We start from the raw sequence: 47,543 nt of genomic DNA on the forward strand, positions 1-47,543 counted from the left end.
GGGAACTAGAACTAAAAGAATTTTCATTCGAATCCCCTCTCAGGGATGATGATGTGAAAATCAAATTGATATATGGAGGTATTTGCGGGTCAGATATTGGTGTTTATAAGGGTAAAATCGGCCATGCAAAATATCCAATCAGACCAGGACATGAGTTAGTGGGAAGAATAATGGATATAGGTAAAAATGTGAATTTAGAGATAGGAACAAAGGTTGTTGTTACCCCAAATACCTTCTGTGGAGAATGTGAGAATTGCCTCAAAGGTTATAGAAATATTTGCATTTATAAGGAATCACTAGGGGTAAATGTTGATGGCATATTTTCTGAAGAAATCATTATTTCTTCAAAATATGTATTGCCTATACCCGAGGAACTTGAAGATAAGAAAGCGGTTTTAATTGAACCTTTTGCTGTCATATCACACGCCTTTGAAAAAGCTCGAATAACAAAAAATACAACAGTTGCGGTGATCGGATGTGGGACTGAAGGTACTCTTGCCATAGCACTAGCAACCTATTTAGGTGCAGAGGTCACGGCAATCGATATTAACCAAACGAAACTGGAGAAGGTTAAAGCTGCTTTTGGAATAAATATTCTCCTCCCTCATGAGGTGAAAAATGAGAAATTTGATGTTGTGATAGAAGCGGCGGGTGTCAAGCAGGCTGTAGAACAGGCAGTCCGGATCGCCAAACAAGGTGGTTCCGTTATATTAATAGGATTAACACCGGAAGCGACATTACCAATTATTGAGATTGTTAGAAATGAGATTACTATACACGGGTCTATTATTTATAACTTTCCGGAGGATTTCTATAAGTGTGTCACCTATTTACTTAATGATGATTTTGAAGTCAGTCCCATTATTTCTAATATATATCCTCTCAACGAGTATAAAAAGGCTTATATATATGCTATTTCAGGTCAATGCGGAAAAATTTTATTAGATTTTCAAGGAGGTTCTCAATGAAACAACTCATTTCCTATCAATTGGTGAATTATCTTGAAGAAAGAGGGATTGAACACATCTTTGGATTGTGCGGACATACTAATATCGCCGTTTTATCAGCTTTAGAAAATAGTAAAATTAAATTTGTGAATGTAAGGCATGAGCAAGTTGCGGCCCATATGGCTGATGGCTATGCAAGAGTAAAGAAAAAATCTTCAGTCCCTTCTCAGTCATTTGGGACCTGGGCTGACGAATGCTGCAACTGGTGTTGCCAATGCAGCATTGGATTCCATTCCTATGGTTGTGATCGCTGGCGATGTTCCAACACATTACTATGGAAAACATCCCCACCAGGAAGTAAATCTTCATGGAGATGCGACACAGTATGAGATTTACCGGCCTTTTGTAAAACGTGCCTGGAGAGTTGACAGCCCACATTTATTCCCAGAGATTCTTGAAAAAGCTTTTCAATTAGCCGAAAGTGGGAATCCGGGACCTGTATTAGTTTCTGTGCCTATGGATATTTTTTCAAAAGAGATTGAAACTTCTTTTTTCGAAAAACAAAAGCGGAATGCAAAATCCCTCTATAAACCATCCATCGACAATGAAACCGCCAAGAAAGTGATTCAAACTTTGGCAGATGCCAAAAACCCAATCTTCTATGTTGGAGGCGGAGTTATGTTGGCGGATGCTGCTACACAGCTCAGGGAGTTAGTAGATCGATTGAATATGCCAGTAGCCTATTCATTAATGGGTAAGGGTGCAGTTTCAGATGAGCACCCGCTAACGTTAGGCATGACTGGTTTTTGGGGCACTAAGTTTATTAATGACAAATGTAAAACAGCAGATTATATTTTTGGTTTTAGGAACCCGCTTCGCTGAAGCAGATAGCAGTTCATGGGAACCGGAATATACCTTTAATTATCAACAAACAAAATTAATCCAAATCGACATTGATCCGAGTGGAATTGGCAGAAACTTTCCAGCTGAAATGGGGGTTGTAGCAGATCTTAAACAAGCCTTGACTGTGTTAAATCATGTTGCGAAAGAATTGTTCCCTTACGGGGTACAGCGTGATTCTTTAGACAAATTGAAAGAAGAGATTGCGGACTATCGTAAAAAGTTTAAGGAAAGCAATCGCCAGTTTATCGAAGATGATTCCTTTCCAATGATGCCTCAACGGATTGTGGAAGAGGTCCGGCAAGTCCTACCTAAAAATGCGTTGATTACAACCGATGTTGGCTGGAATAAAAATGGTGTCGGCCAGCAATTTCCAATTTATGAGGCGGGTACAATCTTGACTCCGGGTGGATTCGCAACAATGGGATTTGGCGCACCGGCTGCACTAGGTGCAAAAATTGCTGCTCCGGACCGAGTCGTTGTGTCATTGGTTGGAGACGGAGGATTTGGTCAAAATCCAGCCGTACTCGCAACAGCGGCGGAGGAGAGTATTCCAGTTATATGGGTCATTATGAACAATTTTGCCTTTGGCACAATAGCAGGGCTGCAAAAGGCTCATTTCGGAACCACTTTAGGGACAGTATTTCAGAAGGACGGAAAGCCTTATTCTCCAGATTATGCTGCGATTGCTAAAGCCTATGGTGTTGAAGGAATAAAGGTTGAAGCAGCAGAGGATTTTAAGCCAACCTTAGAGAAAGCAATCAAAGCAAATAAACCTATTGTCATTGATGTGGCTATGTTAAATAACCCGGTTCCAACCGATGGACACTGGAATATCATGGACATTTACTCTCCTGGGAAAAATGTTCATCACGTTACTGTATCATAAGTGTTTAGCCTTAGGATCTAAATCTTTAGATCGATCTAATAAAAGGGAGGTAATTTTAGTGTCAACAAAAGCAGTAAAAAAAAATGACCGAGCTTACTGAAGAGCAACAGCAGGAATTAGATTTCGCTTTTGAAAAAGCCAGAAACGCAATGAAAATAATAGAATCCTATAGCCAAGAAAAGCTGGATCGCCTATGTCAGGCCGTTGCTTGGGCGGTATCTAACAAAAAAAACTTTACAAGATTAGTAGATATGGGCATTGAGGAAAGCAGGCTCGGAGACCCTGTGAGTAGGATGGGGAAACGAATGAAAATTCGTGGAATTCTTAGAGATGCTCTAAGGCAAAGAAGTGTTGGGATTGTGGAAGAAATTCTAGAAAAAGGAATTATAAAATATGCTAAGCCTGTTGGAATTATTGGCTCCATTGTTCCTACCACCAATCCTGACCTAACTCCAGCGGGGACAGCCATTTACGCTATAAAAGCAAGGGATGCTGTGATTTTTTCACCACACCCGCGTTCTAAAAAAACTTCGTTTGAAACCGTCCGGATTATGCGTGAAGCGCTCGAACGCGAAGGGGCACCGGCTGATTTATTACAGTGTTTAACATTAGTCAATATCCCAATGACGAAAGCGCTTATGGAGCGAGCTGATCTTGTCCTTGCAACGGGTGGCAAGGATATGGTGAAAAGTGCCTATAGTTCCGGAACACCGGCTTACGGTGTAGGAGCAGGAAATTCGACAATGATTATTGATGAGACAGCTGACATCAAAGAGGCAGCACTTAATACGATGCTAAGTAAAACTTCAGACTATGGTTCAGGTTGTTCAGCGGATGGAAATTTAATTATTAGTGAAAATGTTTATGATTCAATGATTGAAGAGTTAGTGAGAGTTGGCGGATATTTAGCTACTGAAGAAGAAAAAGCAAAACTTAGGGCTGTTATGTGGGATGATGCAGGTCACAGACTTCCAGCTACTGTCGCAATTGCACCCCAGGAATTATCAGAAAAGGCTGGTTTCACTATTCCTAATGACCGTAAATTTATTATCGTCAATGGAGATGAAATTGGTAAACAGTATCCATTTTCCGGCGAGAAATTGACGACTCTATTAGCTGTATACCAATATGAGGGTGAATTTGAAAATGCGCTTGATATGATGAGGTCGATTTATGAGGTGGGAGGAAAGGGACACTCGTGCGGTATCTATTCTTTCAATGATGATCATATTCACCGACTTGCTCTAGCCGCACCTGTTAGCAGGATTATGGTTCGCCAGCCCCAGTCGAAAGCAAATGCTGGGTCATTTACGAATGGTATGCCGATGACATCAAGCCTTGGATGCGGGACGTGGGGTGGAAATATTATCTCTGAAAACGTTAACCTGAAGCATTATATGAATTACACATGGGTGTCAAAACCTATTCCGGAAGATAAACCATCTGATGAGGAGTTATTCGGAGAGTTTTACGATCCTGAGCTAGAAAAGTAGCCCAAAAAGTTAGAATCTATTGAATTAGGCTGCTCTAAATTACAAAAATGAAGACATTGGGCAGCCTCTTCTTTTGTTTTATTTAAGTTCAATATCCCGTTCATGAGGATAGCGCGTGGTTATTAATACTAGGGGAAAATCGAATAACATGTGAAATCTGTTATGTGCGTCCCCAGATCAGTACTCTAGTAAACTTTTTCTACTGGAACGCCAAGGGGGTGCTGCTTATAGAGAAAAGTGGTTACAACTAGTTTCTAATTGTAGAATTATGAATTTGTGCAAAAATGGTCAAGTAATAAAAGTATTTCGATTCAGTGATTAATTTACCGCAAAAATGAAAGCGGATTCACAATACGATTCCTTCATTCATTTTTAATGTTATGTGACCATAACAAAGTGTTATTTTTACAATACATCTGCTGCCTAACGGAAAGGTTGTCTAATCCCAAAATTTCTTTTATCAAAATAGTCATAGTATCGTATCGACAGTGAACTTGACATCTATTATCAAGGCCATTAATGAAAAAGGAGAAAGATATTATGAAATTATTAAAAAAACTAGAAGTGGTTTTTTTAGTCATAGTTCTTTTGGTAACAGGAGTCAGCACCAGCCATGCTGTAAACAAGGGATCAGAATTAGTACCCCAGGTATATACGGGGCCGACTCCACCCCCCATCGATACTTCCCTTGGTAATAAGCTGCCTGTAACAGGCTATTACGTGGAGGAGGTCTCTGTAGGTGATACAACAAGGACGTCGAAGGTATTCATCCCTGAAGGGGCTCCCATCCGGAGCTATTTCACCGTTATTAGCGTTCCGGACGGTTGGAAAACCGAGGATTTCCTTGTTAAAAGCGGTTGGATGGATATTGCGAGTGAACGCAAAGAAGGCTTGTTTGTACTCGAGCCCGACCAGTCAACAGGCAAATGGGGTAGTGTAGATGCCGAGGGTGAGTACATCACCGCTGCCTTGAAAGTAATGGAAGAAAGGAAATTTTATTCCACCCATGGCGTTCACTACATGGCCGGGTACGGTTCTGGCGGAACGGCCTTGCAAAACTATGTAGCCAACAACCCGTTGTCTGTAATTAGCACCGTGTTTATTGATACTGAAGATCTAAACAATCTGGAAGAAATAGGTGCACAGCAATTTACTTTCAGCCCAAAGTTTTCTGAAACCGGCTTAGATTCTCGTTTTACTTCTGTTTCTTACAATGAAGTGCCTTTACCTGTCTGGTTTGTAAATCAGAAGGCGTCGAACATTTCCAATCTCCTTTCGTACTGGAAGGGAGCCAACGATGTTGTCCAGCCTGAAAGAAATGGAAATGGGGTTGGCAACCAGAAAGGCGTTTTGGAATCCAACAGGAATGGAGGATTTGGAGAGGTATATTCCCAGAGGGAAGATTCTAATAGGATAACCACATGGTATAGCGATCCAGTTTCGAAGGTTGCTCTTCTTGAGAAGAAAGTCAGATATGAAGATAAACAGTTTACTAGGCAAGTTTATCAATTCCTGTCCTATTACACTCGTTATGACAATACCACGGTTTTCGGAAACGTGCTTGGGGTAAGGCCGAATTACGAGAAGCTGGGCATTGATATTAAAAACATGACTGTTATTGAGAGTGACGGCCAGGTCTGGAACCGTGAGTACATGGTGTATGTACCGAAGAATTCCAATAAGATCTATCCTGAGGGAGCTCCAGCAGTTTATGTTTTTCCGGGCGGCAGCCAGCCTAACAGGCTTTTCTTTGATGCGACGCGCTGGTGGGAGATTGCGGATAAATACGGATTTATAATTGTCGTACCTTGCTCACAGTATTCCGCCAATCCCGATACTCCGCTGGAAACTAGATGGAACTATTTAAATACGGATCTTGATAAGAGAGCCGATGACTTCGAATTCGTTAAAAAGTTAATCGCTCAAGTCGATTCAGACTACAACACTGATCCTAACAGACGATATGCCGCCGGGCACTCAAATGGCTTTATGTTTGGAAATGCCATTGGTTACAGAATGCCGGAGTATTTCACTGCTATTGCCGGTTCAGGTGCTACCTCGAATCCAATATCTGACAGCGCCACTTCAGTACTGCCTATCCATGTGAATTGGGGAGAAAATGACAATAGCAGTTACAACCTTTCGCAGCCAGGAAACCTAAGAAATGTTGTCTCGTACTGGCTTGACAGAAACGGCCTTGGCCATATTGACGCTCCTACGGATGTTAAATATGGTATCGGGATGCTTCAACGGACAACGATGTACAGCTGGGCCAATGAGCAGGATATCCCTCTGGTACAATACAGTGTTACTGCAGCAAGAAACCACAATGTCAGTGTAGACAGCCTTTGGACATTCTGGGAAGAATGGTTCTCTAAGTGGACAAAGGATAAAGAAGGAAACCTTTACTATGAAGGACAGTTGGTTAAGTAAATTTTAACGATCCTGACAATGGTAATGAAAAATAAGAACCGTCGATCAGGACGGAAAAAAGTATGCAGGATACGATAACGGGGAGGTATGGTTGTGTTGAGAAATCTAAAAAAATCTAAGTTTTTCTTAATGTTGTTGATAGCTGTCATGTTACTTCCAAGCTCTTTTTATGCATCCACACAGAACGAAAATAAAAAGGTGCTAAAAGGGGATTTAATGAGTAAAGCTGAATTTGTCGGGAAGATTTCCACCTATTTCGCCTGGCCGCATCCAAGTGATTACAACGATATTTGGAAGGCTCCTCTTAAGCAATTTAACGATGTGAAAACTACAGATCAATACGGTAAAGAAATTGAGGCTGCTTATGAGGAAGGAATCATAAATCCTGATACTGAGGGCAACTTCAATCCTAACAACGAGATCTCCCGCCAAGACGCTGCGGTTATACTTGCCAATGTGTTTAAAATTACTGAGTCGGACAATGCGGCCAAATTTTCAGATTACGAAAGTATTAGTCAAGAAGCAAGGGGCAGTGTAAATGCACTGGTAGAATGGGGCTTCATGTCTGGAAGAACGCCTGATTTGTTCAAGCCAAATGAACCTATTAAGAGGTCGGAAGTTGACAAGATTTTCAATAATATAACCAGCAAGATAGTTACCCCCGTTCAAGCATTACCGAAACAAAATGCTGTCGCTCCAAGACGTTATGTGAAGCTGTACACTCCTACTCCAGGCGCTACCATTTACTATACGACAGACGGATCAGAACCAACGACTTCCAGTAAAGTATACACAGTTGAATCCACGGGACACATTAATGAAATGCTGAATAATAGTCAGCTGCCTGAGCGAACAGTGGTATATAAGGCCATCGCAGTAAAAGACGGAATGGTAACAAGTCCTGTTCAAACTTTTACTTGGCATCTTTATCGTCCTGTCATTGATGAGTTCCAGCACAAACTGATTAAGGAAAAAACCAGCACCAGTCCGGCAGTATATCAACTTTATAACGATTCGGAATCTGTACGCCCAATGGCTTGGTATATCGAAGGTCAAGACAAGGGTATCCTGTTCGATGCATTACAGACTAGGGCCGATGCGAAAAACCTGAAAGAGTATATCGATGAAAATATTGCTAAAAAACCTTATTCCGTGGTCGTCGGGCACTCCCATGGGGATCACATGGCCCAGGCACCAAACTTTGCAGATGACCACGACATCTATGTGAATGAACGCGGATGGGCTTCTATTAGTTCTGTCCTAAATCATCCGGAGGATCAGGCTAAAGTTAAAAATATTGATGAGGGCGATATTATTGATATAGGTGGTAGTAAGCTTCACGTGTATGCCCTACCAGGGCACGACCACAGTGATATCATCCTTCAAGACAAGCAAAATGGATTGATATTCGCGTCTGATATCTACGGCTGTACTAGAGCAGGTTCTGCAGACAATGTAGCTGTAATGGGAGTAAAAACAGACCTTTTCCTATCCCTTGTTCAGCAAACCTATTCTAATTTCAAGAAAGACGGCGGCAAAATTACTCAAATATTTACCGGACATGATGAATCATCACTTGAGGCTAGTCATCTAGGAATCTACGAAGCTGCCTTGCAGCAGGTAATTGATAAGGGTGAAGCAGGCACTACTCCAACTTTGCGCGGTAATAATGATGCCCCTAACAGCCGAACAACTATTATTGGTGATATGTGGAAGGATGGCACTAATTGGGTGGCCATCAAGCTTCCTGGTATAAAGGGAGACAATACAGAGTATCTGACTTCATCACCAATAAACTATAATGGCCAAGACGGATTCATGAAATATTCCGTGCTCTCCAATATTGAAATTGAAGGAGGGAAGCTCGTTGGAAAGACGGTCCAGTGGGCACAATCAAGGTCGTTCACATGGGCAGGAAACACTATATCCGTAAACAACTCATTACCAAACAAGTTTGATCCTTGGTCATATGTTTACACGATTGAAGTGCCTAAGTCTAATGATAGCCTAACGCTCATTCCGACAACTATGTCTACAATGGTCAAATCAATCAGGATTAATGGCAAAAAAGTAGATTATCGTTCAAGAACAACTATACCTGTCTCTGACGGTTCCGTTATCACCATTGACATAATAGCACCGGATAAAGTTACAACTAGTACTTATACGTTCACGGTAGATAAAAAATAACATTTATGATGGTTCATCGATGGGTAAAGCAAAGTAAGTGTCTATTGGCGGCCGGCACTTAAAAAAAGCTTTGCCCATCACTTAAAAATACCTGAAGATTAAACAAAAAGTAGATCGGGGGAGTAATGGAGTGAAAAGTAAAAAACTATTTTCTGTGATTGCTGCTTCACTAATGTTATCGGGTACAGTCATACCAGTTTCAGGTACAGTTATGCCAGTTTCAGCAGCATCTAATAACGCTGCAGATATAACACAAACACAACTAAGAGCCATTTCACTAGATGGAATGGAAAAGCCCTCCATCGATATCACAAAGGGAAACAAATTGCCATTGACAGGTTATTTCACCCGTAATGTTACAGTTGGTGAGAAGACTCGATCGGTTAAGATTTACGTAGCACCGGATACAACCGTACGCGATTACTTCACGGTCATTGCAGCACCGGACGGCATGTCTACAGAAGAATTTCTAAAGAAAAGCGGCTGGCTGGACATTGCCAATAAAAAATCAGAAGGTTTGTTTATTCTTGAGCCAGGTGAAGGTGGCTGGGGAACTGCTGAAGAAGAACTTGCTTATATCAACGAAACGTTCAAAATCATCAGGGATACCAAATATTACAATACCTTTGGTCTATTCTATCTTGCAGGATATGGTGAAGGAGGTACAGCACTCCAGGCATGGGCCATGGAAAACCCGTTATCTGTAATCAGTTCCACCTTTATTGAAACGAAAGATCTGGATACAGATTTTATGGAAAAAACTGGTGCGAAAACATTCACTGAGAATAAAACTATCTCCTACAGCGAGGTTCCGGTACCAACCTGGTTTGTGAACAAGGATTTACATTCAGTGAAAAATCTCATTGAATATTGGAAAAAAGCAAATGACACCGTTGCTAAAGGTGAAATCTCAGCAAACAGCGCTATGGGCAGTACAGTCTTTATGCAAAAAGCAGATTCCAATAATATTGTTACCTCTTATAGTGATGTCCGCTCTCAAGTAGCGGTTTTTGAAAAAGGGGGCAATGGAGTTTATAGTAAAGGTTTTACACAGAAAGTAAATGATTTCCTCTCTAATTATACACGTTATGACAGTACTACTATTAACGGAAATGTTCTCGGCGATAGACCTGATTATGAAGCAATGGGTGTAGAAATCAAGGAAATGGATCTGGATGGTTATAAACGTGAGTATCTAGTATACGTACCAGAATCCGCCCCTAAGGAAAATATTCCTGCAGTATTTGTCCTTGCCGGAAATACACAAACTGCCCGCGTATTCTTCGATGCCAGCCATTGGTGGGAAGTGGCTGACAAATATGGGTTCATGCTTGTGATGCCAAGTGAGCAATACAATTCCTCTACTGAAGTGACCTGGAATGTAAATTATGCTCCGAATAAGCAAGACGACTTCGTATTCCTTGAAGAGGTCATTAAACAAATCGATAAAGATTATAATGTAGATCCTGGAAGGCGTTATCTTACTGGTCAGTCTCTTGGTTCCATGTTCACTAATTATGCAACTGCAGTAATGCCAGAATACTTTGCCACTGTCGGGTCCACTTCCGGGCCACTTTTGAGACCACTTGAAGGAAAAACCGACAAAATGCCGGCCTACTTGCTCTTTGGTGAATATGACATTTGGAGCTGGGATTTTACTAGAAATGGTCAAACCAAAAATACAGTAGAATACTGGCTTAATAGAAATAAGCTAGGTGGTTTCGACGACGCCGTAGTGACGACAAAAGATAGATATAAAACGTACACATGGTACGATGAAAATGATATCCCAATGTACAAATATACCCAGACGAAGGATAGAGCCCATAACTTTATCGTGTCTGAAGTGTGGGAATTATGGGAAGAATGGTTTTCACATTGGAAAATGGACGAAGATGGAGTCCGTCACTACATTAAAAACCAGTAAGACTTTCAATTTTCGTACATTTTGTTCCTCTTACAATAGTCCTGTAAAATGGTGAAATAATAAACAAGGGTTTAGTTCCTTCTTCTAACAGTAACTTTGAAAGAAAGCCCCTAGAAAAAGATCTCTCTTGGGGCTTTCTAATGTCATTTCTTAATTATAAATAAAGTATGATCTTATGATGGGGGGACACACCATGTCTTTTTACGGTAAAATGTTTAGTACTTTGGGGTATGAAACTTTGAGGGTATTACTAGGTGTAGATGAAGAGCCTTTGATAGAAGAAGAAAAAATGCAATTAACTCATTTAATAATACTGATGGAAAATAATCCAGACCTTAAGGGCAAAGTGACAGAAGTGATCAACAGTAATTTTGACGATCAAAAAAAATTAGAAATGCTATTTGCCCTTGAAAAAAAGGCAAGAATAGATTAAATTTTAAGAAAGGTGAAAAAATTAAAAGAAATTAATGATTTCTTTAGGAAAGAGTGCTATTTTATATGAACGGAAGGGTCTCGATTAGAGAAAAAAGTATTGTTATCATTGGATTTATGGGAGTGGGAAAGACGACGGTTGGGGAATTGGTTGCTAAGAAACTTTACCGGACTTTTATTGACATAGACAGAGTTATTGAGGAAAAATTTGATGGTCCTATTGTTAAAGTATTTGAACAGATCGGTGAACAGGCATTTCGGAAATTAGAAAAAGAAGTTATTATGGATATCTGCACTCAAAGACTTAAAGTAATTTCTTTAGGGGGCGGAGCTTTTTTACAAGATGAAATACGTAAAATTACATTAGAAAATTGTATTGTCATTTTTTTAGATATTACATGGAAATTATGGAAAGAACGACTCAATATCATTATTGATAGTAGACCGGTATTACAGGGACTTACGATGGAAGAAATTGAAGATTTGTTTAATAGGAGGAAGGGCATTTATACGAATCATCATTCTAGACTTGAAACGGATCATTTAAATGCCAATGAAATTGCTGATTATATTGTTGATTCGTTGAAATTATCCTATGAGCTTTATGATCCTAATTAAAAAACGTTTCTTACACTTTGTAAGAAGCGTTTTTTGTTTTTCTCCAATGCAATTGTTTGAAAGATTTCTTGTAGATGTTTTTTTACGGTACAGTGGCTTTTACAGGAGCAGTATTAGCTCCACTGTTTGTCCGTTCACAAAAGCCAAGGAATCAAATGCTCCAAAGTGATTTATGAACCACAATTAATTATGCGGTTGACATATTACATATTATCATTAATAAAATACAGGTGTCAGAACTCCTTGTAGGAAAATTACATGGAATTGTGACACTTTTTTTATGCCATGGATTGAAGGCTGCAACTTAAATTGATTTTGAGTTTCGCAGATATATCTTGAGTTTCTTAGATTATTTACTTAATGGTCTGTACTCTTACATACAATGTGTAATCTCTTATTTAACAGTTTGTAAGCTGATGAAGGCATTAGAATTCAAATACAATTATCTTATCGAATTACTCATTGACTTTATAAATCAATAGAGTCAGTTGGTAATTAAGAATTTTAACCTAAAAAAATTTTATGGAATGAGGGTGATGGTAATGGATTTTGGAATTTTTTTACCGATTGCGAATAATGGCTGGATCATTTCTAAGAATTCTCCGCAGTACATGCCCACATTTGAGTTAAACAAGGAAGTAACAATAAAAGCTGAGAACATGGGGCTGGATTTTGTTCTATCCATGGTGAAGTTTAGGGGCTATGGAGGGGAGACCGAGCATTGGGATTACGCGATGGATTCATTCAATATGATGGCGGGATTGGCAGCTGTTACAGAGAGAATTGGTATCTTTGCAACGGTACAGCCTCTCACTCTCCATCCTGCAATGGCGGCAAGAATGGCTGCAACAATCGATGATATTAGTAATGGACGATTTGGTATGAATGTGGTGGCCGGCTGGAATAAATATGAATATTCGCAAATGGGCTTGTGGCCTGGAGATGAATTTTATAATGACCGTTATAATTATGCCGAAGAATGGTTAACGGTGGTAAAAGGCTTATGGGACAATGGCCGTCTCACCCATAAAGGGAAATACTTTGACTTGGATGATTGTCTCTGTCAGCCGGCTCCCGTCAATAAATCGAATCCTCCCATTGTTTGTGCAGGGATGTCAGAAAAGGGTCTCCGTTTTACAGTAAAGCATTGTAACGTTAATTTCGTTGCAGGAGATCTGGAGCAAATAACCTCTGTAAGTGCAAAAGGAAAGCAGATTGCGGCAGAGATGGGGAAAGAAATCAAAACGTATGCTTTATATACCCTAATCGCAGCTGATACGGATGAAGAAGCACAGTCTATTTATCAGCATTTTATTGACGGAACCGATCAGGATAGTTTCTCGGGCTTACAAACCGCAAGAAGTAACGACAAGGCAGGATCGACGACTGAAAAATTGCTCGGGGATATTTATCTGGCTCCTACACTTACTGGTGCACCTGAAACCATTGTTGATTTTATTGAACACCTATCAACGAATACAGAGGTCGATGGTTTGTTATTTGCCTTTCCTGACTTTATTAAAGACACGGATTATTTTGAGGAAAAGATTTTACCTCTAATAGAAGCAAGGGGTTTGAGAAATAAAGTCATTCAAAAGATAGAAGCTTAAAGAGAAGGGAGTGGACGTCTGAAAGTGGAAAAAAAGATGAGAATTACCGGGGTTCAATTAGGAGCTTACCAGCAATCATACGAAAAAAATATGGAACAGATCCTATCATTTTCAAAGAAAATCATAGATTCAGAGAAACCAGACCTTCTAGTCTTATCTGAGTTAATGACGGCGCCTTATTTTGCTGCCGTCCCAACACCAGATGATAAATTCTTTGAGTATGCTGAATTTATGAACGGTCCTACTGTCGGAACGGTGAAAGAACTGGCTGCCAGAACGAAAACCCACATCGTTGGAACTTTTTTTGAAAAAGAACGAGTGAATGGTTCCATGCATTATTACAATACGGCCTTTGTTTGTTCTCCGACCAGAGGGGTAATTGGGCGCTACAGAAAAGTGCATATACCAAAGGTAGCTGTAGAAAGTATGAAAACGGATGAAAAGTATTATTTCGAAGGGGGGACAGAGTTTCCTGTCTTCACATTAGATAATGGGTTCAGACTGGGAATACTCATTTGTTTCGATCGATCTTTCCCTGAAGCATGGAAGGCCTTAACCCTTCAAAGAGTCGATTTGATCGTGGTACCAACCGCTACCTACGGATTTCGAAAGGATTTATATGTCGAGGAATTGAGAGTAAGAGCATTAGAAAATAATATTTACGTCATGGGTGTCAATAAAGCTGGTTTCGAACAGCTTCCAGAAGAACTTATCCCAAGAACTCATTTCGGCCAAAGCTGCCTGATTGACCCGTTTGGGGAGAAAATCGCAGTCACAGGTGAGCAGGAATGGACGTATGTAACGGGTGAAATCAATTCTGCTGAAATTGAAAAATCTAAACAAAGAGTGAACTTTTTGAGAGAGAGAAAGCAGGAGGTCTATCAAAAATATATTCCTAATGTGAATGTTTTTGCAAAAAATTGAGATTTAAAAAGTGACTCCAAGTGTTAGTTTTACACCCCTTGGAGTCCGTAAAAAAGGGAGAGATGGATAATGGGAAAAATCGTAATCATTTCAGGAAATCCTTCAAAATCGTCAAGATTAAAAGGGGTCCTCGAGTTTGCTGCTTCAAGCATGGAAAAAGAGGGGTTCTCTGTCAGTAAATTGGAAGTGGTAGATTTGCCAGCGGAAGACTTGCTTCATGCCAAGTTTGACAGTCCGGCGGTGAAAGCAGCAAATGCATTAGTAGAACAGGCTGATGCTTTGATTATTGCGACACCGGTTTATAAGGCCAGCTATACTGGAATATTAAAAGTGTTCCTGGATTTAATCCCGCAAAAGGGCCTTGAAAATAAGAAGATTTTGCCGATTGCCATGGGAGGAACAACGGCTCATCTATTAATGCTTGAATATGCACTAAAACCGGTATTATCCGTTTTGGGCGCAACACACATCGAACAAGGAATCTTTGTTCAAGATGGTCAAGTCAAGCGAAATGAAAATGGCACATTCGAGATCGCAGAAGAGGTTACGAGCCGATTAACAGCTTCTCTTACTACTTTTATGGGTTCAATCTCAAAAAAAGTAATGGTATAGTTGCGGATAATCAAAATGAGTAGCGGATAGCCGAAATTAGTAGCGGATAACCAAAATTAGTTGAACGCAAGTTTAGTAGGAAGAAGGCCTCGGGAAGTGTGTTTACTGACCGAGGACGCCTTCTTCCTTTTCTTTCAGACATACACTCTATGAAAAGGTTACGATAACCATGACAATTTTCTTTACGATGCTTAGTTTGGGGTTAATCCTGGGGTTTGCTGGCGGTGGCGGCTCCGGATTTGTGTTAGCATTATTGATTAGTGTTTTTTAATATTCCGATCCACACGGCACTTGGAACCTCGACAACGTCTATGGTTTTTACCGTTCTTTCCGGAACAGCAAGCCATTTGAGGGAAGGGAACATGGTAATCAAAACAGGGTTGATCATCGGGGGATTTGGAGCAATTGGGTCATACACGGGAACATTGGTCACGGGATTACTGCCAGAGAATCTGCTTATCTGGATTTCTGCCAGTCTATTATTTTTATCCTCCTTTTTAATATGGGTCCGCACGCGTGTCGTAAAACAGGAAACTTCCGATCAAAAAGTCAAACTCTTTTGGATCATAGCTCCTGCCATTGGGCTCATCACCGGCTTTTTATCCGGATGCTTTGGAATCGGCTCGACACCGTTAATTCAGTTAGGATTACTGATCTTCCTAAATATGACATTGCTACAAGCGGCTGCGACCAGCATGCTCATTTTAATCCCTGTTTCACTTTTTGGAGCCATCGGATTTTACCAGGCTGGATTTATCGACTGGTTTCTATTGGTCCAAATTGTGGCGGGAACGATGACAGGGTCTTATATCGGTGCAAAATTCACGAAACGTGCATCCGTCTTAATTCTTAGAACCGCGATGATTCTTCTACCCGTATTTGGGGGTTTATTGCTGCTTTGGTAGAAAATAATTGGGTGTAAGATGGCAAAAACCAAGTAATGAAGCGCTTTCGTTTAGGGGGAAATAAAGCTGTGGTGTATCTTTTACCACAGTTTTATTTATGTTCTCGAGTCTTTTAGGAGAGGATTAAACAATTTGAGAAGCAGGCTCCAAATGTTTTTGAGCACCAGAAACATTCTCAATGGCTTTACTCATCTCTAACATTCGTAATTCAAGTGATAGAGAAAATCGTTTTTCAGGATCTGTCAATAAGCCAACTAAACTCTCAATTCTTTGCATTAAACCGTAGACGGTTTGGCGAGAAGTGCCTAAATGATTCGCAACAGCTGTAATCGATAAACCATGATCCAGGAGCAATCTCAGTGTATAAAGTAATTTATCTGTATTCCGATGCCCAAATAGCGGAATCAGTAAATTTGGCTCCAGCCCGCCCGATTGCTGTATAATCTGAAAGATAATCGATAATGGTGTAGATGGTTCCAGGACACATATAGGGTCAGAAACCGCACCCATCTTAGCTAATTCCAGTGCCACTTTGGCTTCGTAGATTTTCTTAGATAGTGTCTCTTCGCTTGAAAATACCTCTTTCGTAAGAGAAGGGAAACTGATACCCCCATAAAAAGCTTCAGATCTACTATTCCTTACACTTTTTTGCATCTTGTTCAAAAATTCACTTGTCCTTTCGTACTTTGTTAAAAGAACAACACGGCATTCACCTTCCTTTAAGACATAAAAAGCACGGGCTTCTTCTGTTTGTTCAAATTTCTCCAACAAAGGAATGATGGAATTTTTGACCTCCTTACAAAGAAAAGCTCCCAAAGAAATAAACGGATATTCATCGTTAACAAATGTGTTGACATTTCCTATAGACATTTCTCTTGTAAAAAAAGTAGAAATTCGTCGATTAAATAGAAACTTCTCTAAAATATCCATGTTCTTCATCGTCTCGGATATATTTCTTTTTGGTAGGAGATGAGGTAGTAAGGATCTGGAGTTGGCCGTATGAGATTCAACATCATATGTTATCGGATGCTTCATAAATTCCATCGACCATTTTTGGGCTGTCCTGGCAATATCGAGACGTGCAGTTTCTAAACGGTCTACATGTTCAATTATTTTCATAATCGAGTCTTTAGAATGGATTAAGACAGAGGGAAGCTGAAACTGTTCAGAAAGAGCACAAATCAAGCCCGCACCGATGATCACTTCAATTCCGGATTCCTTCAATGACTGAATGAGGGAAGAAGCCTCTTCTGTTGATGAATAAGTAAAGAAGCTGCATTCGCAATCAAGGTCTTTTACGACATCCTGACAATCTCCCAATTCATCTCCATAATCAATAACGGCGATTCTTTTTCCATATTGGCAAGCCTGCAGAGCTGCTTGCAACAAATCAAATCTTGTAACAGGGATCGGAATAATCGGGACATTCGGGCTGTAATCACTTCGATGCAGCATACCCCAATGAGCGCCGCCGGTGATGATGATGTTTGGCCTGATCGTTTCGAGATGACGATCCAAAAACTCAATCACTGCGCCAAAACCAACATCCTTAATCATTACCTCCGGGGGTTGTTCCATTCCGGATAATACCTGTTGCACCACTTGAGTCAATTTGGGATGGCTAAGAATTAGGACTTTAGAGTTCATTTTATTCTCCCCTTTCAAGAAAAGCTGATCATTAGGAAGTTGTTTATTTTGTGAAAATTCTAACATATCCAAAATGCAGTGACAAACACTGTGATAGGTAACCTTACATGGCAATTTGTAAAAACAGTTTTAACATACTGACAACTGTTGCGTTCGGGACAGAAAAAATACAATCAAGTTGTACGATAGAAGAACTTTAGGAGGGGTCGATTTGATACATGAGCGTTCAGAGATTTATAAAAATGCAGGATATGGGCAAAGAGAAGTAGGTTTTGGACAGTCCCCGGCGCTATTATTGGTGGATTTTCAAAATGCGTTTATTGGAGAGAAGTTTATTACCGGCAGAAGTCCCTTGATTAAACAAGCCGCAGAACATACGGCAGATCTGTTGAAGCTGGCTCGTGCTCACAACATTCCGGTCATCTACACAGTTGTAGCGTACAGGAATGATCAATGGGACATTGGAAATTGGAAAACCGATATCGGGTGGATTACGCTGGGGTCTGAAGCGGCGGAGGTTACACCCATCCTGGTACCAAAAGAGGATGAACCTGTCGTAATCAAGAAATATCCTTCCGCCTTTTTTGGCACCGAAGTATTGTCATTGCTGACGACCAAACATGTAGATACGTTGATTGTCACAGGTTGTACGACAAGTGGATGTATCCGGGCAACGGTCATTGATTCCTTCTCATATGGGTTTAAAACAATCATTCCGGAAGAATGTGTCGGCGATCAATCGCAACAACAACATGATTCCAACTTATTTGATGTGAATGCCAGATATGCGGATGTCGTTTCAAAAATGAAAGTAGAGGAGTATTTGAAGTCGTTAAAGGTGAATCAGGCAGTAATGAAGTAGAAATCCTGGGAAAAAAGACGGACGATTAAAAGGGAGGAAGAAGAGATGGGTAAATTGAAAGATTGGTGGACTTTTAACCCTGAGGAAGAAGCAAAATCAAATGATTCTGTTCATAAGCCATTAACATTTGATAAAAGGCGTAACGCTCTCCCTTTATTGATTCTCGGATTCACGTGGGGATTCTTAGTTACCGGCTTATTAATTGGTGGAACCATTGGCCCTTACATGCCTTTTTACAGCGGTACCGTTCCTGCAACCATCATAGGCTGTCTCGTTTTATTCTTGATAGCCGTGTTAACAGGAATGGTAGGGTACAAATTGGGTGGAACGAATGACATGGCTTTCCAATTTGCCTATGGAAAAAAAGGCCGGCGAATGCCGGCTATCTTCTTACTGGTTGTCATTATGGGTTTTCAAGGGATTGTCGTAGGTGGTACGGCCAGTTTTTGGCTAAAGGGAACGGACCATCCTGCGTTTTTCTGGGTAGCACTATTCTTCGGACTTCTCTTTACTTATACCTGTTATGTTGGAATTAATCTGATCGAAAAAATATCCAACCCAGCCATGGTCTTATTAATTTTCATCAGTGTTTACGCCATCTTTTACAATATTAGTAAGGTGGGGGGCTGGAGTGCTTTTAATTCCAAAACCATCGAGATGGCTGCCAATGTGGATGGCGGACCGATGTCGATGGCGACCGCGATCAATTTGGTCATTGGTTCTTGGATAGCCGGAGCCGTGTTAACATCAGACTTTACTCGATTTGCCAGAAATAAATGGGTGGCCATTGGAATGTTAGCGATTTGTTTCTTCTTTACCCAGGTGCTATTAATTGGAATGGGTTCAATTGGAGCAGTCATCAGTGGTTCCTATGATTTCACTCAATATTTATTTGGTATATCGCCAGTTATGGGAATTATCGCTTTAATCGCAATGACACTCGCCATGTGGACATCATCCAACACCAATTTATATTTACCTTCCACTCAAGTGGCAGCAATTTTTAAACGGCCATTCAAAGTAGCGGTAGTCATTTGTGGACTGATTGGTACCATGTTAGGTGCTTTTGGGATTCTTTGAACAATTCTCTTTGTTTATTGGGGGGATAGCCGCCGTTATTCCGCCATTAGCAGGACCCATGATTGCTGACTTCTGGATTGTTCACCGTACAAAATATGAGGTGAAATATCTTGATCAATTACCGGAGATCAATATCACTTCCGTGATCGCGGCGGCAGCTGGAATCATCGCTACTCTTATGTGTACTGGATTGCCGACTTTAGGATGGCAACCAGTTGCTTTGCTCGCGCAGCCTTGGATTGTTCCTTCTATATTGGGTGTCATTGTATCGATGGTTATTTATCTCGTCTCATTTTATGTTTTCAAAGCACTTGGCATCCATTCAGGTTATTCCAAAGCAATTGAAAATGAAGGGAAAAATCAAGAACCGGCTTTAACAGGTGATGAAGAAGATAACATCGCAAGAGTGAATATTTAATTTCAACCCCCCGCTGGATCTAGCGGGGGTTATTTTTGCTGATTGTATGCGAATCTAGGTATGGCTTGCAAGGTCTTCAGATACTCCTTGGTGAGACCATTGCTGATGTGTTAAAGCTGCAAGGTATTAAAATTTTGGTGTTTTTTATTAATGAAAGCGCATACATTGTTACTATACAATGGAGGTGAGGCCTTGAAGGTATATTTATGGTAAGGATTATATCAAATATTTAAACGATGAAAGTACGGGCCTGTTAACGTATGACCAATGGAAAAATAAAAACAGTCCACAGGGCGCAGGTAAACGAAATTCAAACGAAAGGGTCGAAACAACTAGGTATACTGAGGGAAACTATTCTCCAAGCGTTTTTAATAAAAATAAATAATTTGATTGTATGCCGTGGCGGAGCACCTGTGATATTTTGGCAAATCCATAAAGGAAATACAAAATAAGAAGAAATGACTTCACAAATCCAGTGCTATTCGACTAAGAGAGAACCCTTCAGGGCGTTACCCCATCATTTGATTCTTCGATATAATCCTTCAGTTCCGACAGGAACTGTCTAGCCTTTACAGAGAAATGTGACCATCCTCCATTTAAGCTAGAAACATTTCGCACAACTAAACTCCCCCGTTAATATCACAAACAAAAAGATCGCCGCAGCGATCTCCATCTTTATTAACTATTGCACCCTTTACTTTAAGTGAATTAGTTCACAATCTTTTATGCTCATTTGAATTTTTTTTACTTTCAATAATGTATTGAATCCCATACAACAAAGGAGCTTTGTAAAAGAAATACAGAAAAAAAAGAAAATTATTTAATCGAACTAATTTAGCTACTTTTAACTTTTCCAGTAACTTCACTAAAATAAATGCAAAAAAAGCATTAACAGTGGCATTAAGTAAAATAAACTGTTTAAAATTTCCATATGTCCATTTTAATATCTACATAGACCCTACCAAAAACGGACCAATATTAAAAGGAAATTCGTTAAATAAATGAGTTCTAAAGATAATATACGACTTCGTATTATGAGGTTAACCAGTTTTTACTGGTTGACCTTTTTTTAATAGATTCTATTATATCAGTAGCCAGGGTAGGACGTACGGGTGCGTGGGACAATGATCCCGTCAACTAAACTGTCCGCCGCCTACTTGTAGAAACATGTTTGAGGCTGGTTGGGACGCAGATCTCGTATAACAAGCGAAGCTATGATACTTCAAGGTGGAATAGGGGTTACTGGTGAATAATTTGTGAGAGGAAGAGATAAAAAATGAATCCAGTAGTTGGTCTGGAGTTTTCAAAAGGGGAAAGTCAGGTTCAAGCATTTTTAGATAAAGGAAAGCCATATGGAAAAAGTTTCACTGTATCGCATACTATTGAGGAATTGACTACACTACTTCACTTTTTGGAAGGGATGGAAAAGGAGGCTAAGGTTAGGCCAACAGTAATACTAGAATCCACAGGACATTACCACACAACACCCAAGCCTGCAGATACTAACCCTTTTAATGCGTCAATATCTTTCCCCTCGAATGCTATATTTGGTGAAAAACCCACTTCGTTACAGGCTTGAACCACTTGTTCACGAAATACGAACCCTTCAGGAAGAACGCAAAAGGGGTCATTCATTAAATCCCGTAATTGAATCGCTGGCCGGTCCGATAAGGGGTGATGAAGAGGTATGAGGGCAACGATATTCTCTGTGAAAAGAATATCCCCTTTAATCTTTTTGTCTTTTTCCAGATTAGGCATCGGGGCAATCATTGCCAAATTAAATTGGCCATTTACAACACCATCGATTAATTTGTAATAAAGGGCATTGCTCATTTGAAACTTTGCTTCTGGGAAACGAGTTCGAAAAGAATAAATGATGTGTGGCAATGTATGAGCTGCCATGCTAATCGGAAAGGCAATGCGAACGGTTCGTTTTTCTGGATTTAAGTATTCTCTAATTTCTCGCTTAGAATCCTCCATCAAATACCACACTTGTTTAATCCGTTCATAAAAAATTTTGCCAAGAGGGGTTAATTTTACGCTCCGTCCCTCACGAATAAAAAGTTCTACACCTAATTCCTTTTCTAAGTTGGCAATTTGTCTGCTAATGGCAGATTGGGCAATATGTAACGCATCTGCTGCCTCCGTTACATGCTCCCTTTTTGCTACTTCTAGGAAGTATTGAATTTGTCTCGTCTCCATTTTTACCACTCCACCTTCGTGCGTTTCATGCATTAATTTCATCATAAATTTCTGAACAATTAATTATTAAATTATAAATTGTAATCATATATTAGAAAAGGAATTCTGGGAAATAAATAATGTTTTATAATCTATCATGAGAGGAACTGCAGTCTTCCACAATGAGAAGAAGCGTGGGCAAGTACTGTATATTTTTGACACGATAGCAAACGCTGCCGGACGAAAACAGTTGCCGTCTATTAACAACGTTCCTGAAATAAAATACTTCCCGAGTATACAGAATGAGATGATTCACTTGCAAAAATCTCTTCAAATGAATACTTTCGATATATAATTAGAGGAGGAGGTTGGTAATATGAAAGCCATTCAAGTCACACAATTTGGTGGACCTGAGAAATTAGTCTATACAGATGTGAAGGATGTAGTAGCAGGAAAGGGAGAAGTTTGTGTTCGGTTATATGCAGCGGGTGTGAATCCGAGTGATACTTACACTTTAACAGGTACATATGCGTTTGGTATTCCACAGTTGCCATATACCCCAGGCTTAGACGGTGCAGGGATTGTGGAGGCGGCTGGTGATGAAGTCACAAATGTTCGTGTTGGTGATCGTGTATTTATAGCGTCCTCCATGCGAAGTAATAGTACAGGAACATTTGCACAAAAAGTAGTATGTGATGCGGCTTTGGTTCATCCACTACCAGAGCATATATCTTTTGAGCAAGGTGCGTCATTAGGGGTACCTGCATTAACTGCATATCGTGCTCTCTTTCAACGTGCCAGTCTAAAGCCTGGACAAACCGTGTTAATACATGGCGCTAGTGGCGGCGTTGGTTTACAGGTAGTGCAAATGGCAAAATCTCACGGTGCGAAAGTGATTGGAACAGCAAGTAAGCCAGAGGGAAAAAAAATGGTTCAGGAAGCTGGTGCAGACTTTGTCATGGATCATGTGACCGAGACAACGATTGAAGATGTGTTAGGCTTAACAAATGGCAATGGACCTGATGTGATTATTGAGTTTTTAGCAAATAAGAATTTAGAAACAGATTTAAAGCTGATTGCACCATACGGTAAAATTGTTATTATTGGAAATCGTGGTTCAGTACAAATAAATCCACGTCTTGCCATGCAAAAGGAATGTGATATTTTAGCGACAGCTCTTTGGAACGCACCAAAGGATGAATATGAACAAAGCATTCATGGTGTTATAGGCATGTTAACTAGTGGTGCACTTCGTCCGATTATTGGTACAACGTTGCCGCTCCAGCAAGCGTCGCAGGGATTTGAACAGCTAGAAAAGGGTATAGGAAAGGGTAAACTTGTTTTAAGCATTGACTAATGTTTCTATAGGACCATCTATTATATACCAAACAGCTACCAAAAAACGCTAAAACGAATGTTTTAGCGTTTTTTTGTGGGATAGTAGAAAGGAAGGAAAATTCCCAATAAACCTCCGACCACAATAACGGCAAATATCCATAGTACTGTTTGTGAAAAGTGGGTGGAGTTTACTTGACGGTTCAAAATCATTCTTGATATTCTTAGTCCATTGTAAACGCGATGTATTGCTACTAATACTTTTTTTGTTAAAAATTTGTATACTGGATTCTATCCCAAAAGTTGGAGGTTTTTTTTTGAAGGTTATAGTCAATCTATTTAAGAAAATGACTTACAAACAAATAGTTTGGTACTCGATCATCTTACTTTTTTTTGTCTCCTCCGTTTTTTTTGTCTATCACAATCATTCATTTTACGAAAGACCATTAGTTGAGGTCATTGAAATAGAGTTGGCCGATTCTACAGAAATGATTGATATGCATGAAAATAAAGACCGTCTTTACATTCAACAGATTGTAGCCGAAATAAAAAATGGTGACCACAAAGGACAGCATATCCATTTAACAAATGAGTATTCCATATCGGGAGCGTATGATCAAGAATATCATGTTGGAAATGAATTGTTTGTTTCGATTGATACGAAAAAAAAAGGAAGATACAGATTTAATTGGAAGCATAACTGAAGTAAAGCGCGATAAATACATATTGCTGGTAGCATGGGTGTTTATTTTTACTCTCCTTTTTGTCGGAAAAAAGCAAGGGTTGTTTTCTATTATCAGCTTGGCTGTCAATGCCGTTTTGTTATCCTATGCATTGGATGTTTATTTAAAAACAACAGGCATCAGTTTGTTATGGATATGCAGTATAAGTGTAATATTATTTACGGTCATTTCTTTATTGCTCGTTAACGGATTTAATGAAAAAACATATGCTGCAATTGTTGCAACATTATTGGGAACTTTTATCTCGCTGTTCATAACCTATCTTGTAATGTGGTTAACGGCCGAAAAAGGACTTCGATATGAGGAAATGCAATTTTTAACTCGTCCTTATAAAGAAGTGTTTATGGCAGGGTTATTTATCGGATCGTTAGGAGCCGTAATGGATGTGGCCATTACCATGTCTTCTTCTATCTTTGGGTTGTATGAGAAGGATCACAACATTCCAATTAAAGCACTTAAAACTTCAGGAATGGAGATTGGAAAAGATATAATGGGAACCATGACGAATATTTTGTTTTTTGCCTATATCAGTGGCTCCATTCCAATGCTTATTTTGTATTTTAAGAATAATTCCCCATTGATATTCACTCTTTCCATGAATCTATCTTTGGAAATGGCTCGGGCCCTGGCAGGCGGTATAGGAATCGTCATTACAATCCCGATAGGGCTATATACTACCATTTTTTTCGTTAATCGAAAGAGGGCTAGAGTATGAATGTATTATTGTGGCTGGCAGCCATTTTATTAATCCTGATGATTCTTATTGGCGGTAATAAAGGGAAACGGTCATTTATTGCTATATTCCTAAACTTTGGAGTAATCTTTTTTACTATCTTTATTATGACTATTCCCAAAGCGGATCCAATTATCTTAACATTGATCGCCTCAACCGTAATCAGCTGCATTAATCTCTTTTATATTAATGAAGTGAATAACAAAACCATAACAGCCTTCATTTCAACTATTATTACAGTTGTTATACTGCTCTTTTTTATTCTGATTGTGACAGAAAGTGCTATGATTCAAGGATTTGGCGCAGAAGAAATAGAGGAACTTTCATTCTTTTCCCTTTATATTGGGGTAGATTTTGTGAAAATAGCTGCTTCTGTCATTATTATGAGCACCATTGGTGCAATTACTGATACAGCCATAGCCATTTCATCTCCTATGCGGGAGATGTTTCACCATCATCCATCCATAAGCAGAAAAGAATTATTTGCTTTTGGAATTAGTATTGGAAAAGACATTTTAGGAACAAGTACGAATACGTTATTTTTTGCTTTCTTTGGAGGCTATTTGGCCCTGCTTATTTGGTTTAAAGATTTATCTTATACTCTTGAAGAAATCGTAAATTCAAAAATCTTTAGTGCTGAACTAATCACCATTTTTTGTGCGGGAATAGGTGTCGCTCTCATTATTCCGATTACTGCCTGGATCAATGCTTATTTTTTAATTAAAGCAAGAGTAAAGAACAAGATCATTAATAAAGATACATAACCATGCCTAAGTACCCTTCACAGCGATCAAGGAAGCAACAACCATACAGGAAACCTCCTCACACTCAAGCATAGGATTTGAAGTAAAACACATGATGGTGTCAAAAGTAAAAGGACAATTTGAATCTTATACAGCCGAAGTAGAAGCAGCAGATTTAACAGATTTAACTTCAGCTTCTATTGCATTCACAATGGATGTTGCAAGCATCAATACACGCAGCGAAGATCGTGATAACCATCTACGATCTGCAGATTTCTTTGATGTTGAGAATAACCCAACGATTACATTTACATCAACTAGCATTACAAAAAATGGAGATGAGTATAGCGTAACTGGTGATTTAACCATTAAAAATGTAACGAAACCAGTAACGTTTTCCGTTGAATTTAATGGAAAAGGTACAAATCCTTGGGGCGTAGAAGTTTACGGTTTTGAAGCAGAAGCTAAAATTAACCGTGAAGAATTCGGTCTTACTTGGAACGCAGCTCTTGAAACAGGCGGTGTACTTGTAGGGAAAGACATCAAAATTAAAGTGGAATTAGAAGTTAACCCTGCAGCATAATTTTTTTCTAAGGGACCGGGCGATTTTTGCCCGGTTTTTCTTATTTCCTCCCTCTATAAATGTTCATTTTATTACGCGGTTCAATTTGATTAGTTATTATCATTATTAAAATCCGAAGAATTTAGCATAGCACTTTGTTATTGAGCAGATATTGGGATAAATTTATTGAGGATAAGGTTTAACTATAAGACGGTTTAGTTTAAATTTTTTTTATAAACAGAAATGCCCATTCTTATGTAGATGGACACTATAGTTATTATTTTTGTTGTGCGATTTCTTTTCTATTTGGAGCAAGAGGCGGTTGTTCTAACCATTTATATTGTACCATCAAATCAAACCATTTTTTTTTTAGCATAAGATTTTTTAAGATAGTACCCTCATAAGCTGTCACAAGATCCGTTCTCATGGATGAGGTAAGGCCTGCTCCATGATAGTTTTGTGCCGCTTGAAATAAGAATCCGATATGATACAACATTAACTTTTCCGAAAAAGGAGAATCAGTAGAAGTTGTAACTTCTGTTTCCCATGATTTCGGAACGGGTAAATTATCCGCTTGCATAATTTTTGAAAAAGCTTTTATTTGTTGGTCAGCCGTTTTCTCTGAGTCAGTTAAAAACTTTCTTACTTCTTTTGTTTGAGCGACTTGACTAAATGCGATAGATAGAGTTTTAGCCATAACGCTCTTTTTAAGGTTCAAAGAAATACTAATGATTTCAGTCGCTGCTAATTTTCGACCCTTTCCGAAAAATCCGTCTGTGAAATCTTGGCTTGAAATAAATTGAGGGTTTTGAGCTGGATAAAATAATGGGTCTCTCTGAAAATTTCCTTTCTCAAGCAATAACTCAATGGTTTGATTGTACATTTTTTTTTGCATCGTTATCGCAAGAATCGTAAAACTCTCTTAAATCTTTTCTAACCGATACAGCTAATGAAGTGCTGTGTCCCAGCAAACCATGTAATGTCATGATATGTAAATAATTCAGGCAAAAAATATCCGTGAACAATCTTGGTTTGCCTGTAAAGAGGTCAGATTCAGTAAATCCAATTGGAATGGGAAATCCCTCGTTCTCCATAAAATATACGATTTGTCTCTTTTGTTTTTCAAATGTATTAATAGCTTCCTCAAAAGTGGCTTTAATTGCCTCGTCTTCAATAATAGAAACCATATATCGATTTACTACATCTGTCATGGTGCATTTATTATAAGGAAAAGAGAAAGTGGTTGGTTAAAATTATTGATAAGTGGATGGTTATTTTTAGGTATATATTTATTATAATAGATTTATTTAGAAAATTGATGTCCTTACAGGATGATCTACTATTGAAGCGCTATCCGCGATCGTTAGCGATAACTTTTTCTACATAGGTTAAGAAAATTCTTCTAAGAGGTGTTACATGAGTATTATGTATGTTTTGGTCATTATTATTTTATTAATAGCAATTGTTTCAACACTACTAATCACAGGAAAAAGTGATGAAAATTATAGCAGCTCTACAAAAAAAAATACCACAAATTTAACGTTAATTTATGTTGTGATTATTACCTTATCTTTAATTTCTCTAGGATTGTATATTAGATTTTTTGCATAAATAGTATATTTTGTTACCTATTGACTTAATAAATCAATAGGTTATTTTTTATGGACTTTTTTGAAGAAAATAACTCAAGAGTAAAATTAATGAAATAGAAAAATAATATGAAGTATGAATAAAAATAAAATCATAAGGACTGTACTCAATGGACTGGAAACCAGATCGTAAAGCTAAAAAAGCTATCTATAAACAGCTTGCTGAATATATTGAAAATGGAATTGCAAATGGTACATTTCCGCCTGATAAACCATTACCATCAGAAAGATACTTAGCTAAGGAACTTAACGTAAACAGAAGTACAGTGGTTTCCGCCTATGATGAGTTAGAATCTAATGGACTGATTCAACGAAATAGGGGAAGTGGGACAACCGTAAGCAAGGATATCTGGGGGATTACGAAGAAACGTATTCCGAGCTGGAACAGGTACATTGAGGCAGGATCATTTTTACCAAATTTACCTGTTACCCAAAGAATCCGAAAAGAGGCAGTCGAACATAAACTCATTAATTTAGCCAGTGGAGAACTATCCGAAGACCTTTTTCCCTTAGATTCTTTAAGACAGATAACGGCTTCTAGATCGTTTATCGGAAGCTTAGGATATGACCATCCACAAGGTAACCTTATTCTTAGGGAGACTATTACCAAGCATGTAAAGGAATTTCGGAGAATTGAATCCGATCCTTCTTCGATATTAATTACATCTGGCGCGCAGCAGGCCTTGCACCTAGTGGTACAGTGTCTATTAAAGCCTGGAGATGCCGTTGCTTTAGAGGACCCTTCCTATAATTATAATCTTCCGATTTTTAAATCAGCCGGAATAAAACCATATTTTCTTCCAGTTGATAAGGATGGAATCAACCCAGATGAATTAATAACTTTACATAAAAAGCATCGAATTAAAATGATATTCTTAAACCCTTCATTTCAAAATCCTACAGGGACCTTACTTCACCAAAGACAGAGGAAAGCGATCTTAGAAATATCCTCTGAACATGGGATACCAGTCGTGGAAGACGATCCATATAGTCTAACTTCTTTTACGGGGGAAGAGGTTACAACATTAAAATCCATGGATATTCATGGCAACGTCTTATATATTAGCTCTTTATCAAAAATTGTTGCTTCTGGGTTAAGGATTGGCTGGATTATCGGACTGTTATTGCCCTCTCCAAATGACCTAAAGTTGACGGTATTGCCTGTCCAGAATTTGACGATTATAATGTCAGTATATAATTCGAAACATTTCGACATTTATAATTATGGAGAAAGGAAAAGACGCCTCCCATAATGTATATCTGCGCCAACAGATATACGGGAGACGTCCTCTAAAAGAAACTATATGATTATTGTATCAGATTATAAATTAATTGAAAACAATGGAGTTTTTTGTTAGGGGTGCAGGGTTGATTCCTTCTCCCTGTTGCGGGAAAAGTATGAGCGTTATTGGTACTAGAGATAGAAAATCTAGAGAAAGGTCTGGAGAGACAAAATTATATAATATTCGGCGAATGCGTTGTGATCAATGTGGCCGGATTCATCATGAATTACCAGATTTCTTAGTTCCATATAAGAGGTATGAGGCTGAATGCATTGAGTCGGTTCTTACGAACCCTTCTACACATGATGTTCCAGCCGATGAGTCTACACTATTTCGTTGGTTTGAATGGTTTAATCATTTCGTGGATTATTGGGCTAATTGCCTCATATCTATTGTGCTTCGAACGAAACAGGTAAAGGTCCCTTTGAATTTGACGTCCGCAAATTCAGAGACTGCACTTCATAGAATAGGACGACTGGTGGGGAATGCCCCGAGATGGCTAGAAAGAATTGTCCGTCCAATAGTGAATATTAATTTGTGGCTACATACCCGTTCTGCATTCTTGTCCGCAGATAGCTGATTTACACTCATGATAATCACATATGTAGAGGAGTGTTATCATGAAAGATCATAAAAAGGCAGAAGAAATTGCAGTTCAACGGTTCCAGCTGATCGCCCCTCTTTTGGAGGAAGGTTTAGATGCTGGGAAAGCAAAAGAATTAAAAAACCAATTATGTAGGACCAGCGGTCTTTCTGAAAGGACAATTAGACGTTACATTGAAAAGTACCGTAATGAAGGGTTCGGAGGATTAAAACCAAAAGGAATATCGGAAAAAGGGAAAAAAGAGGCCATCCCTCCTCATTTATTAGAACAGGCGATACTACTTAGGAAAGAAGCTCCTACTAGAAGTGTTGCCCAAATTATTCAAATTCTTGAGTGGGAGGGGTTGGCCCAACCAGGGCAGATTAAACGTTCTACTCTTCAGGAAAAGTTAACCGAGAGAGGATACAGTACTCGCCAAATGAAGCTCTACTCTCAAACAGGAGTAGCTGTTAGACGATTTCAAAAGCGTCATCGTAATCAGCTGTGGCAATCAGATATTAAATTTGGACCATATTTGCCCATAGGGCCAAATGGCACAAAAAAACAGGTTTATTTAGTCGCAATAATTGATGATGCAACTCGATTTATTTTACATGGAGCGTTCTATCCGACATTGGATTCTAGGATTATTGAGGATGCCTTTCGAAATGCGATTCAAAAATATGGATTACCTGAAGCTGTTTACTTTGATAATGGAAAACAGTATCGGACCAAATGGATGTCTCGTACCTGTTCCAAATTAGGGACAAGACTGATTTTTGCCAAACCGTATGCGGCAGAATCTAAAGGCAAGGTTGAACGGTTTAATAGAATCGTAGATTCGTTCTTAGGAGAAATAGCCCTAGAAAAGCCTAATTCTTTAGATCGGTTAAATGAGCTTTTTCAAGTATGGTTATCAGAGTGTTATCAAAATAAACCACACTCGGGTCTTGACAATATTAGTCCTGAAGCTGCGTTTCGAAGTGATAAAAAGGCCCTTCGCTTTATAGATCCAGATAAACTGGCTAATGCTTTCTTACATTGTGAAACAAGAAAAGTTGATAAATCGGGATGTATTAGTTTTATGGATCAGAAATATGAAGTGGGACTTTCCTTCATTGGGCGCAAAGTGGATGTTGTATATGATCCTGCGGATCTTGAGGAATTAACAATTGAATATGAAGGACATTCTCCGTGGAAGGCTAAAAAGCTAGTAATAGGTGAAAAGGCTGGAAAACGGCCAACATTACCTTCGCATCTACAAGCACATAAAGCGGATTCATCTAGACTACTAAAAGCAGCCGAACAAAAACATGAAGACCGAAAAGTTGCACAAGCTCCGGCTGTGTCATTCCGTGCTGTCTGGAAGGAGGATGGCGAGGATGTTTGAATCTTTTTACGGAATGAAGCAAACTCCTTTCACCAGGGATGTACCTACTGCTCAACTGTATGATTCCTTTACGATGCAGGAAGTATTAGGTCGTTTAAAGTATACAGCAGAAAGGCAGTTATTTGCAGTTTTAACAGGGGATTGTGGTACAGGTAAAACTACCACGATTCGGAAATTTGTCGATGGACTAGATCATGGGAAATTCCAAGTGCTTTATTTATCTGATTCCAAACTGACACCTAGGCATTTTTATAAAGGATTGTTAGAACAGCTAGGTTCCGAATCAAAGTTTTATAGAGGCGATGCCAAACGACAGCTTCATCGAGAAATTGAGTTAATGAGGGGTATTCATGGAATCCAGCCAGTCGTTGTGGTCGATGAGTCACATCTTCTAGACCGTGAGATGCTTGAGGAAGTACGGTTTTTACTCAATTTTAAGATGGATGCACAAAGCCCAATGGCCCTTATCCTTGTAGGACAAAGTGAATTATGGGATCGTCTCCGTCTTCAATCATACGCAGCCATACGCCAAAGAATTGATATTCAGTTCAAATTAAGTCACTATGATCGATCACAAGTGGATCAGTATGTCTCTCGACATCTAGAATATGCCGGAGTTGACCAACAAATCTTTTCAGACGGTGCCTTAGAAGAAATACATCGTTTTTCTGGTGGCACCCCGAGACTTATTAATAAGGTTTGTACACATAGCCTCCTTTACGGAGCACAAAACGGACGTCGAATAATTGATGACCATATGATTAAGCATGTCATTCAGGGTGAACTGACATGAAAAAACGATGGAGAAACATGGTATACAATGATTTTCTTGATTGTTGGATGATCTTTTGGGACGAAAGTAAGAGTGATTACAAGATTCGATGCGGGGATTCGTTCGAACTGCATCTTGGCAATGGGGTGCACCTTTTGTGCAGAATGGAACTCGGTAGTGACTGGTACATTCTTGTTGGACAAAATGATACGAAGTTTTATCTAAAACCAAATGAAATTTATCAGGTTAGTATTTAGTAAAAGGGGAAGCTAATGCGTGCTTCCCCTTTCTATCGGCCAACATTTCCGTCAGAATTTGGACAAATACGTACGTCAATTTCTTGTCATAACAGGGTGTCAGTAACATCGGACCAAAGCCAGTGATTGAAAGGCTATCCGATGCGAAACAACAAATAGACTTTGGGCATGCAAGCTTTACTCAATGGATTGCAAATGATTTTTTAGAATCGGAAAGTTTTCATTCACATATCAATAGATTGGTGAAAGAGTTAGAAAAACGAAGGGATCAAATTGTTAATAGTCTTCAATTTTATTTAGAGGAACAAGTTGAATTTTCAATTCCACAAGGAGGCATTCATTTATGGTGCCGGATAAAAAAAGACTTTAACGAAATGCAATTACTGGAGGAATCCATAAAAAGGGGTGTTATATATGTCCCAGGTTCCACGATGGGATCCCAAAAAGGTTTTGTGCGCTTTACTTTCGCTAGGGAAGATAAGGAATCAATACATGAAGGAATTAAAAAATTTGCGGAAGCTCTTAATTCTCTTTAACAACAATTTCTGCTTATATTTTTCTTTACCAAGAATCATGATTTAATCGTGGTTCTTTTATTTTGAAGTAAAATGGATGGTTGAAAAACTGTCTGATTGTATGGTTATAAGAATTGGATTTATTACTGTGTCCACTAAATAGTTCTTAAAACGAAAACCGCTTAACTAGTTACCGATAGTCAAGCAGCTTTCTTTTTTTACGCAGTTCTTTTTCCATCATTCTCAATTTTCTCCATTGTATCCTTTTCATTTTCAATATATCTAGCAATTAAAGTACCTATCAATAAGGACCAAATCGGGGAGCTTATATTAAAGATTGTAATATTGGATAAGGAGATAATTAAGGCGAATGTTGTGCTTGTTTTCATTGATGGATTAGAGAAACTTTCATGGATATTTTTACCGAACACACCAAGAAGTGAAAATCCAACAATAATGGAGATAAATTCTTTTGGTAAGGCTTGAATAAAAGGAACTAGTTTCCATGAAAATAACCCAAAAGTTAATAATAAAACACCAGCAACGACGGCCCCTATGTATCTTTTTTCCTTCGGACCAGCCTCTTCATCCGAACATATGACTGTTGCCATACCGGCAATATTTGCCGATTGCCCCCCAAAGAAGCCTGAGATAACAGAAAATACTCCACTTAAGGAAACAATTCGATTAATGGGAGGATGATAATGATTTTTTTCTAATGCACCTATTCCAACCGCCACATCGTTACTTAAAATTAGTAATGCCAGTGGTATCGATACAGAAAGAAAGCTGACTGTATTAAAATCGGGCTTTTGAATTTGTGGAAGAAACTCCCCAAGGACCATATCACCGATATTTATGGGGTAGGTTAGGGATAGTACAAACGTCCCGATAGCAATTGCCGCAATCACAGGAGGAATTTTTGTCCTCAATCTACTAAATACCAAAAAAGTGATTAAAGAAATAGCTCCAACGAGCAAAAGTTGGGTTATAGAAATTATGAAATTCACCATATATTTCATAATCATGCCTGCCAGCATGGCGGAAATAATTTCCCGAGGCACCAAATTCACTAATCTTGAAAAAAAACTTAATGATCCAACCACTAACATCAACAATCCTGAAACGATGTATGCCCCGATTAATTCATTAAAAGTAAACTGATTTGTCATAGTGGCAAGAAATGCCGCTCCTGTTAAAGTATGACCTCCAACGATAGGAATTCGATAGTATAAAGGAAGGAATATTCCGAATAAACCTCCGAATACATAAACGGCAAATATCCATAGGATGGTTTGTGCTGCACTAAAATTTCCATTTGATGAAGCTTCTAATATTAAAGCAGTTGGTCCAGTTATAATGAATATTCCCGCAACGGTCCCCGCAGCTATATTTTTGTTATTTAAGTCTTTCATAAGAAATATATTCCTTTCCCATTTTCCCTTTTCTTGGGTAAGTTTCACACCATTATGTTCCTTCTTAGTTAAAAAGTATCTCTGTAAGTTCCATTCGCAAATTTATACCTTTATGTAATGGTTGCAATAAAAGCTGTTCTTTAATCATAGAAGATTTTGAAAATTTTATACCCATCCAATTTTGAACTTTTATTAGCATCCACTTTTTATTATTGTCTCTTAGTTGAATTTATTAACCAAAATCCTCAAATATCATCTATTTGCATCATGCACTATTTTCACTCTTAAAAAATCAAATTTTTAATTTTTCTTATTCTGTAACATATTGTGTAACAAATCTTGAAGACTGGGTGTAGTGTGAATAATATCACATTCTTGTATTTCATTAAATAGTAATTTTTATTTAATAAGTAAATAATAGTTTGCTTTTTAATGTAGGTTTCTGAAGGTTAATTCCCTACGCTCATCTTATTATCAAGATGTTCATCATGAAACACCTATTTTCTAATGTTTGACCGTAATTCTTTAATAAGTCCAATCCTCTTAAAAATACAATTAAAAGGAGAGACAAAATGAACGAACTTGCTATACAATTAAACGAACTTATCAAAGAAAATAATCCGCATGTATTTGACTTACTGTCGAATCTGGGTAGGAAGTTATATTACCCAAAAGGACCATTATTCTTCCAGATAAATATTGGGGAAATTATCAAACAATATTTCATGTACGTAGAGGAGGTAATCTTAAAAATTGTAAGCTTTTTGATGACAGTGACACCTTTAATGTCCCCTCATTCAGACAATGCTTACTAAAGCAAAAGGATGTAGGTAAGGCAATTGTCTTGCTTAATTTCCCGAATAACCCGACGGGATACACGCCAAAGGATAGTGAAGTTGAAGGGATTATCTCAGTCTTAATGGAAGCAGCAGACGCTGGTATTAATCTACCGGTAATTCTTGACGATGGCTATTTCGGTTTGTTTTTTGAAGACTCTGTAAAACAGTCATTGTTTGGCAGGTTGGCAGGAATCCATCCAAGAATCTTACCGATTAAGGGTGATGGCGCTACAAAAGAAAATTATGTTTGGGGACTAAGAGTAGTTTTTTTAAACTTTGTGTCTGATAGTCCAAATATATTTGAAGCTTTGGAACAAAAAACAAACGGCCTTATTAGAGGAACGATATCAAGCAGTTCTCATTTGTCTCAGAGTGTCATTTTACGTTCTTTGCAATCTAGCAAGTTTGAAGAGGAAAAATGTAAAAAACATAATATAATAAAGCTGCGGGCGACGAAGGTAAAAGAGATAATTACTCAAGATAAGGAAGCTAGGGGTTATTATCCTTTTAATTCTGGATATTTTATGAGTTTGTTTCCTAGCAAATCTGAGTCCAACCATTAAGCATTAAGAAACCTTATTTTAGTTAGTTAACCATTATAAATAGAAAGAGGGTAGCGGTATGTCAAAAGGATTGACGGGGAAAAGGATAGCTATAGGTGCATCCCGGAAAACGGATGAGATAAGTACACTTATTGAAAAACAGGGAGGTGTTCCAATTGTTCGGTCGCTGCAAGGGACTGTATTTTTGGCGGAAAAAGAGGTTGGACCTTATCTGAATAAAATTGTAAAAGAAGGAACAGATTGGGCTATTTTTACAACGGGGATTGGTATGGACACGTTGTTGGATATAGCAGAGAAGCAGGGGACTAAACAGCAGTTTATCAACATAATCCAACAAGCCAAGATTGCTTCGCGAGGATATAAGACACTTTCGACTTTAAAGAAACTGGGAATTTATCCGGAAGCCCAAGATGAAGATGGTACAACTAGAAGTTTAATAAGATCCTTGGAGAAATTTGACTTCACCGGAAAAAGAGTCATGGTACAGCTTCATGGTGAAAAAGCGCCGTCATTAATTAAATTCCTTGAAGAAAAAGGTGCAGATGTAACATTGATTCTCCCATACCAGCACATTCCACCAGCAACAGAAACTGTTGCAACATTATGGGAAGAGCTGTTGGAGAAAAAGTTGGATGTAATTTGTTTTACTACTGCCATTCAAGTCCGTTCCCTTTTTAATTTTGCAAGGGAGAAGAATTGTGTAGACAGCCTTTTAACTTCTTTTAATAAGCATTTACTTGCAGTTGCAGTGGGAAAAGTTACTGCGGAGGCTTTAAGAGAAGAGGGAGTTGAGAAAATGCTTGTCCCTGAACATGAAAGAATGGGAGCAATGATTATGGAGCTATCCCGATACTATCGTAATCATTAGGAATTGAGGTCCTTTAGATTTGATAGCCTAGACGTTTCCTATACAACTAAACAAAACTACAAAAACGCAAGGTATAATCTTGCGTTTTTTCAAATATTATCCTTATTGCCATCTTGCAGCTTGTCTTATATTACATCTTTAGTCATTACCTTGGTAGATAAGGTGAATTTTTGTAGACTTTCAGACCTAAGATCATAAGCTACTACTTTCTTATTGTACTCCTTCACTACATACACGTAATCAGCCAAACAATAAACAAAGATCTTACTATCTTTTTTCCCTCTTTTTACGTTGATAACAAATGGAGTAACCTTTGTCTCTGGATGTAGAAATAAATTTTCTTTGCCTGGAAAGATATCATATTGTTTTAAAAAAGTAGCTTCATTAAAATTGTCAATCAATCGAATCTTTTCTACATCGTCTAAGTACTTTTCAATATATGTGACAGTAACATCTTTTGAATTAAGTTTTGGATGAAGTGCAAATTTACTAAAAATCCATTCCACAACTGCACTTGGAGGACTCATTACCATTTTAAGCACAATTCCAAGCAATACCGTAAGTGCAATGGTCCATGTCATTTCTTATCGACTCCTTTAGTCATAATCTCTCGTTACTAATTTACTTGTATGTCCTCATTTTAATCTTTACGTTTAGATTGTCATAACTATCATAGAGTAATTTTCCATGTAACGAACCATCCAATTCATAAGGATTTTTACCAACCACTTGCTTTACAATTACATCACTTTTAAGGAACGTGGTATTGCTGAATATAATGCCAAGAATGAGATTGACTTATAACGATTCGGATATGAAGATATTTACGATACGTTCATGAAAGTTATACGATACGTGGGGAAAAAGAAAAAGAAAAAGAAAAAGAAAAAGAAAAAGAAAAAGAAAAAGAAAAACAACAACAAGAAGATCTTTACCCAAATATAGAGAAAAATCCGGATCAGTAAAAGAAGTTGTCGTATGTTTTCACACAAGAATAAATGCTTTGTTTCAACGCAAGTATGTATGTTGTTAGCATTGATTTCTTTACTTTATGAATCATGATGAAATGAATAAAACGTATGCGTTTAGGAGAGGGTTGGAATGAATTTATACAGTAATGAGTCAATGTCCATTTGATGATTATTTTAAAATTCGTGAGACGTCTGAACATCTTTTAGAGTATATCGACGGTTTTGTCTATATGTCACCATCTCCATCGACAAAACATCAACGAATTTCTAGCAAACTCCATATTAAACTGGGCAATTTCCTCGAAGGAAAGCATTGTGAAGTTTTTCATGCTCCGTTTGATATTGAGTTAAAAAATGAAATGATGAAGGAACAAAAATTGTCATACCAGATCTGAGCGTAATTTGTGAAAAAAGCGGTTTTACAGAATCACGCTATATTGGAGTTCCAAATCTTATAGTTGAAATACTTAGCCCATCGAACCAATCGCATGATTTAATAGCTAAATTAAATCTTTATATGAATTATGGTGTTCAAGAATACTGGATTGTAAATCCGATGCTACATTCAATCACTGTCTATGCGCTAAATGGTGAAAGTATGTATGAACAACATGATATGAAAACGGGTAATGGGATCATTAATTCGAATTTCTTAGTTGGATTCAGAATGAATTTAGAAGAGATATCTTAGTAATTTTAACACACTCACAAATGTTGAAATATCAATGTTTGTGAGTGTTTTTGTATGTAAAAATGTATAGAGCTGCCAAACTTCCAGACAAGTTGTATGGAGCTTAAAAGAGTGGTCGTAGGTACCAGGTTTTGTTTTGTCACAAACTATTCACATCTAGAGGAATATCACCCTGTCCGTTTTCTTCCTTTTTCTATATATAAAGGGCGAAAGTACTCTTAAGTGAAGAAAGGTTAGTGATGGAAGATGGCAAAGTTTAGAATCATACGTAATGAATTTTGGAAGAACCCGATTGTTCTGGAAGAGATGACGCCAGAGGACAAGTTATTTTACCTTTACCTCCTTACGAATCCAAATACGACTCAAATTGGAATCTATAAAATTACCATAGGACAAATGGCATTAGAGTTAGGATTTACGAAGGAGGTTGTTAATTCATTAATGGAACGTTTCACCCATCATCACAAGGTAATTCGTTATAATCCTGTAACGAGGGAACTCGCGATTAGAAGCTGGGGGAATGACAACCTGAATAAAGCAGGAAAACCAGTCATGGATTGTATGCTTAGTGAATTAAAGAAAGTCGAGGATACCTCACTGATTCAATATGTGTCAGAGCCCATTGAGAAACAGGAAATTCGTAGTTTGTATATATCTTTTTGTGAGCAAGTAGGAACGGTTAACGACCAGGAAGATATCAATCAAGATCAAGACGGTACATATGTAGATTCTGACTTTGAAGAGCTTGACGAAGTGATTTCGCTTGAGCAAATAGAAAACCAACAACAAAATGCTCCTTTTCAAGATCTAGCGGATAATTCATACATGGGGAATCCCATTCAGCAGAGTCAAACTGATGTGAAAGAAATTATTGAGTTTTGGGATGCAAATGGTTTTGGTTTTGCAAACGTCAGTGCGAAACAGCAGCTGTTAGCTTGGTTAGATGATTCTAGTTTTTTACAGCCGAAAGAAATGATTTTAAAAGCGATGAATATTGCGTGTGCCAATAACAAGCGAAGGCTGAGTTATGTGGTTGGGATTCTGAAAAACTGGGAAAATGAATCGTTACTGACCATTGAAGAAATTGATTCCTACCTTGAGAACCAAAAGCCCGTTCTAAAACAAAAGCAATCAACACAAACGGTTTCTGCCGGAAGAGCAATACCAGCTGGATTTGAACTTGATCTTACGGCTGGTGAAGAGTGATGAGTATAGCAGAAAAAGCATTTTTAGGAAGCCTGATGAAAGCGGAATACTTGCTTAAGGATTCGGTAATCCAGCCTGAACAGCTGGAAAGTACACGGCATAAAGAAATCATGCGAAGAATGCTAGAGTTAACCCGTGCCGGTAAGAATATTGATTTGATCACGTTTACCACTTTACCCGACCTTGATTCATTAGGCGGAATGTCTTATCTTTCGGAGCTGTTATCGTATGCGGATCTGGAGAAATTTGACGGAATGGAGAAGATTGTTCTTGATCTGTGGAAGGAACGGGAAAAGAGAAATATCTTAAATGTTGCCTCTATGAATGATTGGGAGATTGCGAAGGTTATTGATGAATTGGATAAAATTAACCAAGCAAAGATGAATGATCACAAATCCTTACAGCAGGCGTTATCAGATATCTATGAGGCACCCTGGGAGGATCAACTAACGCTGAGAAGTGCAACAACGGGCATAAAAAAACTCGATGAAGTGACAGGAGGCTTTCAGGACGGGGAAGTGACAATTCTAGCAGCTAGACCATCGATGGGAAAAACCGATGTCATGCTTCATTTTGCAAAAATGTCGGGCTGGGCGGGTTATTTGCCACTCGTATTTTCTCTTGAAATGCCTGAAAAGCTAATCACCTCCCGACTAATTGCCTCGACAGGGGGATTTAACCGTGGAAAAATGCGAGATCCAAAAAGAATGCTAACGGAAAGACAAAAAAATAAATGGTCAGATGTGATTGGAGATCTCAATGATACCCATATGCAAATTTTTGATGGGGCTGGACAAACGATAGCGGAAATAAGAGCGAAAACGAGAAAAATGATGAATAAATTTCCACACAAGAAACCCATCCTTTTTATCGATTACCTAACACTGATCCATTCTGGTCAATTTTACGGAGCAAATTCCCATTTACAAGTAACGGAAATATCCAAATCGCTTAAAGCAATGGCGAAGGATTTTGATTGCCCCGTTATTTGTTTGGCGCAGCTGAATCGATCTGTGGAATCAAGAGCGAATAAGCGGCCGATGATGTCTGATATTCGGGAATCGGGCAGTGTGGAACAGGACGCGGATGTCATCTTGTTCTTGTATCGTGAAGCGTATTATGAAAAGGAAGCTAAGAATCATACCCTTGAAATCATTGTTTCGAAAAATCGAAATGGTCCGGTAGCTACCATCACAGTGAATTACAACGAGCATACAGGAAAAATTGAAGACCATAAGGGATAAAGTCATCTACTTGTAAACTTTCATTAACCATTTAAGAATAATAAAAATCTATTACCGAGGTGTAACCACATGCTTGTAAAAGAAGCATATCTTGATAGTTTACTTTATGAAGAATCAGCATTGGCCCATTACATCCATCATTTACTCGCTGAGAAGAAAATTTCATTGGATGACGATATGTCCAAGATAGATTTAGAACAGGCAGATCATCAGAGAGTAAGGGAAATGATTGAAAACAATGTATTAGGTATTCATAAAATTCGTGTCTACTCATTGAAAATGAACCAGAAGGAGTTTGTGTTTATCTATGCAGGCAGCGAGCAAGAGGCCATCCAGTTCTATACCAATACATTTTATCAGTCCCCGTTGAACTGTCACGAATATACACTAGATTTTCAGCTTGCTAGAGGAAATGAGGTGATTTCGTTTCGGGACATGAGGAAGGAATTCGAGAGTTTTCCTGCAATAGCGGGTTATTTTAAAAAGCCATATTGCTAGTTAGGAGGGAGTATTCATGAAAAAACATACCGGAGTTATCGCCATAATCGCAGCAACTACCTATATAGCATTCTATTCCATGCCATCACAGAAAGAAGAAAGTGCACAAGAGATCATTCTTCAAGTAGCTGAAAATCAAGCAAGGGACGTACCTGCTACAGTAGTACAAATCATCGATGGCGATACCATTAAAGTGAATGTTAATGGAAAAATGGAAACGGTACGTTATTTGTTGATAGATACACCGGAGTCAAAAAATCCAAAAACTTGTGTGCAACTCTATGCAAAGGAGGCGTTCTTACGGAATAGCGAGCTAGTTAAAAGCGGAAAGTTAACCTTGGAGTTTGAACAGGAAAACACAAGAGATGCCTACGGACGACTGTTAGCCTATGTTTTTGTCGATGGAAAATCGATTCAAGGAACGCTGCTAAGAGAGGGGTACGCACGAGTGGCGTATATCATGAATCCACCCTATACATACCTCGAAACATTTAGGAAGGAGGAAAATCTAGCAAAAAGGGAGAAGATTAACATATGGAGCAGGCTGCAATATGTGACAAACTGGGGATTTAATGGATGCTTGTATTAATGGGTAGATTTTTAGATTGAATTTATAATAGATAATGAATATTTTAGCAAGGCAATTTCAGATGTTCATAAATCAGTATCTTTAAAAATACCTATCCCAATCTTGCCAGGTATAAAGATTAGTGGAAATAAAAAAAGCTCTCTTTTATAGGACTTTTCCCTTATAATTAATTATGCTAATAAATTTGGACAAAGGATATCAAATATGGACTTCATTTATATTAATCAAAATGTTTTAGATAACTTGTTTTACATTTTAGTAAGTATTTTTGTTTTCTTCGTTTTAATTGATAATTTTAAAATGCTTAAAAATTATCAAAAAACCCTTATTACAGCATGCATGAGTTTACCAAGTATTTTATGTATGAAATTCCCTATTTATATTGATGAATATTGTGTACATGACTTAAGGCAAATTCCTTTTTTAATTGGTATACTTTATGGCGGATGGCCTGTCGGGGCTGCCTTGTTGATAATTTCGTTGGCGATTAGATTTTTTATCTATGGATTCAATTCTCTAACTCTTATTGTTTATATCGTGATCTTTATTGTAACGGCACTTTTCTCAAAAAAGTTCATCATGTTCAATAGAAAAAATAAGCTTATTTTGTCAGTTCTGTTATCTTTGTGTCTTGGAATATTAACAACTTCTATAGCTGTTACCATATCTGATTCATTTAGGGTGACTGAAGCTTATATGTTTTATTTTATTTTCCTTCCTCCAATAGTCATGTTTTTCGTTGTATATATAATAGAAATATTAAGTGACGCAATTAGTGTAAAGTCAAAAATAGCAAAGCTAGAAAAGATGGAAGTTGTTAGCCAGTTAGCAGCGAGTATTTCCCACGAAGTTAGAAATCCTTTAACAGTTGTAAAGGGGTTTATTGATCTCCTAAAAGCCCCTAACCTTTCTCAAGAGGTTAGAGAACAGTACTTTCAACATGTGGTTAGAGAGCTTAAATCTGCAGAGACAATTATTAGTGATTACTTAGCATATGCAAAACCTGCAACCGAAGATATTGGCATTATTTTAATAGATCGTGAAATAAGAAGTATTATTGAAATGACGAAACCATTGGCCAATATGAATTCGGTGAAGATATCAGAAGAGTTAGTGCCAGGAATTACACGCGGAAATATTCAACATTTCAAGCAATGTTTTTTAAACCTGATTAAAAATAGTATAGAGGCTATGCCCAACGGTGGCGAGCTTAGTTTAGTTACACTCGTGAGTAAATTCGATATCATTATTGAGATAAGCGATAATGGTGTTGGAATGAGCAGAGAACAAATAAACCGTTTTGGCGAACCTTATTACAGCACCAAAGAAAAGGGGACTGGATTAGGTTCAATGGTTGTTGTAAAAACAATAGAGACAATGAATGGGAAAATTAAGATAAATAGTGTTTTAAATAAAGGAACAACGATAAGAATAACACTTCCTATTTATACTTCATGAACAAGGTGCTAGGTGCCATCCAGATATTGGATGGCTTCTGGCACCTTTATTATCATAACGCTTAACACAAATCAGCTATTAAAGGGTATTGATAGAGCTTGTCTTTTTGCAGGTAAGGGGAAAAATAACAATGTAAAATTAGAAATTAAGGATACAAAAATAAAAATTTACTCTCAGGCTTCTGAAATAATTTAATTTCACTATTAAAAATACTCGAAATCTTCAATAACTTTATTTTGTTAAAAGAAAAAGTCCTTTATAATGGATAAGTCAGGTGGTAACCCGTCCAAATCCACTATTAAAGGACCAATCTCATGGATAAAGCCAGCCCTTGATAAGCAAGATGTTGTCGTCGCATATATTAGCAGGTAGATGGAGAATGGAAGTGAAATTTATGCCTGAAAGAATTAAGAATCAATATACAGAATTTCCTTTGGAAAACCAGATAGAATGGTGGAAGGCTATTGTCCATTCCATTAATGATGGAGTCCTAGTCATCGATCATGAGGGTTTTGTAAGACTTATCAACCCTGAGTATACACAAATTACTGGTGTGACCCCTAATATTGTTGGAAAAAAGTTGAGAGAATATAGACCAGGTGCACAGCTGCCTGAGATATTAATAGATAGAAAGTGCAGGGTGGGAGTTTATCGGAAAACTGATAAACGGGAATATATTGTTGATATGGCGCCAATTATTATAAACGATAAAGTCATAGGGGCTGTATCTGTCTGCAAAAGTCTGACTGAAGTACATAAACTATCCCTAGAGTTGAAGAAAAAAGGGGAAAAATTAAATCAACTAAAAAATAAAATAGATTCTCTTTATCAAGCAAAGTACACACTGAACCAAATTATTGGAAGAAATGGCGGCCTAAAAGAAGCCGTTTATGTGGCAGAAAGGGTAGCGAATTCGATTTTGCCTATCCTCATTACAGGTGAAAGTGGTACTGGAAAGGAGTTATTTGCTCAAGCTATTCATAATGAAAGCAGCAGGAAAAATCAACCTTTTATCCCTGTCAATTGTGCTGCGATACCATCGGCTCTTTTAGAGAGCGAGTTATTCGGTTATGGGGACGGGGCCTTCACCAATGCTAAAAAGGGCGGTAAAATCGGTCTATTTGAGATGGCGAATAACGGAACTATTTTTCTCGATGAAATAGGTGATATGTCCTATGATCTTCAGGCAAAACTGTTAAGGGTATTGCAAGAGAGAAAAATTCGTAGAGTAGGAGAAACAAATGAAAGGAGCCTAGATGTAAGGATTATTGCTGCAACCCATCGTGATTTGCAGCAGTTGGTCAAAAAGACTCACTTCAGAGAAGACTTATTCTACAGACTAAATGTTATCTCTCTCCAAATACCGCCTTTACGAGAGCGTAAGGAAGATATATCTGACCTTATCTATTCGATGCTTCGTTCATCCCAACTGAACCTATCCATCGAAAACTCCCCAAATGAGTATACCATCAGCAGAGAAACCATGAATTTCTTGGAAGAGTATGAATGGCCGGGGAATGTACGCGAATTAAAAAATGTTATTGATTATGCCTCCTGTATGGCAGAGGGAACGGAGATAAGGATTGAACACCTGCCACAACGTATTACAAAAAAGCATTTCAACATGTATGAATCAAAGGATAGTTCGACTATACAATCATTAAAAGAAGCAATGGAGGAAACAGAAAGAAATTTTATTATTGATACATTAAAGAGGTTTGGCAGCGACATTGAAGAAAAGAAAAAGGCAGCCAAATCGTTAGGAATTTCACTCGCTACCTTATACAACAAACTCAAACGATATAAGATAGATTTCTAATGATTTAGAATCTTGTTCATTCTAATTCTAAAATATTAGAAATCATGAATATTACTGTAACAGTGGATAACAAGTTACATCAGTTATTCGTATTCTTTTCTAAAAATTTAGAAATTTCAATAAGATATCCAAGTAAGAGAGTGCCTAGTTTGATAGCGCTCTCTATTTTTATTTTTTTTCCTATTAAGTAAAACCCGTAAAAATAAGGGGATTTTGAATATATGATGGATATTAAGTGATATGATCACATTATTGGCACGGTAATTGCAAGTATTAAAGATAAGTAGCTTAACAGTTTTTGAAAAGGGGGTATTATTAGAAGGTTTAGTATTAGCTGGAGTTTCGACAAAGGGGTAGGTCAGTAATCAAAAGGAAATTGGGGGAATTTGATGTTAGCTTTAGTAGGCTTTCTAACGATTGGGACATTTCTTTTCTTAATTATGACGAAGCGGATGTCTGTCATTATAGCTCTTGTACTTGTACCGATTGTTTTTTGGTCTGATTAGTGGATTTGGTGCCGAACTTGGACCTATGATGCTGGAAGGAATTCAAAAAGTTGCACCTACAGGAATTATGGTAGCGTTTGCTGTTTTGTATTTTGGACTGATGATGGATGCAGGACTTTTTTGATCCAATTATTTCTCGAATGATTCGTATTGTTAAAGGAGATCCACTGAAGATTGTCATTGGTACAGCCATTGTTACCATGCTTGTTGCCTTGGATGGCGATGGTGCATCTACATTTATGATAACCATTACGGCATTTCTTCCCCTTTATAAGAGGCTAAATATGAATCCTCTTGTATTATCTGGTGTCGTTGCGTTAGGGGCAGGTGTTATGAATATTGCACCATGGGGTGGTCCCTACAGCACGAGCCATGTCAATGCTTAATACAGATTCTGCCCATTTATTTAATCCTGTCCTTCCTGCAATGATTGGCGGCATTGTATGGGTATTGTTTTTCAGCGTTTTGGCTTGGGAAAAAAGAGCGTGCGAGGCTCGGAATTAGTGATACAAAGGGCAATTATGAGGATTTTATGTCCGAACATGCGGCTGCAATGGAAGGCAGGAAACCACAACTATTTTGGTTCAATTTAATGTTAACCATTTTACTTCTTGTTGCTTTGGTAATGGCATGGCTGCCGATGCCTGTCCTATTTATTGTTTGCATTTGTTATTGCATTACTTGTAAACTATCCAAAGTTAGAAGAACAGCAGGAACGACTGTCTAGTCATGCAAGTAGTGTTGTGATGGTTTCTACAATGATTTTTGCTGCAGGTATTTTCACCGGTATCTTTACAGGAACGAAAATGATTGATGCAATGGCATCGTCGATGGTTTCCGTTATACCTGAACAAATTGCAGGGTTTTTACCGTTAATCGTAGCCATTACGAGTATGCCTCTCAGTCTTGTATTTACTCCAGATGCTTATTATTTTGGTGTTCTTCCAGTCATTAGTGAAGCGGCTATTAGTTTTGGAATTGACCCTATTGAAATTGGACGGGCAGCGATACTTGGTCAAATGACAACAGGATTTCCATTGAGCCCTCTTACTGCGTCCACTTTTATTCTTGTTGGATTATCAGGCGTGAATTTAGGAGAGCATCAACGTTTTATATTTAAATGGGCTTTTGCAACAACAATCGTAATGACAATAATTGCTCTATTCACAGGAGCTATATCTATTTGAGGTGGTACGTATGATAAGAATTGGTTCTGGCGCAGGATTTTCAGGAGATCGATTGGAACCGGCAGTTGTTTTAGCAGAAAACGGACAGCTAGATTATCTAGTATTGGAATGTCTAGCTGAACGAACCATTGCTTTGGCCCAAAAACGGAAACTTCAAAATCCTTCGTTGGGGTATGATGCTTTATTAGAAAAGAGAATGGAGCTCCTTTTGCCTGTCATCAGTAAAAATAAAGTTCGTCTTATAACGAATATGGGGGCAGCCAATCCTATTGGGGCAGCTGAAAAGATTGTAGAATTAGCAAGAAAACTCGGAGTTTCAGTCAAAGTGGCGGCGGTTACAGGAGATGATGTCTACCACTCTATTGATCTTGAGGAAAACGCACTAGAAGTCGATGAACCATTATCTTCTTTTGGGCAGCTAATTTCGGCAAACGCTTACCTGGGTGTTAAGGCGATATTGCCTGCTTTGGAATCAGGTGCAGATGTCATCATCACGGGACGAGTTGCCGACCCTTCTTTATTTGTCGCACCTATGATTCATCATTATGGTTGGTCATTGGATGATGCAAATCGGATTGCACAAGGGACAGTAGTGGGTCATTTGTTAGAATGTGGCAGTCAAATTTGTGGAGGATATTTTGCGGATCCTGGGAAAAAAGACGTTCCAAACTTTGCTTATTTAGGTTTTCCATATGCTGATGTTGATTGTGATGGAACGGCTATCATCAGTAAAGTACAGGGAACGGGAGGAATCATCTCGTTAGCGACTGCTAAAGAGCAACTTCTTTATGAGGTAACGAATCCGAATGAATATATGACACCAGATGTCATTGCAGATTTTACAACGGTCCGTTTGAGAGAGATAGCACCTGATACCATAGAAGTTTCTGGTTGTACTGGTAAAAAGAAACCGGACACTCTAAAGGTTAGTGTAGGTTACCATGCCGGATACATCGGGGAGGGTGAAATTTCTTACGCTGGAATGAATGCGTTGGGTAGAGCAAAACTGGCCGGGTGAGGTTATGTATGAAAGACTAAAGGATGATTTTTCTGATC

General features: G+C 38.3%; 38 protein-coding genes and 9 pseudogenes. 42 read left to right on the top strand and 5 right to left on the bottom strand.

What is annotated here, in order from left to right; all coding sequences use genetic code 11:
* The 12 genes and pseudogenes from QFZ28_RS27460 to QFZ28_RS27515 form a co-directional block, all read left to right on the top strand.
* Positions 1-968, top strand: a 968-nt coding sequence (locus QFZ28_RS27460; protein ID WP_307197794.1) for a zinc-dependent alcohol dehydrogenase, incomplete at its 5' end; no start/stop codon positions are given.
* Positions 965-2,736, top strand: a pseudogene (locus QFZ28_RS27465) (thiamine pyrophosphate-binding protein). The gene QFZ28_RS27460 and the pseudogene QFZ28_RS27465, both read left to right, overlap by 4 nt.
* An 83-nt stretch (positions 2,737-2,819) precedes the next feature.
* Positions 2,820-4,229 carry an aldehyde dehydrogenase family protein gene (locus QFZ28_RS27470; RefSeq protein WP_307197795.1) on the top strand — a complete coding sequence of 470 codons (1,410 nt, stop codon included), beginning with the start codon at positions 2,820-2,822 and terminating at the stop codon, positions 4,227-4,229.
* Positions 4,230-4,769: 540 nt separating this feature from the next.
* Positions 4,770-6,662 carry an alpha/beta hydrolase family esterase gene (locus QFZ28_RS27475; RefSeq protein WP_307197796.1) on the top strand — a complete coding sequence of 631 codons (1,893 nt, stop codon included), beginning with the start codon at positions 4,770-4,772 and terminating at the stop codon, positions 6,660-6,662.
* 93 nt (positions 6,663-6,755) lie between these two features.
* Entirely contained in the window at positions 6,756-8,852 is a 2,097-nt protein-coding gene (locus QFZ28_RS27480; protein ID WP_307197797.1) for an S-layer homology domain-containing protein, read from the top strand.
* A gap of 130 nt (positions 8,853-8,982) precedes the next feature.
* The gene (locus tag QFZ28_RS27485; protein ID WP_307197798.1) at positions 8,983-10,779 is read left to right on the top strand and encodes an alpha/beta hydrolase family esterase; all 1,797 of its coding nucleotides are present in this window, start codon (positions 8,983-8,985) and stop codon (positions 10,777-10,779) included.
* Between the two features lie 193 nt (positions 10,780-10,972).
* A complete protein-coding gene (locus QFZ28_RS27490; RefSeq protein ID WP_307197799.1) occupies positions 10,973-11,212 on the top strand; it encodes a hypothetical protein in 240 nt (79 codons plus the stop codon).
* 65 nt (positions 11,213-11,277) lie between these two features.
* Positions 11,278-11,829, top strand: coding sequence for a shikimate kinase (locus tag QFZ28_RS27495; protein WP_307197800.1), 552 nt, complete (start codon positions 11,278-11,280; stop codon positions 11,827-11,829).
* A gap of 542 nt (positions 11,830-12,371) precedes the next feature.
* Positions 12,372-13,439, top strand: a complete 1,068-nt coding sequence (locus QFZ28_RS27500) for an LLM class flavin-dependent oxidoreductase (RefSeq protein ID WP_307197801.1) — start codon at positions 12,372-12,374, stop codon at positions 13,437-13,439.
* A 24-nt stretch (positions 13,440-13,463) separates the two neighbouring features.
* Positions 13,464-14,363 (top strand): carbon-nitrogen hydrolase family protein, encoded by a 900-nt coding sequence (locus QFZ28_RS27505; protein WP_307197802.1) that lies wholly within the window; start codon positions 13,464-13,466, stop codon positions 14,361-14,363.
* A gap of 69 nt (positions 14,364-14,432) precedes the next feature.
* A complete protein-coding gene (ssuE, locus tag QFZ28_RS27510) occupies positions 14,433-14,975 on the top strand; it encodes an NADPH-dependent FMN reductase (protein WP_307197803.1) in 543 nt (180 codons plus the stop codon).
* 260 nt (positions 14,976-15,235) lie between these two features.
* Positions 15,236-15,880, top strand: coding sequence for a sulfite exporter TauE/SafE family protein (locus tag QFZ28_RS27515; protein ID WP_307197804.1), 645 nt, complete (start codon positions 15,236-15,238; stop codon positions 15,878-15,880).
* Positions 15,881-16,003: 123 nt separating this feature from the next.
* Here the strand turns inward: QFZ28_RS27515 and QFZ28_RS27520 are convergent, their stop codons facing one another.
* Positions 16,004-17,527, bottom strand: coding sequence for a PrpR N-terminal domain-containing protein (locus tag QFZ28_RS27520; protein ID WP_307197805.1), 1,524 nt, complete (start codon positions 17,525-17,527; stop codon positions 16,004-16,006).
* A 211-nt stretch (positions 17,528-17,738) separates the two neighbouring features.
* Here QFZ28_RS27520 and QFZ28_RS27525 point away from each other — a divergent pair, with 211 nt between their 5' ends.
* The 4 genes and pseudogenes from QFZ28_RS27525 to QFZ28_RS27540 all read left to right on the top strand — a co-directional run.
* Positions 17,739-18,389, top strand: coding sequence for an isochorismatase family protein (locus tag QFZ28_RS27525; protein WP_307197806.1), 651 nt, complete (start codon positions 17,739-17,741; stop codon positions 18,387-18,389).
* A 45-nt stretch (positions 18,390-18,434) separates the two neighbouring features.
* On the top strand, positions 18,435-19,469 hold the full coding sequence (locus QFZ28_RS27530) for a cytosine permease (protein WP_307197807.1): 1,035 nt from the start codon (positions 18,435-18,437) through the stop codon (positions 19,467-19,469).
* Positions 19,456-19,887 (top strand): hypothetical protein, encoded by a 432-nt coding sequence (locus QFZ28_RS27535; protein WP_307197808.1) that lies wholly within the window; start codon positions 19,456-19,458, stop codon positions 19,885-19,887. The genes QFZ28_RS27530 and QFZ28_RS27535 overlap by 14 nt, the downstream gene beginning before the upstream one ends.
* 1,276 nt (positions 19,888-21,163) lie before the next feature.
* Positions 21,164-21,367 (top strand): annotated as a pseudogene (locus tag QFZ28_RS27540) (IS110 family transposase); the annotation flags it as partial.
* Positions 21,368-21,369: 2 nt separating this feature from the next.
* Here QFZ28_RS27540 and QFZ28_RS27545 read toward each other — a convergent pair.
* Positions 21,370-22,089 (bottom strand): annotated as a pseudogene (locus QFZ28_RS27545) (LysR family transcriptional regulator); the annotation flags it as partial.
* 136 nt (positions 22,090-22,225) lie between these two features.
* Here QFZ28_RS27545 and QFZ28_RS27550 point away from each other — a divergent pair.
* The 5 genes and pseudogenes from QFZ28_RS27550 (at position 22,226) to QFZ28_RS27570 (ending at position 26,205) form a co-directional block, all read left to right on the top strand.
* Entirely contained in the window at positions 22,226-22,423 is a 198-nt protein-coding gene (locus tag QFZ28_RS27550) for a hypothetical protein (protein WP_307197809.1), read from the top strand.
* A gap of 21 nt (positions 22,424-22,444) precedes the next feature.
* A complete protein-coding gene (locus QFZ28_RS27555; protein WP_307197810.1) occupies positions 22,445-23,425 on the top strand; it encodes an NADPH:quinone reductase in 981 nt (326 codons plus the stop codon).
* A 295-nt stretch (positions 23,426-23,720) separates the two neighbouring features.
* Positions 23,721-24,861 (top strand): annotated as a pseudogene (locus QFZ28_RS27560) (YibE/F family protein).
* On the top strand, positions 24,858-25,643 hold the full coding sequence (locus QFZ28_RS27565; protein WP_307197811.1) for a YibE/F family protein: 786 nt from the start codon (positions 24,858-24,860) through the stop codon (positions 25,641-25,643). The pseudogene QFZ28_RS27560 and the gene QFZ28_RS27565 overlap by 4 nt, the downstream one beginning before the upstream one ends.
* 43 nt (positions 25,644-25,686) lie before the next feature.
* On the top strand, positions 25,687-26,205 hold the full coding sequence (locus QFZ28_RS27570) for a YceI family protein (protein WP_307197825.1): 519 nt from the start codon (positions 25,687-25,689) through the stop codon (positions 26,203-26,205).
* A gap of 256 nt (positions 26,206-26,461) precedes the next feature.
* Here the strand turns inward: QFZ28_RS27570 and QFZ28_RS27575 are convergent.
* A pseudogene (locus QFZ28_RS27575) lies at positions 26,462-27,410 on the bottom strand (DUF3231 family protein); the annotation flags it as partial.
* A 190-nt stretch (positions 27,411-27,600) separates the two neighbouring features.
* Here QFZ28_RS27575 and QFZ28_RS27580 point away from each other — a divergent pair.
* From QFZ28_RS27580 to QFZ28_RS27610, 7 genes and pseudogenes are all read left to right on the top strand, one after another.
* The gene (locus tag QFZ28_RS27580) at positions 27,601-27,795 is read left to right on the top strand and encodes a hypothetical protein (RefSeq protein ID WP_307197812.1); all 195 of its coding nucleotides are present in this window, start codon (positions 27,601-27,603) and stop codon (positions 27,793-27,795) included.
* 148 nt (positions 27,796-27,943) lie between these two features.
* Positions 27,944-28,951, top strand: a pseudogene (locus tag QFZ28_RS27585) (aminotransferase-like domain-containing protein); the annotation flags it as partial.
* 223 nt (positions 28,952-29,174) lie between these two features.
* Positions 29,175-29,696, top strand: coding sequence for a DUF6431 domain-containing protein (locus QFZ28_RS27590; protein ID WP_307196943.1), 522 nt, complete (start codon positions 29,175-29,177; stop codon positions 29,694-29,696).
* A gap of 40 nt (positions 29,697-29,736) precedes the next feature.
* Positions 29,737-31,089, top strand: coding sequence for a DDE-type integrase/transposase/recombinase (locus tag QFZ28_RS27595; RefSeq protein ID WP_307193439.1), 1,353 nt, complete (start codon positions 29,737-29,739; stop codon positions 31,087-31,089).
* Complete coding sequence (locus QFZ28_RS27600; RefSeq protein ID WP_307193440.1) at positions 31,082-31,882, top strand: ExeA family protein; 801 nt, start codon at positions 31,082-31,084, stop codon at positions 31,880-31,882. Before QFZ28_RS27595 ends, QFZ28_RS27600 begins: the two co-directional genes overlap by 8 nt.
* Positions 31,879-32,118 (top strand): DUF5348 domain-containing protein, encoded by a 240-nt coding sequence (locus tag QFZ28_RS27605; protein WP_307193441.1) that lies wholly within the window; start codon positions 31,879-31,881, stop codon positions 32,116-32,118. Before QFZ28_RS27600 ends, QFZ28_RS27605 begins: the two co-directional genes overlap by 4 nt.
* A gap of 107 nt (positions 32,119-32,225) precedes the next feature.
* Positions 32,226-32,654: pseudogene (locus QFZ28_RS27610) on the top strand (aminotransferase class I/II-fold pyridoxal phosphate-dependent enzyme); the annotation flags it as partial.
* A gap of 197 nt (positions 32,655-32,851) precedes the next feature.
* Here QFZ28_RS27610 and QFZ28_RS27615 read toward each other — a convergent pair.
* Positions 32,852-34,048 (bottom strand): benzoate/H(+) symporter BenE family transporter, encoded by a 1,197-nt coding sequence (locus QFZ28_RS27615; RefSeq protein ID WP_307197813.1) that lies wholly within the window; start codon positions 34,046-34,048, stop codon positions 32,852-32,854.
* Positions 34,049-34,620: 572 nt separating this feature from the next.
* Here QFZ28_RS27615 and QFZ28_RS27620 point away from each other — a divergent pair.
* From QFZ28_RS27620 to QFZ28_RS27630, 3 genes are read left to right on the top strand one after another with little or no spacing between them, the layout of a single operon-like run.
* On the top strand, positions 34,621-34,863 hold the full coding sequence (locus QFZ28_RS27620) for a hypothetical protein (RefSeq protein WP_307197814.1): 243 nt from the start codon (positions 34,621-34,623) through the stop codon (positions 34,861-34,863).
* Positions 34,767-35,450 (top strand): aminotransferase class I/II-fold pyridoxal phosphate-dependent enzyme, encoded by a 684-nt coding sequence (locus QFZ28_RS27625; protein ID WP_307197826.1) that lies wholly within the window; start codon positions 34,767-34,769, stop codon positions 35,448-35,450. The genes QFZ28_RS27620 and QFZ28_RS27625 overlap by 97 nt, the downstream gene beginning before the upstream one ends.
* Positions 35,451-35,508: 58 nt before the next feature.
* Positions 35,509-36,318: a uroporphyrinogen-III synthase gene (locus QFZ28_RS27630; RefSeq protein ID WP_307197815.1), complete on the top strand. Its 810-nt coding sequence runs from the start codon at positions 35,509-35,511 to the stop codon at positions 36,316-36,318.
* A gap of 125 nt (positions 36,319-36,443) precedes the next feature.
* Here QFZ28_RS27630 and QFZ28_RS27635 read toward each other — a convergent pair whose 3' ends face one another.
* The gene (locus QFZ28_RS27635; protein WP_307197816.1) at positions 36,444-36,899 is read right to left on the bottom strand and encodes a YfmQ family protein; all 456 of its coding nucleotides are present in this window, start codon (positions 36,897-36,899) and stop codon (positions 36,444-36,446) included.
* Between the two features lie 536 nt (positions 36,900-37,435).
* Here QFZ28_RS27635 and QFZ28_RS27640 point away from each other — a divergent pair.
* From QFZ28_RS27640 to QFZ28_RS27690, 11 genes and pseudogenes are all read left to right on the top strand, one after another.
* Positions 37,436-37,980, top strand: a pseudogene (locus QFZ28_RS27640) (Uma2 family endonuclease).
* A gap of 246 nt (positions 37,981-38,226) precedes the next feature.
* On the top strand, positions 38,227-39,186 hold the full coding sequence (locus QFZ28_RS27645; protein WP_307197817.1) for a DnaD domain protein: 960 nt from the start codon (positions 38,227-38,229) through the stop codon (positions 39,184-39,186).
* Entirely contained in the window at positions 39,186-40,430 is a 1,245-nt protein-coding gene (locus tag QFZ28_RS27650) for a replicative DNA helicase (protein WP_307197818.1), read from the top strand. Before QFZ28_RS27645 ends, QFZ28_RS27650 begins: the two co-directional genes overlap by 1 nt.
* 69 nt (positions 40,431-40,499) lie before the next feature.
* On the top strand, positions 40,500-40,928 hold the full coding sequence (locus tag QFZ28_RS27655) for a hypothetical protein (RefSeq protein ID WP_307197819.1): 429 nt from the start codon (positions 40,500-40,502) through the stop codon (positions 40,926-40,928).
* A 16-nt stretch (positions 40,929-40,944) separates the two neighbouring features.
* Positions 40,945-41,517, top strand: a complete 573-nt coding sequence (locus QFZ28_RS27660; RefSeq protein ID WP_307197820.1) for a thermonuclease family protein — start codon at positions 40,945-40,947, stop codon at positions 41,515-41,517.
* 27 nt (positions 41,518-41,544) lie between these two features.
* A complete protein-coding gene (locus QFZ28_RS27665) occupies positions 41,545-41,667 on the top strand; it encodes a hypothetical protein (RefSeq protein ID WP_307197827.1) in 123 nt (40 codons plus the stop codon).
* A 54-nt stretch (positions 41,668-41,721) separates the two neighbouring features.
* On the top strand, positions 41,722-42,975 hold the full coding sequence (locus QFZ28_RS27670; RefSeq protein ID WP_307197821.1) for a sensor histidine kinase: 1,254 nt from the start codon (positions 41,722-41,724) through the stop codon (positions 42,973-42,975).
* A 30-nt stretch (positions 42,976-43,005) separates the two neighbouring features.
* Positions 43,006-43,170: a hypothetical protein gene (locus tag QFZ28_RS27675; RefSeq protein WP_307197822.1), complete on the top strand. Its 165-nt coding sequence runs from the start codon at positions 43,006-43,008 to the stop codon at positions 43,168-43,170.
* 184 nt (positions 43,171-43,354) lie between these two features.
* A complete protein-coding gene (locus QFZ28_RS27680) occupies positions 43,355-44,794 on the top strand; it encodes a sigma-54 interaction domain-containing protein (RefSeq protein ID WP_307197823.1) in 1,440 nt (479 codons plus the stop codon).
* 389 nt (positions 44,795-45,183) lie between these two features.
* Positions 45,184-46,487: pseudogene (locus QFZ28_RS27685) on the top strand (CitMHS family transporter).
* 10 nt (positions 46,488-46,497) lie between these two features.
* Positions 46,498-47,505, top strand: a complete 1,008-nt coding sequence (locus tag QFZ28_RS27690) for an acyclic terpene utilization AtuA family protein (RefSeq protein ID WP_307197824.1) — start codon at positions 46,498-46,500, stop codon at positions 47,503-47,505.
* Positions 47,506-47,543 lie beyond the last annotated feature (38 nt).

It is taken from the genome of Neobacillus niacini (assembly GCF_030817695.1).
In the GTDB taxonomy this organism is placed as follows: domain Bacteria; phylum Bacillota; class Bacilli; order Bacillales; family Cytobacillaceae; genus Neobacillus; species Neobacillus niacini_F.

What these genes read in the sequence shown, in the direction of transcription:
- QFZ28_RS27675 (WP_307197822.1), top strand. Translation starts at nt 43,006, where the DNA reads ATGGCTTCTGGCACCTTTATTATCATAACGCTTAACACAAATCAGCTA.
- QFZ28_RS27655 (WP_307197819.1), top strand. Translation starts at nt 40,500, where the DNA reads ATGCTTGTAAAAGAAGCATATCTTGATAGTTTACTTTATGAAGAATCA.
- QFZ28_RS27615 (WP_307197813.1), bottom strand. Translation starts at nt 34,048, where the DNA reads ATGAAAGACTTAAATAACAAAAATATAGCTGCGGGGACCGTTGCGGGA.
- QFZ28_RS27660 (WP_307197820.1), top strand. Translation starts at nt 40,945, where the DNA reads ATGAAAAAACATACCGGAGTTATCGCCATAATCGCAGCAACTACCTAT.
- QFZ28_RS27605 (WP_307193441.1), top strand. Translation starts at nt 31,879, where the DNA reads ATGAAAAAACGATGGAGAAACATGGTATACAATGATTTTCTTGATTGT.
- QFZ28_RS27595 (WP_307193439.1), top strand. Translation starts at nt 29,737, where the DNA reads ATGAAAGATCATAAAAAGGCAGAAGAAATTGCAGTTCAACGGTTCCAG.
- QFZ28_RS27635 (WP_307197816.1), bottom strand. Translation starts at nt 36,899, where the DNA reads ATGACATGGACCATTGCACTTACGGTATTGCTTGGAATTGTGCTTAAA.
- QFZ28_RS27565 (WP_307197811.1), top strand. Translation starts at nt 24,858, where the DNA reads ATGAATGTATTATTGTGGCTGGCAGCCATTTTATTAATCCTGATGATT.
- QFZ28_RS27620 (WP_307197814.1), top strand. Translation starts at nt 34,621, where the DNA reads ATGAACGAACTTGCTATACAATTAAACGAACTTATCAAAGAAAATAAT.
- QFZ28_RS27590 (WP_307196943.1), top strand. Translation starts at nt 29,175, where the DNA reads ATGGAGTTTTTTGTTAGGGGTGCAGGGTTGATTCCTTCTCCCTGTTGC.
- QFZ28_RS27520 (WP_307197805.1), bottom strand. Translation starts at nt 17,527, where the DNA reads ATGAACTCTAAAGTCCTAATTCTTAGCCATCCCAAATTGACTCAAGTG.
- QFZ28_RS27645 (WP_307197817.1), top strand. Translation starts at nt 38,227, where the DNA reads ATGGCAAAGTTTAGAATCATACGTAATGAATTTTGGAAGAACCCGATT.
- ssuE (WP_307197803.1), top strand. Translation starts at nt 14,433, where the DNA reads ATGGGAAAAATCGTAATCATTTCAGGAAATCCTTCAAAATCGTCAAGA.
- QFZ28_RS27475 (WP_307197796.1), top strand. Translation starts at nt 4,770, where the DNA reads ATGAAATTATTAAAAAAACTAGAAGTGGTTTTTTTAGTCATAGTTCTT.
- QFZ28_RS27490 (WP_307197799.1), top strand. Translation starts at nt 10,973, where the DNA reads ATGTCTTTTTACGGTAAAATGTTTAGTACTTTGGGGTATGAAACTTTG.
- QFZ28_RS27690 (WP_307197824.1), top strand. Translation starts at nt 46,498, where the DNA reads ATGATAAGAATTGGTTCTGGCGCAGGATTTTCAGGAGATCGATTGGAA.
- QFZ28_RS27680 (WP_307197823.1), top strand. Translation starts at nt 43,355, where the DNA reads ATGGAAGTGAAATTTATGCCTGAAAGAATTAAGAATCAATATACAGAA.
- QFZ28_RS27580 (WP_307197812.1), top strand. Translation starts at nt 27,601, where the DNA reads ATGAGTATTATGTATGTTTTGGTCATTATTATTTTATTAATAGCAATT.
- QFZ28_RS27600 (WP_307193440.1), top strand. Translation starts at nt 31,082, where the DNA reads ATGTTTGAATCTTTTTACGGAATGAAGCAAACTCCTTTCACCAGGGAT.
- QFZ28_RS27550 (WP_307197809.1), top strand. Translation starts at nt 22,226, where the DNA reads ATGAGAGGAACTGCAGTCTTCCACAATGAGAAGAAGCGTGGGCAAGTA.
- QFZ28_RS27530 (WP_307197807.1), top strand. Translation starts at nt 18,435, where the DNA reads ATGGGTAAATTGAAAGATTGGTGGACTTTTAACCCTGAGGAAGAAGCA.
- QFZ28_RS27670 (WP_307197821.1), top strand. Translation starts at nt 41,722, where the DNA reads ATGGACTTCATTTATATTAATCAAAATGTTTTAGATAACTTGTTTTAC.
- QFZ28_RS27650 (WP_307197818.1), top strand. Translation starts at nt 39,186, where the DNA reads ATGAGTATAGCAGAAAAAGCATTTTTAGGAAGCCTGATGAAAGCGGAA.
- QFZ28_RS27630 (WP_307197815.1), top strand. Translation starts at nt 35,509, where the DNA reads ATGTCAAAAGGATTGACGGGGAAAAGGATAGCTATAGGTGCATCCCGG.
- QFZ28_RS27470 (WP_307197795.1), top strand. Translation starts at nt 2,820, where the DNA reads ATGACCGAGCTTACTGAAGAGCAACAGCAGGAATTAGATTTCGCTTTT.
- QFZ28_RS27555 (WP_307197810.1), top strand. Translation starts at nt 22,445, where the DNA reads ATGAAAGCCATTCAAGTCACACAATTTGGTGGACCTGAGAAATTAGTC.
- QFZ28_RS27495 (WP_307197800.1), top strand. Translation starts at nt 11,278, where the DNA reads ATGAACGGAAGGGTCTCGATTAGAGAAAAAAGTATTGTTATCATTGGA.
- QFZ28_RS27500 (WP_307197801.1), top strand. Translation starts at nt 12,372, where the DNA reads ATGGATTTTGGAATTTTTTTACCGATTGCGAATAATGGCTGGATCATT.